Origin of the sequence: Ferruginibacter lapsinanis, assembly GCF_020783315.1 — a bacterium.
Lineage (GTDB): Bacteria > Bacteroidota > Bacteroidia > Chitinophagales > Chitinophagaceae > Ferruginibacter > Ferruginibacter lapsinanis.
The window spans coordinates 2,873,598-2,931,268 of record NZ_CP086063.1 but is presented as its reverse complement, the minus strand read 5'-3'; the positions used below and the strand labels follow the sequence as shown (position 1 = coordinate 2,931,268).

Genomic DNA, 57,671 nt, shown 5'->3' with positions numbered 1-57,671 from the left:
TATTGCCAAAGCCCTGGCTCAGTTTGAACGCAGTATTGTAACGTACCAATCTAAATATGATCAGGTGAAACAAGGTACAGCAACTTTTACAACACTGGAAGATCAGGGTGAGCAATTGTTTTTAACAGCAGTAGGACCAGGCGGAGGAGGCAATACTTGTGCAACCTGCCATACGCCACCGATGTTTCTGAAAAGTAATGTCCCCGGATTCTCAATCACTGATATAGGAGATACAGTTGGTATAAATGGAGTGAATAAATTCAAATCTGGATCTTTAAGAAACATAGGTACTCGGACAAAACTGTTTCATGATGGAAGCGTTACTAATCTAAGTGCAATGCTTACTGCTGGAGCTCCCGGTAGTGGTACCATACCCATCAAAGCACATTCTGTAGCTCCGGGAGATGTACAAAAATTGCTGGCTTTTCTAAATACACTCACAGATAATACAATTACAACTGAAGAGAAATTTTCAAATCCTTTTAAATAAAAGAAAGAGAATTTTATTTCGCTACGGCGATCTTAACTTTTTTATTCTTTATCTTTTCGTCTTTGATGAGTTCAAGTGTTTCGCCAACCTTTAACTTACGTATGGCTACAAACGAAAAAAAGTCTTTTACTTCGATCAAACCAATATCTTCTTTCTTTAGTAATCCTTTATTGGTTAAGAAACCAACGATATCAATTTTATTGACCTTGTCTTTTTTACCAGCAGCTATAAAGAGGGTACTCCATTTAGGTTTTTCAGGTAATTCCAGTCTTTCTGGCAAAATAAATTCTTCATGTTCGGTAATATATGCAGGCAGTTTTTCTTCTTCAGATAAGATCAACACAGCTTTGCCACCGGCTTCCATACGTGCAGTACGACCATTTCTGTGCGTATACACATCTTCCGTAGCAGGTATATGATAGTGAATAATATATTTGATATCAGGAATGTCCAAACCACGGGATGCCAGATCGGTAGTAACCAGTACATTAGAAGTGCCGTTTTTGAATTTACACATAGCACTTTCACGTTCCTGTTGTTCCATGCCTCCATGATAAAAAACATTTACTATGCCTTTATCTTTCAACAACTGGCTGGTACGTTCTACAGATTCTCTATGGTTGCAAAATACAATGGTAGATTTATTGCCGATGGAACAGATCAATCTGAAAAGGGTTTCGGCTTTGTCTTTATCCGGCGACATTACTGTTCTTACCAGTAGCTCATCCACTTCAGGTTTTTCGATCAAAGATGAAAAGGTCAGTCTTACAGGATCAGTAACACCAATAAAATCCGGAATACCAACTGCCTGTGTGGCTGAGGTAAGGATCCTTTTTTTGATATTTGGCAAAGAACCGATAATAAATGACATTTCTTCCTGGAACCCCAGTTCCATGGTTTTATCAAATTCATCAAGCACCAAAGTGGTAATATCTGTTACAGAAAAATTATTACGACGAATATGGTCGGCAACACGGCCGGCGGTGCCAATAATGACTGCCGGAGATTGTACCAGGTTATTTTCCTCAATTTCTCTTTTATGGCCGCCATAGCAGCAGGTGACTTTGTAGCCGGTGCCCATCTTACGAAATACTTCGTCGATCTGTATGGCTAATTCTCTGGAAGGAACTAAAATAAGAGCCTGTACATTTTTAATGTCTCGGCTTAAGCCATGAACAACGGGTAATAAAAATCCCAGGGTTTTTCCAGAACCAGTAGAGGATAATATAATTACCGAATCATTTTCTTCTACAGCTTTTAACGAAGCGATCTGCATTTCGTTTAAAGCTTCAATTTTTAAATTGGAAAGAATTTTTTCGGTGGGTGTGTTTGTGTTATGCATTTGTGCAAAAGTAAGTTATAAATTATAAAGCAAGCCTTGACTATAAGTAGTCAAGGCTAAATGATTGGTTATCATAGTTATTGGATGAGTTATGGCATTTCAAAGGTATAATGTTTTCTTATAATTAATATTATGTTAAACAGGCACACAATCCAATGCTACGCTGCATTGTAGTACATTTTATTTTTTTTGCCCCTGCCACTTCTTAGCGAATGGATTATGGAGGAATTAATCAGTATGTTTGTAATAACTAGATAAGGGTCCTAATCTTAGAAGTCTATTAACTCGAAACCAAATTATGAAAAAAGGAAAAAGTTAAAATGAATACGCTGAAGTCTAATCTGATGCGTAGTTCGTATGGCTGGACCAAAAAAAGCTCGCCTATTGGCGAGCAAATTCCTGCAGATTCTGCAGTTGATTTATCTAGTGTTAAAAATCTATCTGCTATTTTATAGCATTTAGATTATTAGGGCAAGTATCTAAGGCTTGCCCTATTTTACAAATGTAAATCAATTTTAAAGCTAAAACAAGGTGTTTTTACGCTTTAACAATACAGTAAATGCTTAAACTAACTTCAAAATGGATAATAAAGACGCTATTAAATGTCTAACTGAAATTAAAGAAAAGTTAAGAACGGATAATTACTTTGATTATATAATAACATCTCAAGCACAAGAATACCTTTCAAATATATTTGGAAGAGAATCGCATATTTATAAAAGGTTTACAAGTGAGCTTTCTTCGGTTGCATATGCCTCAGATAAAAACATATTAAGTAACAGAGATGTTGCAATTTCATTTCAAAGGAAATTTCCTGCTATTATAGATACCGCTATTGAAACTATAAATAATTTTGGGGTACCTCAGAATGATACACCAATTATTAGATTTATAAAAAACAATCCTAATTGGTCGTGGAGTTTATTAACAAGTTTAATAGTATTTACTTCTATTGGCTCATTTTGGGTAGGTCACTATATCAACAAAATAGATAGCAATAAAATCGAGAATGAAAATTCAAGACTTAGTATAGAAAACGCAACCTTAAGGGAAGAAAACAGAATTTACAAACTTAATTATGCTCCTTAAAGTAAGATACTATATGACCTATGACCGCTCCAATAAGCATACATAACGCAGTATAAAATCCAAAAATCAAAGCTGCAACCATTTTTAAAGTATATTTTTAGTATAACCTACGGTTATACAGTTATTAAATACAGTCAAATTTTTCAAATTTGTAAAATGGGCTCCGCAGCTAAAAAAAATAAAACGTCCTACACGCAGTAGCCACCGCTTCCCATCTCTCATTGCTAACCTGAGTAACATAATATAGAGTTATACAAATTTTGTGTTTTTCTAATGTGCCTACGGCGTTTAGTGCCGTTATGTTGCGATTTTTTTGCTGAAAACAAAAATGGCAAAAAAATCGCAACATAACGGCAATGGTAACACGAAAATTCGTATAACTAACTTTTATGTTAAATAGTATATTAAGCAAATGATAATCTTACCTATGATCAGCCCAATTAGACTAAGCTGTTTCAACTTGGCTTTATATCGCCTTACCTTATCGGGCATTTTTAATGCAGTAAAATTTGCGATCAATAATTGTGTTGCTTCTATTTGGAAACAGGTTTCTGCTTTTGGAGATCTATCTGCCACCTCTTGCAAATATTTATTAGAAAGTATCAATGAAGCGGAAATATTTCCTTTTCGATTTTGGAAATCGACAGCCTGATTGATATAAAACTTACCGAACAACAATTTTCCTTCCACAGATCTTGGGTTCTTCTTAACAAAGCTCGTCAGTTCCTTGTATAGCAATTCCTTTAATTTATTCTGTTCTGTTTCATCCTGGAACGATGCTTTGCTTGGCGCAGCATCCATAAATGCAAACTGATACAGATCTTTTAGGTATGATAATCTGTACTCCTGCTTCGTAAAACCCCCGTTAAATAGTTTTTGATAAGTTTTTACAAGTGAAGTAGCATTTCCAAGACTTCTATACCAATCAATATAATTGAGTAAATAATAATCCGATGTTGGGTATGCTTTTTCGGTTATAACTGAGTACTGATCCAGTGAGGTTTCATCACCTTTTTGCCGAAAATAATATAAAAGCCACTGGAAAATAGTTTCAAATTTTGGCTCATTTAGTCCCAAATTTGCTATTTTTTTAGAAAAAAACACCGATTCTTCCTCTTTTTCGGCATAAATGGCCGATTTAGCGGAGTAATATAAATTGGTTGTATCGGGTCCGGATGGCCAGAAGCCTAAATCGTTAAATACCTCTCTGACATTGGCTGCTTTCTTAAAAGATACCAAAGCTTGTTCATAATCAGCTTTATTCTGTTTTTCTGTGCCGGCATTAAAAAAAGCCACACCATTATCGGTGTAGCTTTTGTAAATATATAAGGCAGTTGAATCTCCTTTTAATAGATCTGGTTGTAAAAAGTATACCTTTTTTAAAGCGATAAAAACCTCTCCATTAGCATCAGCCGTCAAATCTCTATACCTGATATTATCATTTAATGCCCGGTAAATTTTGGCTTTTAATAACCATCCTGCAGCGATTGCCGGACTATCAACTACAAATTCATCAATCAATTGCTTTACCCTGGGCAGGTCATTCTCTTTGTACACTACCCGGACAGAATCTAACGTTTGAGCCTCAACTCTGCCAATTAATAAGATAAAAAGTAATAAAAGTTTAATTATTATTTTATTACAAATAAACCTCATTAATTAATTGATTATGAGTTTATTTTATAGGTTCAGAATCTGTGGATTCTTCTCCATTTTCAGTAGTTTCAGTTCCCTCAACAGCATCTGTTGATTGTATTTCTGTCGCTCCGTCTTCAGTAAGAACTGCATCGGCAACTTCAGTTTCTTCCTCCATTTCTGCCAACTGTGTAATTGCTGCTATTTCATCTCCTTCATCCAATCTTATCAGTTTAACCCCCTGCGTTGCTCTTCCTTGCGGACGAATACTTACCACACTCATTCTGATGGTTACACCGCTTACGCAAGTGATCATCAGATCTTCTGTTTCACTTACAGCTAATAGACCAACCAGTTTGCCTGTTTTTTCTGTTACGTTCATAGTACGAACCCCTTTACCGCCCCTGTTGGTAATCCTGTACACTTCTTCGCCATCTTCATCGATCAGTGGTGTTCGTTTACCAAATCCTTTTTCACTTACTACCATAATGGTTTTAGATTTATCATCTCTGCTTACGCAAACCATTCCAACCACTTCATCTTTGGTATCATCTACCTCAATACCATACACGCCTATACCGCCACGGCCGGTACTACGTACTTTTTCTTCAGGGAAACGGATGGCACGGCCACTTTTAACTGCCATCATAATTTCAGAATTACCGTCAGTCAATTTGGCTTCCAGTAATTGATCTCCTTCCTGAATATTAATAGCATTGATACCATTCTGACGAGGACGACTGAAATCTTCCAGATCAGTTTTCTTAATGATACCTTGTTTGGTACATAGAACGATATAATGACTGTTTACATAATCCTTATCATCAAAATTCTTCACATCAATGATCGCTCTTACTTTATCATCCTGCGGAATCTGGATCATATTTTGCAAAGCTCTGCCCTTACTGGTTTTATCTCCTTCAGGGATTTTGTATACCTGTAGCCAGAAACATCTTCCTTTTTCTGTAAAGAATAATAAGGTGTGATGAGTAGACGCTACAAACAGGTGTTCGATAAAATCTTCCTGTCTGGTACTGCTGCCTTTTGCACCACGTCCGCCTCTGCGTTGCTGACGGTATTCAGTAGCCGAAGTACGTTTGATGTAACCCAAATGAGAAATGGTTACCACCACATCCTCTTCCTCAATTAAATCAAGCATACCAATTTCATCGTCGGCATAGGTGATCTCAGATTTACGGCTATCGCCGAATTTGGCTTTTACTTCCGCTAATTCATCTTTTATGATCTGGTAACGCAAACCTTCGTTTGCCAAGATCTCTTTCAATCTTTCGATCAACCTCATTATTTCTGCATGTTCTTCACGGATCTTATCAATTTCCATTCCGGTCAAACGTTGTAAACGTAGTTCCAACACAGCTTTTGCCTGTATCTCACTCATACCGAAATTGGTCATCAAGCCATCCTGAGCAATATTTGGCGTAGCTGATTCACGGATCAGTTTGATCACCGCATCCAGGTTATCCAACGCAATGATATAGCCTTCTAAAATATGTGCTCTCTCCTGTGCTTTACGTAACTCGTACTGTGTACGACGTACCACTACTTCATGTCTGAATTCAATAAATTCAGCGATCAGGTCTTTTAAGTTTAAGATCTTTGGACGACCTTTTACCAAGGCAACATTATTGATACCATAAGAGGTTTGCAATTCAGTCAGTTTGAATAACTGATTAATGATCACCTGGGCAACACCGTCTTTTTTAAGTTCAACAACTATACGTGTACCTTCTTTATTATTACTTTCATTGTTTACATCAGATACGCCTTCGATCGCTTTATCATTGATCAAGTCACCGATCTTTTGTGTCAACTGATCCCTGTTTACCTGGTAAGGGACTTCAGTGATAACGATCTTTTCTTTTCCTTTGGCATCTGTTTCTATATTGGTTTTACCACGTACCACTACTCTGCCTCGTCCGGTATGAAATGCCTGACGAATACCTTCAAAACCATATATAACACCACCTGTTGGGAAATCCGGGGCTTTTACATGAGTGATCAGTTCTTCAATGGTGATATCACGATTATCGATATACGCAACGCAACCATCCACTACTTCACTCAAATTATGCGGCATCATATTGGTGGCCATACCTACGGCAATACCACTGGCGCCATTCAATAATAATTGAGGAATTTTTGTAGGCAAAACGGTTGGTTCTTTCAATGAATCATCAAAGTTCAGTTGATAGTCCACAGTTTCTTTTTCCAGATCATCCAGCATTGCTTCCGCAAATTTCTCCATACGTACCTCTGTATAACGCATCGCTGCCGGCATATCTCCATCCTGGCTACCAAAGTTACCCTGTCCGTCAACCATTGTATATCGCATAGCCCAAGGCTGTGCCATACGTACCATTGTATCGTAAATTGAGGCATCTCCATGCGGATGGAATTTACCCATTACCTCCCCTACGATACGGGCACTTTTTTTATACGCTTTATTGCTGGTGTTTCCCAGTTCGTACATCCCAAATAATACCCTTCTGTGTACGGGTTTTAAACCATCTCTTACATCAGGTAAGGCACGTCCTACAATTACACTCATCGAGTAATCGATGTAGGATGTTTTCATTTGTTCTTCAATATTTACAGGGATTATTCTGCCTCTGTTGCTGCTTGCGCCACCGTTATTCAGGGGCAATTCAGCATCGTTTAAATTGTCGTTATTCTCCATAATATTTTAACCGAAATCGTCGGGCTGCGAATGTACCGATTTTTGGCCATTTTTCGGGTATAAATATCAATGATTTTGGCTGTTTTTTCCCACATTTTTCAGGCTTTTTGTGGACAATATTTTGATGCCGGCATTTGTATTCCATTCATCGTCTGCCGCGGCGGATCCTTTCATCTTTTTTACTACTACTTAGCTTTTATTAAAGCGTATTTTTTGATTGAACACAGATTTAACAGATATGAGTTATGATCACTTATTTTGGTCTGTGCAGATCTGTTCAATCTGTGTTATCAGTGTTCTATCAAAAAAAATTATCTTGTGCTATAAATAAACAACAATTTGAAAACCATCCTACTTTTTGGTGCCGGCAAATCAGCTACTGTTTTGATTGATTATTTATTAGAAGAAACGAAAACTAATAAATGGAAATTTATTATTGCCGATGCCAATAAAGAGCAAATTGTAAGCAAAACCAATCATTCTCCTTTTGCTGAAGCCATTGAAATGGATATCACAGACGACGACAAAAGAGAAGCTGTAATTCAAAGGGCTCATGTTGTTATCTCAATGATGCCCCCTGCCCTGCATTATCTGATAGCCAAAGATTGTGTTGAACTAAGAAAACATTTATTAACGGCTTCCTATATTGATAATAAAATAAAAAGCCTGAGTGATGAGATAAGGCACAGAAAACTTTTGTTCTTGTGTGAAATGGGGTTAGATCCGGGGATCGATCATATGAGTGCAATGAAATTGATAGACGGAATAAAAAATGAAGGAGGTGCTATTACTTCGTTCAAAAGTCATTGTGGAGGATTGGTTGCACCAGAAAGTGATGATAACCCCTGGCATTATAAAATAAGCTGGAACCCTCGTAATGTTGTATTGGCTGGAAAATCAGGAGCAAATTACAAGGAGCATAATGCGACATTACATAAATCGTACGAAGGGTTGTTTACACATTGTGAAGAAGTGGTAGTAGATGGATTACCCCCGCTGGTATACTACCCTAACAGAGATTCATTGAGCTATATACCTATCTATAAATTACAATCAGTCCAAACTTTTATAAGAACAACGTTGAGGCATCCGGTCTTTTGTATCGGCTGGGATGCAATTGTACAGGCTGATCTCACCAATGATATGGATGTTATTAATACTAGTGGACTGACTTTTTCTGCATGGTCGGCTGCCATACTACCTTTTGTAAATGATAGCAATAAAACTTTACTTGCATATCTGGGATTGTTTGAAGATGAGCCGGTTCCAACTACTGCAAAAACTTCTGCAGATATTTTGCAATATTTATTAGAATTGAAATTGCCAATGAAATCAGAGGATAAAGACATGGTAGTAATGTTGCATGAAATTATTTATGAATTAAAAGGGAAGTTATATGATGTGAAAAGCAGTTTGGTTGTAGAGGGAGAAGATGGCATACGTACAGCCATGGCTAAAACGGTAGGGTTGCCATTAGGGATAACTGCAAAATTATTATTGAACGGAGATATCAAATTAACGGGCTTGCATATTCCTATCATTAAAGAAATTTACGATCCTGTGCTACATGAATTAAGTAATATGGGTATTTGTTTTACAGAAAAGAGATCATAACAACACTAACCCTTTTATTTACATAATTTCGTTGCATGGCATTTTCAAAAAGCACCAGAATAAATTATATCAATATAGGGTTAATGGCAATAAGCTGTATAGCTGCTTTTATAATGCCCTTCGAAGTATTTTTGTTTGCCTATGCGGTACTTGGCCCACTCCACTATCTTACAGAGATCAGCTGGTTACACGATAGAAAATATTTTACAAGAGGAAAATACAATAATGTTGTTTTATGGATCATAGGAGGATTGATAATACTCAAAAATATAGCGAATCATTTTGGCTTGTACTTACCTTATTTCAGTGATTTCGAATCTAAAATAATTTTTGTAGCACTCACCATTTCGTTACTGATGGTATTTGTACAAAATCCATATATAAAGATCGGAGGATTATTTTTTATTTTATTAGTGTCTAATTTAATATTTAAACCAGATCATAGAGATGGGCTGGCATTCTTAATTGTTGCCCTATTACCTACGTTAATACATGTATTTATCTTCACTGGATTTTTTATGTTGTATGGAGCTTTGAAAGAACGTAGTAAAAGCGGACTCTTATCTGTCGCTATTTTTATTGTATGCCCTATCCTATTGTTTGTCCTGTTTCGAAATGAAATATTTGTTCCGGTTACAAAATATGCACAAGATACTTTCACCAGCGATGGAGGAGGATTCTTTAGAATGATACGTCGTTTTTTACACGAATTATTCGGAGTACAGTTTACTCAAATGAAAGATGCAGCAGGTAATCTTTCATTCAGCAGGAATGGTTCACCGGTATGGGACTTTAATGATTCTGTCAATATCGTATTTCATTCTCAGGCGGGTATATTATTTATGCGGTTCATTGCATTTGCATATACTTATCATTATCTTAACTGGTTTAGTAAAACGGAAATCATTCGTTGGCATGAAGTGCCTAAGACAAGGTTTATGGCCGTAATTATTTTATGGATCGTTTCTTTAGTGCTTTATGCTTATAATTATTCTTTGGGCTACACCTGGCTTTATTTTTTAAGTCTTTGTCATGTATTATTGGAGTTTCCACTAAACGTCGTTTCTATTTCGGGTATTGGAAAAGAATTGATCTCCATTTCAAAAAATGGTTTCAAACTAACACGGGCTGTTGCAACGGAAAAATAATCACAGAGATCAGGAGGAAAGTATTTTTTGTAATTCCTTCACTCCTTCTGTGGCTGGCTTTTCAATCAATGTAAGATTGGGATGATGATGTACAGCAGGTATTTTTCTATCGATAATAAATGTAGGAAGATGTCGTGGGGCATAGTGCAATAAGGAGGCTGCAGGATATACTTGCAGCGATGTACCGACCACAACAAAAATATCACAATCATACATTACTTTAACTGCTTGTTCCATCACAGGTACTTCCTCTTCAAACCATACAATGTGGGGTCTAAGTTGAGCACCGTCCTCGGCCAGATCTCCTAATTGTATATCTCCTCTTATATCATAAATTGTATTTGTATCGTATACGCTCCGCATTTTAAAAATTTCGCCATGCAGATGAATGATCTTTGTTGAACCGGCTCTTTCATGCAGATCATCTATATTTTGTGTAATGATCGTTACATCATAATCTTTTTCTAATTCCGCCAGCCCATAGTGAGCAATATTGGGAGTTGCTGCTGCAACATCTCTCCTTCTTGCATTATAAAAATTCAACACCAGCTCAGGATTTTTGGCCCAGCCTCTTGGTGAAGCAACTTCGTATACATCATGTCCGTTCCATAATCCATCACTATCACGAAAGGTCTTTAAACCACTTTCTGCACTTATGCCGGCACCTGTTAGCACTACGATGTGTTTTTTGTTTGACATTTTTTTTGTTAATGAAATCTAAAATTACTGTTATCTCGTAATTGTCTTTGTTGACTATTATATCGACCTAAAAATTATTTTAAAATTAAAACTAATTACAATGAAACGTAAAAAATTATTGCTGACAAGCTTAGGAGTTGCAGCCCTCATTACAGGTGGAATATTATTTGCTGCAGATCATATAGATTCTCCGTCTGTGACAAATCAGCCCGCTGATATTACTGATCTGTATGTTTTCCGCGGCAGTGATGAAAACAATTTGGTTTTTGTTGCAAATACGCAGGGATTAATGAGTCCTTCTGCAAGTGCCGGTGCCAAATTTGATGAGAATACACTGATCGAATTCAATATTGACAATAATAATGACAATGTTGAAGATCTTGTTATACAGTGCAAATATGATGCGGAAGGTAATGTGATGCAAGTGTATGGGCCTGCAATGCCTGATGGTACAGGCACTCGTAGCAGGTTAATAGGCTCTTCTACACTGAGTGTTAATGTAACTCCTTACGGGGCTTTATCTCCTAGTATTGCCACAAATACCAGGGGAATGAAATTATTTGCAGGTCCAAGAGATGATCCTTTCTTTTTTGATCTCAATCAATTCAAAAAGATTTTAGGGGGAACTGCAACAGGTTTCAATAATCCGGGAACAGATGCTTTTGCAGGAACTAATGTAATGAGCGTTGTAGTAGAAGTTCCTAAATCTTTATTAGGGGCTACCGGCGGTAGCATAAATGTTTGGGTAGAAACAAAGAAAAAAATCTAATTCATCAATCTAAAAAATAATACAATGAAAAATATAAAAATAAAATTATTTGCAATATTGGCTGTGATCAGTCTTACAAATGCTTCTTGCGGAAAAGATAGTATCGAAACCGTGTATTACGAGCAACAGGATCAGATGGCAAGACCGGCTATCAATACTGTTTTTGTAAGTGCAGCCAATAAAGATCAATTTAATACAACTGTTCCTTCAATGATGTCTGCTAATTTTGGCACAGAGTTTTCTTCAAGATTGGCAGCATTAAATCCCGGATATACAACCAATGCTCTAGGTCAAAGTGCTACAGCGCTTACAGGTCTGTTGGTTACAGATGTACTGAATGTATCTACAACAGGGGTTACAACTTTTTTTGATGGAACAAATGTGTTAACCGGAAGGAAATTAAATGATGATGTGATTGATGTAGAATTGTTGTTGTTATTTGGTGGCCCAACAGGAGCAAGCAATGCTACTTTAACCAGCGATCATGTGAATGCTAACGACAAAGCGTTTAGCACAAGCTTTCCATATTTAGCAACTCCCTGGTAAGATTATCTGATCAAGTGGGAAATATAACCGGAGCAACTAATGCTCCGGTTTTTTAATGATGTTTAGTGCTAATAAATTGCGATCAGCAATACTTTTTATTTGCCAATCTTTTTTCTTCTTAATTCCGTACCTATTTTAAACCGAAAAGATGAAATTAAAATTTTCAGCAATACTCGTATTGTCATTTTTATTTAGTCAGCCAATATTTGCTCATGCTATTGTAGGCGAATTGGAAAAGATGAGCCGTACAGACACAGCTGTTTTATACTTGAAATTAGGCTATCAACATATTGTTCCACTTGGAATAGATCATATACTTTTTGTATTGAGTCTTTTTTTGCTGAGTCCCAAACTTAAAACCGTTTTATGGCAGGCAACTGCTTTTACGGTTGCACATTCAGTTACATTAAGCCTGGCAATGTTTAACGTGATTACACCCAACAGCTATATGGTAGAAGCATTAATTGCTATTTCTATAATTTTTGTAGCCGTAGAAAATATATTTGCTCGTAAATTAAAAGCATCACGTATTGCAGTTGTCTTTCTATTTGGTCTGTTGCATGGAATGGGGTTTGCCAATGCTTTAAGCGAACTTGGATTGCCTCAAAATGCTTATCTTATATCATTGGTGATGTTTAATGTTGGGGTTGAGTTGGGTCAGATAAGTGTTATAGTAGCGGCCTTCTTTTTATTTGGAAAATGGTTTGGGAATAAACCTTATTACAGAAAATATTTTGTGATCCCGATGTCTTCAATTATTGCCATAATTGCTTTTTACTGGACAGTAGAACGATTGCTATTGGTTTAATGCCTTTTCTATATCTTTTATTTTATTTATGCCCAGGTCATATCTGTTTTTATATGCTTCTTTATAAAACTCATTTGCATTATATTTCTTACCAAGGCCTGACATTAATTTACCCATCCAATATAGCTCTAGTCCCTCTAATGGTTTTCCGGATATAGATTGCTCATATATTTTATAAGCCTCTACCTTTTTATTATTCATCAATAAGGCATAAGCATACCAGGCATTTGTTTGAGGTGTATTTCGGTTTTTTAATTCGTCAACTGCAATTTGTTCGGCCTTTGCCGGATCATTCAATGTACTTGTATATATGTCGATCAGGTATTTATGATACATATTGCCATACAGGCTGTCGTTTACCTTTGTAATAAATTGATCAGCGTATTTTTTTGCAGATACTATATCTTTTCTGGCTTCGGCTATTTGGATCATTTTTAATAATGGATCAGGGCTCTGGGTTTTTGTTTGCACAAAACGGAATATTTTCTCTGCCAATGTATCATTTCCATCATGCACCAGGGAGAGCCATCCTATTCCCATGAGACTGTGCAGATCAACGGCACTAAGTTTTACCGATTGCATATAGTATGCATTGGCTTTGTTTAATTCGCTGTTATGTAAATATAGATCTGCCAGGTTTGATAGGGCTGCTTGTTCTAGTGTAATATTGGTTCCACTTAACGCTGCAGCTTTTAGCATAGCTTGTATTGCCCCATCCATATTTCCTTTATAATGTTCCCATTTCGCCAATCTGAATTGATAGCCATAATCATTTTCAGCTTTTATAGCTTGAAGGTCCATATAAGCATTGGTATAATTGCCCAATTCAAAATTTATGTCGAATGAAGTAGTGTAGGATTCATACTTTTTTATACCAATTGCTTTTGCCTTTTGAAAGTAGTTATAAGCGTCGTGAAAACGGTGTTGAGTAATATAATGGCTTACCAGTGAGAGATTCGGCGCCGCTTCTTTTTGCTTGAACAGGGTGTCGATATTTAATAAAATGTTGTCGGCGGTTTGCATATCCCTGATATTGCCATATAAATGAAATTTGCCAGCCAGTGCAGAGGCGTATTTCATTTCATTTACTATGCCCGGATTGTTAGGGTCAATTCTATTCTTCCAAAATACCAACTCGGCTGTATTCTGCCGATATTCGGTTGGTTGTTGGTAATTGCTGATAAGGCTATCAATAAAATGAACGTCAACAATTCCTTTTTTATTTGTGTTGCAGGATGAAAAAATGGCAGCAATTGAAATGGTCACAATAATAGGTTTCATGTTATAACATACGGAATACCAAGCCGGTTGGTTCACTGATCTTTGCAATTACTTCTCTCCTGCCAATTCAAGGATAATTTCCCACTCTTCCGGCTTAACAGTTTGTACAGACAGTCTTCCAAGCCTCACCAGATCCATATTGGCCAGCCTTTTGTCTTTTTTGACAGTTTCCAGAGAAACCGGTTTTTTTAATTTTCTTACCGGTTTTAAGTCTACTACTACCCAAGCAGCGTCTTCAGTGGTTGGGTCCTGGTAAAATTCTTTGGCTACTTTAGCTATACCGACGATTTCTACCCCTTCATTGCTATGGTAAAAGAAGACTTCATCCCCTTTTTTCATAGATTTTAGGTTGTTTCTGGCACCATAATTGCGCACTCCATCCCAAAATGTTACCTTATCTTTGCAGAACTGGTCCCAACTGTATTTAAAGGGTTCAGATTTTACTAACCAATAAGACATAAAAAAAGTATTAATTTTATAGCGAAGGTACAAAATAGAGATAAGAGGAATTAAATAAGTTTTATATTGTTAAAACATTGACTAACATATCGCTATAGCGATAGTTACTAACAATTTTTTACAGGATGTTGATAATAAGTTTATTTTTTTCTCGTTAAATATTTTGTTCTTTGCATGCAACGAAAATTTAATTAAACTCTTCTATAGGTATATATAGACTGGTAAAGATAAAAACACCAATTATTCATTATGACACCCACTATTGCTTCTAACAAATTGACTTATGTTGCGAAGGCATTTGGCCTTTTATTATTGTCAGTATTTCTTACTCAAGTATTGTGGTCTAATATATCATTTACAGAATTAGCAAAGGTTTCCAGACCTAATTCCTCATTAGCACTTATGCAATTAGGTGCCAATCATTTTTCTACCCTGTTTCTGGGGCATATGGTTTTTGTGATCAGCCTGTTCCTATTTAACTCCAAATATGAGTTTGTTATCAATCAGTTGTTGGTTTTTTCTCTTGGTTTTACAATCGCTTTATGGCTCAATATGTTCAATGTTGTCAAGCCTTCTAATTACATTATATATTCTCTGGTTCCTTTAACTACTGTATATATAGCCGGAGAAAATTTATTTGCTTATAAATTAAAAAGTTCACGTTTGATCATTGTAGGCGTATGTGGCTTAATACATGGTCTGGCAATGGCTGCCAATTTGAAAGAAACAATTGTGTTACCTAAAAAAATATTTGCAAAATCGCTTTTGATGTACAACATCGGGATAGAATTGGCGATAATCTGTTTTGCAATTCCTGCATTTCTGATCTTAATGAATATTGTTGGAAGCCGGTCTTTTACTAAGCCGTTTTTCAAAATTTCCTCAATCGTTTTGATAATATTTAGTCTCTATTGGGCAATAGTTAGAATGGCTTAGTCTTATACAAGTCTCTCACTAACCACATAAATAAGTTTTCTCTAATTAATTCTCTATAGATTATCATTAGCCAGGACATCGGCTATATGCATTGTTTTGATGGGAATATTTTTCCCTTTAATGTATCCGTCAATATGCATTAAACAACTCAGGTCAGTTGAAATAATGTATTCTGCTCCGGTAGCCAGAGCGTTATTTACTTTTTGATCTGCCATCCCTATTGATATAGCTTCGAATTTGACTGCAAATGTTCCGCCAAATCCACAACAGGTTTCCACATCTTTCATTTCTACTAATTCAAGGCCTTTAACATGACTTAGTAGTTTACGGGGCCCTTCTTTGATCTTACATTCCCTCAATGCTGCACAGCTATCATGGTACGTAGCCTTTCCATTAAGGGTTGCGCCAAAGTTTTCAATTTTCAAAACATCTGTAAGGAACTCTGTAAATTCATAAATGCGGTTGCCCAGGTCTTTTACCTGATTGTGAACAGAAGAGTTTTCGAATAATTTAGCATAGTAATTTCTGACAAATCCAACACAGCTTGCACTTGGAGCCACGATATAATCTGCACCTTCAAAATCTTTCATGAACTTGGTACAAACCTCTCTCGACTCATCCCAAAAACCGGCATTAAAGGCAGGCTGTCCGCAGCAAGTTTGATCAGTATTGTAGTGAACTTCACAACATGCCTTCTCTAATACCTTTACCATGTTAAAGGCTGTTTGCGGATATAGCTGGTCTACGAAACAAGGTATAAATAGTTGAACTTTCATAAGCAATAACTCTTATATCAAATAAGAGATAAATAATTTTATTGTTATACTGTAATGCCAGTAAATGGTCAAGTAACTAAGCTTTTAATTTCCTGAAGCTAAGGCGATCATCTTCAAAGCAGTTACTGCGGCCTCCTCCCCTTTATGCCCATGTTTACCTCCAATTCTTTCATCAATTTGTTGTTGGTTATCCACTGTTAAAACACCAAATATAGTAGGTACAGGAAGCAGAAGATTTAACTGTAAAATGCCATCAGTGACGGCTTTGCATACATAGTCAAAATGGGGTGTATCTCCACGCAATACACATCCTAACGCAATAAATACAGAAGGTTTTTTTGATGCAGTGTCCCAATATTTCTTTATTCCGAATGGAATTTCAAAAGCGCCGGGTACAGTAACTACTTTATAGGTCACTTTATTTTCATCCAGTACTTTTATGCAACCTTCCTGTAGTTTATCAATAGTAACAGCATTCCATTCTGTACGTACAATAACTACAAAGGCATCCTTTGGAAGTTGGATGCCTGTTGTACTATATAAATTATCAGTAGATATCGCCATATTAATTTGTTACGCCTAACCTTGCCAGATATTTATCCATATCACCGGCATGGCTACTTTTTGGGTACTCAGCTTTCAACTTTTGAAAAAATTCTATAGCTTCTTTAGTTTTGCCGATACTTTCTGCAAATAATCCGGCTTTAAATAAAGATTCAGATGTAGTATACTCATCTTTTGAATTTAAAGAAGCGGCTTTAGAATAATATCCCAAAGCATCGTCATTCTTTTTTAATTCTGCAGAAGCATCTCCCAACATTGAGTAAGCAGCTGCCTGAACCTGAGTGGCATTTGTAGAAAATTCTTTTAAGTGTTTGATGGCATTGTTAAAATCCTGACTGTGTAAGTAACAAGCACCAGCTATGAATTCAGCTCTGTTGGCTGCATTTGTACCGCTGAAACTGCTTGCAATTTTCAATACACCATTAATGCCGTTTCCACCATTCAATACTACATTAATGGTGTCTTTATTGAACCCGTTTTGGACCATCTTATCAAAAAGTTGTTCTGCCGGAAAAATTGCATCCGCAGATTTAGCTTCTTTAGGTGCAACAATAAAGTTTTTGTATCCTAACCAACCACCAATCAGTAATATTACTGCACCACCCACATAGATGATAGGTTTGCTGAATCTACTCCAAAAGTCTTTAGCCTTTGCTACTACTTCATTGCTCTCTACAGTGGTTACTGTTTCTTGATTATCTGCCATTTTTATTTTTAATTTATTAGCTATTTGCTGTTTTATATTAATCCATTATATATGGATAATCTTCCTGAACATACACATCTTTCAGTAATTCATCGTCAGATGGCCATGGACTTTCCTCAGCAAAATCAACGCTTTCCTGAACCTGTGCTTTTACTCTGTCAACAATTACTTCAATTTCCGCATCAGTTACTTTGTATTCATCCTGTAATACTTTCAATACGTGTTCGATCGGATCTTTTTCTTTGTACTCTTCCAATTCTTCTTTAGTACGGTATTTTTGAGGGTCACTCATGCTATGCCCTTTGTAACGATATGTTTTGATCTCCAATAAAGTTGGTCCGCCCTTTTCTCTTGCTCTGTTCACTGCTCTTAAAACACCATTGTGTACATCTTCAGGACTCATCCCGTCGATACTGTCACTAGGCATATCATATGCATCACCTAATTTATAAATATCCAATACATTACTTGTACGTGCAACAGAAGTACCCATTGCATAATGGTTGTTTTCGCATATAAATACCACAGGCAGTTTCCATAACATCGCCATGTTGAATGTTTCATGTAACATACCTTGTCTTGAAGCTCCATCACCGAAAAAACAAAGAGCCACATTGTTTGTACCTCTGTATTTTTCAGCAAAAGCTAAACCGGCACCAGTACCAATCTGAGCTCCCACTATACCATGACCTCCAAAAAATCCAACATCCACACCAAAAAAGTGCATACTGCCACCTTTTCCTTTACTACAACCTGTTGCCTTACCATACAATTCGGCCATGCCTGCTTTAGGGGTAACACCTTTTGCAATTGCTAAGGCATGACATCTGTAAGCAGTGATAAATTTATCTTCAGGATTAGTTGCTGTCATACAACCAGCAGCTACAGCCTCTTGCCCTATGTATAAGTGACAAAAGCCTCTGATTTTTTGCATTCCGTACAATTGCCCTACTTTTTCTTCAAAGCGACGCAATAAAAGCATTAATTCGTACCAATATAGGTAGGTTTCTTTAGAAAATTTTGTTGCCAAGAGGTTAATTTTTTAGACCGCAAAGATAGGGGTTTTTGGATTTCAGTTTATAGTTTTTAGTTGTGAGATTTTTTTGGGGACAAAGGGTGATTATTTTTCAATTTTCGTGTTATTTCGGCTCAACCTGTTTCCTTATTTAGTTCATACAATCAGTATCTTGCACGCTCATGTTGCAACTCAGCAAAATAACCATTACACAATTTAAAAATTACGATTTTTCCTCTTTTGACTTTACCGAAAGAGTAATAGGTATATGTGGGTTAAATGGTAAGGGTAAAACAAATTTGTTAGATGCCGTTTATTACCTGTGTTTTACTAAAAGCTATTTTTCCAAAACAGAAAATCTCAATACGCAGTTCAATGCAGATGGCTTTAGATTGGAGGGGAAACTGAATGCGTATAAGATTGTGTCTGTTTACAAAGGAGTTGGGAAAAAAGAGTTTTCACTGAATGATGTCCCTTATTCAAAATATTCAGAACATATTGGAAAGTTCCCTGCGGTGATGATCGCTCCGGATGATATTGAATTGATAACAGGCGGTAGTGAAGAACGCCGTCGATTTGTTGACACAGTATTAAGTCAGATGGATGCCAATTATTTGCAACAGTTGATCGTGTACACTAAAGTTTTACAACAACGTAATAGTTTACTGAAGCGTTTTGCGGAACAGGGCAAAACTGATTGGGCTTTGCTGGAAGTGCTGGATGAACAATTGATAGACCCCGGGCAATATATTTATGCCAAACGCAGTGAATTTACAGCTGAGTTGATCCCGTTGGTACAAAAATTCTATAATCAAATTGCCAATAACAATGAGTTGGTAACATTGGTATATGAGAGTCAGCTGAATGGAAGTTCATTTGAATCTGTATTAAAACAATTCAGAGAAAAAGATTGTGTCTTGCAACGTAGCAATGGAGGTATTCATAAAGATGATATTTCTATTCAGTTAAACGGACAGGTATTTAAAAACATTGCATCGCAGGGGCAACGCAAAAGTTTATTGTTTGCATTGAAGCTGGCAGAGTTTGAATTATTAAAGCAAAGCAAAGGCTTTGCTCCTCTCCTTTTATTAGATGACGTGTTTGAAAAATTGGATGATGATCGGATGCAGAATTTATTGCATTGGGTCTGTAATAAAAATGAAGGCCAGGTATTTATCACTGATACTCACCGAGATAGATTGGAAGCTGCTTTTACTCAGTTGAAAACACCTTTTCAGATAATTGAGCTATAACTCATAATTCATAACTTATATTCATAATTTTACTACATGGGAGAATATTCAATGCAGGATGCCATGAAAGAGTTTTTAAAAAAGAGTCGCCTGAAAGGCGGCATTCAGGCATTGCAGATAGAAGATGTATGGGAACAGATCATGGGAAAGACCATTGCTAAATACACGGAGAAAATTCAGATCATCAATCAAACCTTATTTGTAAGTACTTCAGTAGCCCCTCTTAAAAATGAGTTGTTATACCAAAAAGAAAAGATCATAGAAAGAGTGAATGAGGCGTTGGGTGATAAAGTGATCAAAGAAGTGGTGATAAAATGATCATTTAATTACCAGGCATATTATACATCCAATCAAATACGCCAATATATCTTTCCAATCAAAAGTAGAACCAAGCGCAATCGATAAAATTGTATTGTTTTCTACTCCCAATAGTTTTACAAAATTAAATGCCTGCAATATCTCTATCGTGCAGGCAAAAAGAAAAACTCCCAATGCAATCTTTTTAGTATTCCCATTAAGAAAAATTCTGCAGAAGCAATAGATCATTATCACAACCAGCACATCGCCAACAAATGCTCTTACCAATGCATCAAAAAAGTATTTTGCAATGGCTACTTCGATAAGGAACAGACCAATAAAAGCAACCAGGAAGATTCCATTAAAATTTAACCTGATTTTTTGATTCATTTCAATAAAAAATATTAATTACGTACTCTGGGATCAACTACTCCGTATAATATATCTGCCAATATATTTATGAAAATAAAAATACAGGCACTGATCAAAACAGATCCCATAACAACCGGGTAATCTAATTTTTCTAATGCGTCTACAGTTATCTTCCCTATCCCCCTCCACCCAAAAATATATTCCACAAAAAAAGCACCTGCCAGTAACTCAGCAAACCAACCCGTGATAGCTGTAATAACAGGGTTTAACGCATTGCGTAATGCATGTTTAAAAATAACAGCCTGTTTACTTAAACCTTTTGCATAAGCTGTTCTGATATAATCCTGGTTCATTACATCAAGCATAGCACTTCGTGTAAGCTGCGTAATGATTGCTAACGGACGAATGCCTAATGTAAATGCAGGAAGGATCAAATTTTTAAGGGTAAGGTATTTTTCTCCAGTTACTTCATCAATATCAAACCAACTACCTGTTAAGTTCAATCCGGTATAAGGATGCAAGATCACACCAAACAAATATGCGATCACAATGGCCATAAAAAAAGAAGGAGCCGATATGCCGGCAATACTGGCAAATACCGCAGAAGTGTCCAGCCATGTTCCTTTTTTAACGGCAGCTAATACGCCTAACAAAATGCCGATAAATGAAGCGAATAACATTGCTGCTGTTGCCAGCAACAAAGTACCCGGTAATGCTTCAACTAAAACAGTTCCAACATTTTTTTTTGTTTGATAACTTTTGCGGAGATATGGAATTTTTAATCCGACTTTAGTATTGTCTCCAATAAATATTCCTTTCAATTCTTTTTTAGCAATATCTTCTTTTGTGTGAAAACATATCGGGGAAACATCATTCAGGTATAAAACAAATTGTTTCCATTTTGGTTGATCGAGATATAGGTCTTTACGGATATTATCCATTGTTTTTTTATCGCCTGTTTGTCCCAGTATCAATCTTTCCGGATCTCCCAGGCCCTGAAACATAATAAATACCAATACCACTACTCCCAGCAGCACCAATAATGAATAGAATGATTTTTTTAAAAGATGCCTCAAGTTATTGTGTTATGAGTGATCTGTTATCAATGTTTAATTGCTTTGTCTATATCGGCCCAACTGTATTTATGCTGAACTACGGCGCTTTTCATTACAAAGACTGTCGGGGTTGCTCTTGCAGCAGTTTTTATTGCAGTAGCATCACAACTATACACAGGCACTTCATATTTATTTTGTTCATTGAAGAAAGCATTTGCTCTTTTAGTGTCTGCCGTTATAATATAAATTGGTTTGTTGGAAGCTTTTGCATTTTCCCATAGATTGGTAAAACCTGTTGTCCATTTAGTGGTTGGTTCGTCGAAATTTTTTATAAAGAATAAATAATATTCTCCGGGTTGTCCTAACACAGCTTCAGTTACATCAGTACCTGAAGAATCTGTCAAAGAAAAATCATTGATCAGCGGAATATTGTTTTTCCCTTTCTCTACCAATGTTTGTTTTCTGTCTACAAACTCCCAGGTGCTATCCGGTAATTTATCAGCAGTAAAATCTTTTTGTTCAGCCCCTTTTTTATAAACAAATACATAGTCGTATTTATCCGGGATTGCACCGTCGGGCATTTTACGCAATTTTAAAATATCATTGCCAACCTTGTATGGAAGGCAATCTTTTATGGGTAAATGTTTTGTGACATACATCTGCAGCCATAATACACCTATAGTAGCAATCAATACCGTTGCAAATGGAATGATATTATCAACTATCGGTGTGATCAATTTTTGTTTAATTATAAGGAATAATGCAAGTACTAATAAGATGATATCTTTTGTGAACGTTTGAACAGGTGTAAGTGGAATGCAATCTCCGAAACAGCCACAGGCCCTTATCTTACCACTAAATAAAACATAGCTGGTTAAAAATGTGAAGAATATGATCAGTAATAATAACAAACTCAATGTCCACTTTTTTCTCCATCCCACTAATAAGGCAACACCCAATACTACTTCCAACGTAATCATTACAATTGAAAATAAATAGCTGTGTCCATGAAACCAATGCATCATTGACGGTAAGTATTTATCAGCGGCCCATGCTTCAAAAAACTCCTGCATCTTGTAGCTTAGTCCTAAAGGGTCAATAGCTTTTACCAGCCCGGAAAAAATAAATAATGCGCCTACTAATATTCTTGCAATGTTTACTGCGATCTTCATGGTGTCAATTTTAAAAAGTTGAATAGTTCGATCAGTGTTTTCCTTCTTCAATTAATATCAATGCAAAGGCAGCGTAATTAATGATGTCATAATAATTTGCATCAATACCTTCACTTATGATCGTTTTTCCATCATTCACTAATATCTGTTTAATCCGCAGCAATTTTGCTAAGATCAGGTCGGCAAAACTTTCCTGGCTCATTTCTCTCCATGCTTCTCCGTAATCATGATTTTTGTCGAGCATCAGCTTTTTTGCTATGCCTACTTTTTCGCTGTACATTTTGTCTACAAGTTCCACCGGCAATTCGTCCGTCTCATCTTTTTGCAGGTCAAGCTGAATTAAACCGATGATCGCATAATTTAAAATACCTTTGAATTCACTCAGAATATCATCTCCGATCTTTTGTTCCCCCTTCTCTTGTATTGTTCTGATGCGTTTTGCCTTGATATAGATCTGATCGACAATTGAAATGGTTCTGTATACCCTCCAGGAGGTTCCGTAATCTTTTGTCTTCTTTATAAATATATCCTGACAAGCACTAATTGCTTTATCGTATTGCTGGTTAGTATTCATTGTATATTTTTGCTAAGGTCAAATTTAATTGATTAAGCTGATGTACACACTTAACTGCAAAGGAAAATTACTAACGTTTAACAAACCAATAGTAATGGGTATCATAAACGCTACCCCTGACTCATTTTATAGAGGGAACCTTCATGACGATATATTAGCATTAGCATCAAAAATGATCAATGAGGGAGCAACGATGCTGGATATTGGCGGACAAAGCACAAGGCCCGGTAGTGAACGGATTACTGCAGAAGAAGAATTGGAAAGAGTGTTGCCGGTTATCAAAAAAATTCATCAGCAATTTCCTGAAACAGTCATATCAATTGATACTTATTACAGCAGTGTAGCCGAAGCAGCAGTTTTGAATGGGGCTTCCATTGTGAATGATGTGAGTGCCGGCAATATGGATGCCGCAATGCTGAGTACCGTTGCTGCATTGAAAGTGCCTTACATATGCATGCATATGCAAGGCACACCTGATACTATGCAACAAAGTACACGATACGAAAACCTTGTTGACGATGTGTTGAACTTTTTTATTCGTAAAATAGAAGAATGCAAAACTGCAGGGATCAATGATGTTATTATTGATCCTGGTTTTGGTTTTGGAAAAACTATTGAACAGAATTTAGCACTTTTAAAAAGCATGCATGTATTGAGTGTGTTTGATAAACCAATACTGGCAGGACTGTCGAGAAAGAGTACTATTTACAAGACATTGGGAATAACTGCGGATGAGGCATTGAACGGTACTACAGCGTTGAATACAATTGCCTTATTGAACGGAGCTGCTATTTTACGTGTGCATGATGTGAAAGAAGCCATAGAAGTAACTACATTGTTTGACGCCTACCAACAGGCATAAAAAAAGCATCCCGTTACCGGAATGCTTTTCTATCTTTTTTAAAGAATATTATTTCTTCTGAGAATTTTTTACAGAGTCCATCATTTTCTTTTGTTGATCTTCATATTTCTTTCTTACTGCCTCAGCTTCTGCTTTTGCCTGAGCTGCTGAAATAACATCAACCACTTCAATATCAAATATCAGGTTTTCATTTGGCTTGATATCTTTTCCTGCGCCACGAGAACCATAGGCCAATGCTGATGGCACATAGAACCTGGCTTTAGCTCCTTTTTTCAACAAGGATAAACCATCTGTCCAGCCCTTGATAACACTTCCAGGCATACCTGCAATTGCATTCATAGTAACTTTAATTGGTTCAAGGTGTTGAAATGCAGGATCAGTATTTGAGTCAAAAACTTTTCCGCCTTCTAATGTTTTACCGGTATAATTTACTTTAACAACTTTGCCTGTATCAATAGCATCACCTGTGCCCGGAGCAAGGATCTCTACATATGTACCTTGAGGTGCTTTTGTTGCAGTGATCTTGTTTTTGGTTAAATACTCAGCCACAATTTTATCATCAATTACTAATTGTGCAATAGCTTTAATTGAATCTTTCTGACGAGCTATTTCGTATTGAGCCTGAGCTGCACTATCAGCTTGTTGCTTGGTAGTAAATAAGTTTACAATTTTGTAATGAGAGATAATGAATTGTCCTTTTTTCAAAAAGGCCGGTGCATTACCCATTTTAATAATGCTGTCTGTAGATTGTTTGATGATTACACTATCTCCTTTTCTTATTTGAGAAAATATTTTATAGTAGGCAGGAGGTATTGCCAGAGAATCCATCTGAGCAATTTGGTTACCAAAATTTCTTGAATCTGCTAAAACAGTATCGGTATTACCTGCTTTATAGGTTTGATCGAATTGGATCTCAAAGAAGTTGCCATTTTGTACTTTTTCTCCTTTACCATCTGAAATGATCTTGTACATCAACCCTTCAGAACTTTTTTTGAACGATTCTTTGCAACCAAACAACATAAAGGTAATTGCTGCTGCTCCGTAAATAATTTTCTTCATTTTTATTTTTTTAAAATTGGTAATTGCTTAATTGATTTTTGTTTTCGATCATAGCTGTTTTAAATTTAGCTACAACAGCATCTAATGGTTCAGAGCTTTGTCCACCTGCGGCATTTATATGTCCGCCTCCATTAAAATATTTTCTGGCAAAAAGGTTTACATCAAATTCTCCCTTACTTCTGAAAGAACATTTTCGTTCATCTCCCCTATCTATAATGATAGCAGCTAATCTAATCCCCTGGATACTTAACGGATAGTTTACCAAACCTTCGGTATCGCCGGTCTTAATATTATATTTTATCAAGTCGCTTTGTGGAACAGCAATTAAAGCTGTATTATATTCATAAAATATTTCCATTCGGTGCAACAGCACATTCCCGATGAACTTGAATTTATTCTCTAAAAAGTTATCAAATAATTCTTCATGAACCTTGCTGTGTTGTAATCCTTTGTCTTTTAATACAGCAACCATTCTGTGAACATTTGCACTGGTAGAAGGGAAACGGAAAGACCCTGTGTCTGTCATTACACCTGCATATAAACATTCTGCCACCTGCTCATTTATTTTATCCTCATTACCTGAGTTTACAATAAAATCATACACCATTTCGCAGGTAGAACTTTTAGAAGTATTACTATCACCATAAGTAAATTTGTCTACTTGTGGTTCCTGATGATGATCTATTAAAATTCTTACAGCGTTACTGTTGGTCAGTTTTTCCTCCATTCTTTTTGTTCTGATCAACGTATTGAAGTCAAGACAAAAGATCCAATCGGCATTATCTATAGCAGCGTTAGCCTTGTCTGTTTGAGCCTCATAATCCAATACAAGTTTACTATCCGGCATCCAGTTTAAAAAACTGGCCCAGTTGGTTGGAGAGATAACAGTTACAGTATGTCCGAATTGTTTAAGAAAATGATACAACCCCAAAGAAGACCCCATGGCATCACCATCCGGTTTCTGATGTGTTGTAATTACCACATTTCTGGGCTGCGACAGTAAAGGGAATATTTGGTCGATTGATAGCATAAAGCGGCGGCAAAAGTAGGCTAAAGTTTTGATTTATGATTTATAGTTATGTTTAAAACTGTGGTATTATCAACTTTTTAACTCAAAATACCCTGCTTAGAAGTTCAAACTTATTATCTTTGCGGCTCAAAAAAATGATATATGAGTAACAGAACATTTACAATGATCAAGCCTGATGCGACAGAAAAAGGACATACAGGGGCTATTTTAGCGAAAATCAATGAAGCAGGATTCAGAATAGCTGCGATGAAAATGATACATCTTAGCAAGGAAAAAGCCGGAGAATTTTATGCGATACATAAAGAAAGACCATTTTATGGCGAATTAGTTGATTTTATGAGTCGTGGACCAATTACTGCAGCCATTTTGGAAAAAGATAATGCGGTGGAAGATTTTCGTAAATTTATCGGAGCTACCAACCCTGCTCAGGCAGAAGAAGGAACTATCCGTAAAATGTTTGCAGCATCAATAGGTGAAAATGCTATTCACGGAAGTGATAGTGATGCTAATGCAATAATTGAAGGAGATTTTTTCTTCAGTAAACTAGAACAATATTAAGCTGATTGATACGGAGAAGGTTGCCCAGGTAACCTTCTCTTTTTATTAATCATTGAAAACCATCCCATATTTAGACGCCCTCTTCACTTTATTTTTGTCTTCCGGAGCCAATTTATAGTACCAGCTGCCTATAGTACCTATATTACTTTTTTTAAGGTATTCTTTTAAATTCATAATGATTGATGGATCTATTTCATACACTACCGAAGCATCGGCAACCCTATACATTTTTGTTTTCTTGTCCATTCTTAATGCTCTTAATATGGCCTTGCCTTTAGGCATTATACGATATCTGTAATAATAATCTGTAAATATCCATAGCATTATTACTGCTATAAAAACCCATTCTATCAGGTCAAATCCATTACCATTAAATTCAGTACTATAAAAAGGATTAAATATAATTGCGCCCAAAAGTGCAATCAGGAATGAAAAATATTTATTATCACGTCCGGCAGTAATGATAAGTAAAGTAAATATAATAAATGAGGCCATTCGTTGTTTAGGGTAAAAAGTATAACCTACACCTTCTGTTAGCGCTATCTTAAAAAGGATAATTTGTACTACCTTAAGTATTACACTAATTCTAAAGGCAAAGTCTTTGAACATAATAACCGGTTATTTAAAAACATAGATTAAGTAATCGTATCACTAAATTACAATAAATTGGTTAATATGTTTCTGCTATAAAAAAAACCGCCATTTTCAGGCGGTTTAAAGGATATTATATTATAGTTTTTCTGGTGGATGTTAGTGACAGTGTTTGTATTAATTCACAACGGTAAGATCTCCCTGAACTACCAGTGTCTTTCCCGCCATAACAGTTAATGTGGCACCCGGAGCTACTTTGTAGAAAATATTCAATATACATTGCCCTCCCGGAGAAGGATCAATAATTATTTGACTGCCAGATGTTACGGTAGCGGGCGGCATATTGCTGTTCAACCAATTGGCAGCTACATTCCAATTACCATTGCCGTTAAACGTATAGGTTGACGAAACAACTGCAGGAACTGTTTCAAATACACCGATATCTAATGCACTTCCATTATAAGGAATCCCATTTGCTGCATCATGATAGAAAATTGATGATAAAGATGTTCCGGCATCAATATAAGAAGACGCAGGCGATGTTTGCAAATGCATGTATTGATTAGTAAAAGAAGGCAAACTGCCATCAAGGTTCCGCATTGCGGTGGCTCCGGCCGAATCTAATGAAATGAAATTTGTACTGGTAGTGCTTTTTACAAATCTATTGCCGCTACTGTCTACAGGAGTGCTCGTTGGTGTTGTTCCCGCAGTTCTGATAGCTACCCCTTTTGATCCAAGCGATAAATTGTTTTTTAATACCAAAACGGCTCCAGAAGCATAAGTCACACCAGTACTTTTAAATCCATAATCAACATCTCCATTGCTGTGCGCTGAGCAATTATATACATAAATTGAACCGGCGTTATTATTTTGGTCAAATCCTTTTGCTTTATTTCTAAAGGATAAACATTTTGTCAATACAAAATTATGAGCTTCATCTTTCAGGTCACTTCCACCAGTTTTAAATCCATTGCCATTTTCCGATGTAGTAGTTGATCCATCTAACCAGTAATATCCATTGTGAAATGCCCAGCAATCTTCTACAATAGTGGTTATCCCGTCAGGATAAGTGGAAGTAGATTTAAGATAACCATCCCAGCCATCGTCAGAATTCATCCATGCTCTGCAGCCTCTGAATATCACACTATCCCCTATATCTAATTTTGGAGCGAAGCCGTCGGCATTTCCTCCGAGGGTTGTAGTGCCGGCACCCAGATCGGCATTTTCATAAGAATCGCAGTTGAGGATCAAACAGCGATTTGTTCCTGAGCGTATTTGTAAACCTGTATCACGGTTACGGGTAAATGAACAAAATTCAATTTTTGTATGATGTACTCCATTTTGAAGTAACATTCCATTATCTCCTGCACCTTTTATTATAATGCCGTAAATATCCCAATACCCTACTGCCACTGAAGATGTGCCCATTTTAATTCCGATATTGCCACTTGCTACCGGCATTGCAGAAAAATCAAAAACAGGACGGGAGTTTGCATTTACCATATCGGGTGGGTAAACAGACAAAACGATATGCTTAGCGGCTGTACCTGTTTTAGTTATAGATACTGTAGCTGAAGTTGGATAAGTCCCTGATCTTACGAAAATTGTATCCCCTGCAACAATTGCCTTAGAAATAGCTTTTGCCAACGTTAAGTATGGAGCCGCTAAAGTTCCGGCATTAGCATCATTACCGGTGGTAGAAACATAATAAGTTGTTGAATAGGCATTTTTACAAAGAGCAAATTGTATCAATGCTAATAACAGTAAGTAAATTTTAAACTTCATAATTCGGCAAACAATTTATTATAGCTAAGATTATTTAGCATTTAAAAACGTTGCCAAATTACTACCAAAATGATGCCCAATAAAGATTTTAACGAAACTATTTACGCAAACGATGCCATCGTTTTTAACAAATCATTAAATGATCAAACTGGTTTTTTAAACCATTTTGTTAATATATAAACATAAAAAAACCGTTATATAAATAACGGTTTTTTTTATATCTCAGCGAGAAAATTATCTCACAAGAATTTTTTGAACTACTTTTTCATTTGCCGGAGTATTTATTTCCAGGTTATAAACACCTTTTGACAAGTTTGTGTTTAGTAAGAATGATTCGTTCCAGCTAGCACCACTACCGGCAACAGTTTTGCTGTCGATCATTTGTCCGGTTAGATTGTATAATCTTATTTTATATACACCAGCTATTTGATTATTGAACTGCAGGCTTATAATATTATTCTCAATCGGATTAGTTAATACCGTAATTGAGTTTTCTTTATTGCCAAGTGTTACTTTTACTATCTGGCTATATGTTGTTGCACCAGCCTGATCTTCTATACGTATTCTGTAATAGTTATTGCCATTAACTGGAGATAGATCAAACCAATTATATACACCTGCATTGTTAGCATTTACAGTTGTTGTATTTACTTTATTAAAATGAACTCCGTCTGCAGATCTTTCAATCTGATATGACTTAACATTTGTTTCATTTTCTACCTTCCATTCTACTGCTATATTTTCGTTTTGTTGTGACGCTTTAACAGAACTGAATTTGACAGGAAGCGGAACGATAGGTCTGAATAATATTCTGAACCTGGATGTATCGCTGGAAGCTGCATCTGCAGTGGTAGAAAAATTATACAGCGTGGTGGCATTAGCCGTTAATTTAGTAGTAGTTTGTAAATACTTATCTTCTAAAAATGCCTCTGTGGTTAAATCTGTAAGTGTAGAAATAAATTCCAATTGATGACCGGCAGTGTTTATTCTGTTTAGACTTAAGAAAATTGTATCCTGTGTTTTTCTTCTTTCAATAGATAACATAGTGCCCGGCTTAACAATGCCTACACGTTCTCTGCTGGTGAAAGTTGAAATTTTTACCGCATCCTGGATATCTACTATATCTCTATAGCTATCACTATATAACACAGATACACCATCCATTATTGATTTAGTGCCATCGCCATTATCCAGGTACATATTTACGGCCATTTTAGGAATTGGCGTTGCTAGTGGTCTTGCAATCGGACGACTGGCAATACCTACTGTACTGCTGCTTCCTACTTTATCTGATTCGTGAATTACCAACGTACCTGCTGATGGAGAGTTGATCACAAAAGCTGCTCCGGATTCAATTAAACCTGTATCTGAGAAAGAGCTTACCGGTGTAGGTGTAATAGAGTATGTACCATTTCCATTACTTGAGAAGGTGATCCATTGCCCTACATTGTATGCTCCCGGAGATTTGGGATCCCACAAATAATATGTTAATCCTAAACCTGCAGGTGTATTTGGTGCTACACCATTGTATAACATGTTATTGAAATTAATAGCAGATGCATATGGGTTACCAATTACCTGAACACCAGCTACAATAGATTTAGTAGTATCACCAATGATTATCCTTCCTTTTGGTTCCAACGTTGTTTTATCAGGTGTTGCAAACTGATTGCTTATGGTTACACCTCTATGTCCTCTTACAAATACCATGTATCCTTCATGAGCACTGATATTGGTTGCATTGGTATTGGTTGGTGCAACCCATGCCGGAGATAGTCCCGGACTCATATAGTACATTGATGGACTAGCTGTATTACCCAGATCAAATCCGTTAGCAACAGCAGCACCGGTATTACCATTTGTAATGGTAGTACCAAAGCCGGGCTGAGGATCTACAGGTGTAGATAATGTTGTATTCTTAGCACCTTCCTGCCATGCTCTGCTGATAGTAATATCATTGGTAGATGATGAACTTACAGGAGCTGTCAATAATCTCCATCTACGAGCATCTGACCAAGGGTTTATTGGTAAGAAACGTTGGATGATAAATTTACCGGTATCGCTATAATTTACTGATACATTGCTGATATTGCCAATAGGCGCCACACGTGCAGTTTTGCTCACATTAGAAACAATGGTCACATCACCCACTCCGCAATTGAATGCTCCTTTTACAAAACCGATCTCATTTTCAACTGTAATATTAGAGGAAAGACGAAGACTATCTGATGTATTTGTTTTACTCATGTAAATGTCATAAAACGTTTCACCTCCTCTAGCTCCGTTGATATCTCTTACCGATGATGCAGGAGCAGTGATAATTGATTTACTTGCTCCAACAAAACTTACAGACTTATTATTATGATTAAAAGCCGGGCCTGAATTACGTGTCCAGTTACCTGCAACCAACGTATTTGCGCTTAATGTTTTTGTACCTGAACCAGACAAGGTTAAATTACCATAAGGTTGAGATGAGTTAAGCGTAACGATCGATTGATTTCCTCCGGCAAATTCGATAGTGCTTGAACTACCAATTACATGAGTTGAATAATTAGCTGGAATTGTATTTGTACCACCAATTTTCAATGTTCCTCCATTGGCAACTGTTAGTGTACCACCTGCAGTCGCTCTGTCGATGGTGTAAGCATCAATATCGAGTGTACCGGCAGCGATGGTCAGGTCTGAATTTGTTGTTATATTGGTAGTTAAAGATTTTGCCCCGGCACCTGAAATAACAAGGTTATTATAAGAAGTAGCAGCAACAACTGTTTGAGCACTTGCAGCGGCATATTCAACTGTACCATCCCATGTTTTACCTGTTGGAATAGGTGTTGCACTGGTTGCTGTTGGAACAGCTGTTTTAATAGTACCGTTATTTGCAATGGTAGATAAAGTACCGGATAAAATTGCTGTCGATCCCATATCTAAAGTACCGCCTGCTGTTGTTGTCAAGGTGCCGTTTACAACTAAATTACCACCAGCTGTATTTGATCCGCTTGTATTATCTAATAAAAGATGATTATATGTTGCTGCGTTGACTGTTTGCCCTCCTGCAGTTTTTGTATACTCTACTGTGTTACCTGTACCGTTAGTAAGTGAACCGAAAGAAGCGATACTTGTAGCCGCAATTTGTAATACATGTGCTGCATTTGAAGCACTCATGTCAATAGTACCACTGCTCACCAAAGTATTAGTACCTGTTCCGGAAAGCGTTAGTGTTTGTGCGGTTGCAGGGTAAGCAAGAACTGTGGATGCAGCAATGGTCAATGTGCCACTTACTGTATTGCTACCACTCAATGTTTTTACATTACCACCTCCTCCACTGATGCCTAAACTGCTATAGTTAACACTCTTGATTGTTTGTGAACCTGCAGCAGTATAGTTAACCGTATTGGTATTGGTAGATGCATCTAAACCAGTGATACCGGACGTACCACCAATATTTAACGTACTGCTTGCTCCTTGTACCAAAGTACCAGCCCCTGAAAGAGCTGTAGTAACAGTAAGTATGTTATTGTTAGTTAAAGAACCACCGCTTGTAGTAGTTAATGTACCATTTACAGTGATATTACCACCTGTTGTGTTTGAACCACTGGTATTATCCAATAACAGGTTATTGTATGTTAATGAATTGATCGTTTGTCCACCTGCCGTTTTTGTATACTCTACCGTACTACCGGTACCGTTAGTAAGCGAACCAAATGAAGCAATACTTGTAGCTGCAATTTGTAAAACATGCGCTGCATTAGAAGCACTCATGTCAATAGTGCCACTGCTTACCAAAGTATTAGTCCCTGTTCCGGAAAGCGTTAATGTTTGTGCGGATGCAGGGAAGGCTAGTGTTGCTCCTGAACCTATCGTTAAAACTGAATTTATCGTATTATCGGCAGTTAATGATTTTACACTTGCGCCTGTAATTGTGAGATTGTTATACGAAGTAGCTGCTACTACTGTTTGTGCTGTTGCAGCTGAATACTCAACTGTTCCATTCCAGGTTTTACCTGTTGGAATAGGTGTTGCACTGGTTGCTGTTGGAACAGCTGTTTTAATAGTACCGTTATTTGCAATGGTAGATAAAGTACCGGATAAAATTGCTGTCGATCCCATATCTAAAGTACCGCCTGCTGTTGTAGTCAAGGTGCCGTTTACAACTAAATTACCACCAGCTGTATTTGATCCGCTGGTATTATCTAATAAGAGATGATTGTAAGTTGCAGCACTAACTGTTTGTCCACCAGCTGTTACGGTGTATTCAACTGTGTTACCTGTACCGTTAGTAAGTGAACCGAAAGAAGCAATGCTGCTTGCTGCGATTTTAAGTATATGAGCCGCATTAGAAGCACTCATATCAATTGTACCACTGTTCACTAAAGTATTAGTTCCTGTTCCGGAAAGTGTTAGTGTTTGTGGGGTTGCAGGGTAAGCAAGAACTGTGGATGCAGCAATGGTCAATGTACCACTTACTGTATTGCTGCCATTTAGTGTTTTAATATTACCACCACCTCCACTGATGCCTAAACTGCTATAGTTAACACTCTTGATTGTTTGTGAACCTGCAGCAGTATAGTTAACCGTATTGGTATTGGTAGATGCATCTAAACCAGTGATACCGGATGTGCCACCAATATTTAACGTACTGCTTGCTCCTTGTACTAAAGTTCCTGCCCCTGAAAGAGCTGTAGTAACAGTAAGTATGTTATTGTTAGTTAAAGAACCACCGCTTGTAGTAGTTAATGTACCATTTACAGTGATATTACCACCTGTTGTGTTTGAACCACTGGTATTATCCAATAACAGGTTATAGTATGTTAATGAATTGATCGTTTGTCCACCTGCAGTTTTTGTATACTCTACCGTGTTACCTGTACCGTTAGTAAGTGAACCGAAAGAAGCGATACTGGTTGCCGCTATTTTAAGGACATGCGCTGCATTAGAAGCACTCATGTCAATAGTACCACTGCTCACCAAAGTATTAGTACCTGTTCCGGAAAGCGTTAGTGTTTGTGCGGTTGCAGGGTAAGCAAGAACTGTGGATGCAGCAATGGTCAATGTGCCACTTACTGTATTGCTACCACTCAATGTTTTTACATTACCACCTCCTCCACTGATGCCTAAACTGCTATAGTTAACACTCTTGATTGTTTGTGAACCTGCAGCAGTATAGTTAACCGTATTGGTATTGGTAGATGCATCTAAACCAGTGATACCGGACGTACCACCAATATTTAACGTACTGCTTGCTCCTTGTACCAAAGTACCAGCCCCTGAAAGAGCTGTAGTAACAGTAAGTATGTTATTGTTAGTTAAAGAACCACCGCTTGTAGTAGTTAATGTACCATTTACAGTGATATTACCACCAGTTGTGTTTGAACCACTGGTATTATCTAATAACAGGTTATTAAATGTAACAGGACTTATCGTTTGCCCACCTGTAGTTTTTGTATACTCGACCGTGTTACCTGTACCGTTAGTAAGCGAACCGAAAGAAGCGATGCTTGTAGCTGCAATTTGTAAAACATGCGCTGCATTAGAAGCACTCATGTCAATAGTGCCACTGCTTACCAAAGTATTAGTCCCTGTTCCGGAAAGCGTTAGTATTTGTGCTGTTGCAGGGTAAGCAAGGATTGTAGATGCAGCAATGGTCAATGTGCCACTAACGGTATTGCTGCCATTCAATGTTTTCACATTATTTCCGCCACCACTAATGCCTAAATTACTATAGTTTGTAGAATATACTGTTTGCGAACCTGCGGCTGTATAATTAACTGTGTTGGTGTTAGTAGATGCATTCAACGTTGTAATAGTCGATGTCCCACCAATATTTAAGGTGCTACCGGTAGCCTGTAACAAAATTCCATTACCTGAAAGATCTGTACTTACGGTCAATGTGTTATTATTCGTTAATGTCTTTCCGGCTGTATTCACTGATACATTTGCAATAGTAAAATTTCCTGTTAAAGCCTGGTCATTAGTTATAAATCTATGTACACCCGAGCCGGCAGTAAAACTTCCTGTATTAGTTATTCCTCCTCTAAAAGTAAATGTGGTAGCTGTTGTAACATTCCAGGTTCCACTTACATTTACTAATCCAGTTATATCAATTGTTCCTATTCCTGTAGTTTTTTGGAATGTACCATCTACAGTAAATGTATTGCCAAAAGTATACGCACTACCTGTTCCTGGTTCAAATGTTGTACCGCTGCCGATTGAAACTGTTCCGGTAACATCAACTGTTCCGGCTGTACCGTTTGGTAATGTTAAAGAACTTGTGCCTGTCAATGAAAGATTTCCGGTAATAGCCATTAATGCAGTAGCTCCGGTACCCGTACAGGTAGCTGCAGCTGAGCCTGAAAGACTAAAGTTTCCGGCCACTGTTAATGTATTGGAAGAGAATGCGAGTGTCTTGGTTCCACTGGTACTTAAGATCAGGTGACCATATGTTAGTATTGCAATAGTTTGACTGGTTCCATAATAATTAACAGTACTGGTTGCATTTAATGTTTTGGTAGTAAAATTGCTTGGAAAAGAATTAGTTCCTCCGATCTTCAGAGTAGTTCCGGCTGCAAGTGTTAGTGTACCACCTCCGGCAGTACGGTTTGCTGTAAAAGTTGCCAGATCCAATATACCCGATGTAACATTTAGATCACCAGCAATTGATGTATTTACCCCTAAGGTTGTAGAAGTAGCACTGCTAATCGTAAGATTGTTGAATGTAGTTGTTGAACCAAGAATATTTTGTGTCGTACCGTTAAATGTTACGGTTCCGCTTCCCTGAGTAAAGGTTCCGGAATTTGACCAATCTCTTCCGAGATTTATCGCATAGTTACTTCCCGAAACAGTTAAGGTGGTACCTGTACCAATTGATACATCATTATTAACAGTAACAGCACCCAGCAATGTTTTTGTTCCACTTCCGCCACTTGTTACCAAAGAGCCATAATTTGTAGAATTAATTGGAGTAGCTGCAATAGATTGATTGCCAGCTCCTGAATAATCAACAGTGAGATTTGTTAGTGTTTTGGTAGTAATAGTATATTGGCTGGTTAATGCTGTAGCAGATATAAGGTTGACTTTAATTGTACCTGCCCCTGTTAAAGTACCTGCTCCGCTAAATATATGCGCTGTATTACCGGGAGTCAGTGTGCCATCAACGGTCAAAGTTCCTCCTACGCTAAAACTAACTCCACTGGTGGTGGTGAAGCCAGAGTTTATTTTAAGATTGTTAAATGTAGTTACTATGGTTGCAGGCAAGGTGTTATTAGCTGTTAATTGAACTGTGCCAGTTCCCATTGTCCAGTCAAAAGCTGCACCCGTAGCTAATGTCCCGATTGATATTGAACCTGTATTCAATTGCCCTCCTGCCGTCATCACTACTCCACTATTTGAACCATTTGTTTGTTTATTCAAACGAATAGCACCAGCAGTTAATGTAGCATCACTGGTAAAAGTAATGATACCAGCTCTGTTATTATTTGCACTATTAGTACCAACATCTACAGTACCCGTTACCGTAAGTGATGGAGTTGTTCCGGAAAAATTTAATCTGGCAAGCCCGCCTGCTGCCGGAGCAACGGCTAATGACGCACAAGCGGCATTCGTAACATTTACTGTTACTGTATGTGCACCAAGGATAGTAACATTATCGGCTGAAATAGGAACAACCCCGCCGGTCCAGGTTCCTGTTGCATTCCAGTTCCCTGTAGCCGCACTGGTTATATTTGCTCCAATAGCAATTGAAATAACAAAATTAGTACTGCCATTTGCATTGGTTGCAGTAACAGTATAATTTGTTGCATTTTGTGAGGCTCCCGTTGGAGTTCCACTTATTGTTCCTGTAGATGTATTTAAGCTTAATCCGGTAGGTAAAGAAGGGCTTACACTATAACTAGTTACATAACCCGTTACAGTTGGATCTAATGCAGTGATGGCTACATTCTTAGTAAATACATTAGGTGTAGTATAACTTAACGCACTAGGAGGATTGGGGTCAGGTAGTATCTCTCCAGACGATGAAATGATTGCTCCATAAGTGTTAGCACCATCAAAAAATTGAATTTGACTTAATTGAGTAGAGGTCAAACCTGAGCTGCTTGTTCCTACATAAATTCTTCCTCCCGTAGCAACGCCTGTTGTATAATTTCCAGTCCAACCATTAATGGTTAGTGTTGTAGCTGCTGTCCATGCAACTGCATCACTGGCGGAAAATGTAAGAGTGTGGCTACCAGTTCCTAAACTAAGCGTCGAAGTGGCGTTTAAATCCAATGTACCTACTGTTTCTGTATATCCCACTGATGTTCCGGTACTAAAGGTACCTGCGTTTAAGATCACTTGTGTAGATGGTAGTACATTGCTGGCACCTAAAGCTAATATTCCGGCAGTAATGGTGGTAGTACCTGAGTAAGTGTTGGCTCCTGAGAGTATCAATGTACCTGTCCCGGTTTTCGTATAAGTGGTTGTCCCGGCAAGTATACAAGATATAGTTGCTGTCCCCGTAACTGCAATACTGCTATTAGCACTTGGTGTAAGTGTAAAATTTCCCCCGATAGAACTACCGTCTGCCATCGTTTGTATTACCCTACAAGCAGAATTTGCGGTTAAAACTGGGTAACGTGCCAAACCTGTGGGAATGATAATATTATCCGTTCCTGTTACCGGAACCAAATTGGTAGACCAGTTTGCTGCTGTAGACCAGTTGGTACTTGATGAACCATCCCAGGTATTATTAGTACCACCCGCTTTCGATTTTGTCGACAACAAAACCAGCAAAAATGTCAACAGAAGAATAACTAATCTGGGAGTTTTAGAAAAATATATAAGCCAACTTGGTATTGAAGGCTTTTTCAATAGAGATAGGGTAAAAATATTCATAATATTCTATTTCAAAATAATAAAATACTACAGGCTTTCAACTTGTAGATTAGGTTTAATTTATTTGTGGCACTGTCAGCGATATGTTATGTGTAAATCGGATATAATCCGGACATCTTACATATTTCTAGCAAGTGATAATACGGCAATAAATGGTTGTTGATTATTCAGAGGAATGGAAGATAAAGGACTGTTACGCACCTTTAGTATATGCTGTCCATTTAAGACAATTACGGATTAGGTTTATACGCAAAGGAACGACTGTTTCAGTAAAGTTGCAACTGAATTAACTATTTTCTATAAAATATTGCTAACATAGTGTTTATAAACTCGTTAGTTTTATAAAATTAGTAAAAAAAGTCGCTAAAACGAAGGTATTGTTATTTTAAATGCTATATAATGCATTTGTTATTAATGTAAATTAATACAATTACATTAAAAGAGAACAATACGCCGAAACTGTCAAACCTATCAAAAAGTGCTAACGTTTTTTTTTATAAATAATTGCACAAAAGCAATTATTTTTTTTATGCAAATTTTACGCATGTAGTTTTAGCAAGAGTAAATAAAGGATATTAAATAATTTTGATCAAAGTAGAAAAAATGCAATTACTTTATTAAAATATAATTTTGGAAATAAAATCAAAAGACGGGAAAACAAAGATTACGTTATGATGAAAAAAATCGGGTTGTTTATTATAGTATTGCTGATCGAAGGTGGCGCATTGATGGCTGTAGAATTGATGGGAGCAAAATTGATGGCTCCGTTTTTTGGTACCTCCCTCTATGTATGGACAGCAGTTTTATGTATTACTGTTCTGGGGCTAAGTCTTGGCTATTATTTAGGAGGAATATTTTCACAAAAAAGACCTTCAGAAGAACTGCTTTTTACTATTTTAGGCATTGCTGCTATTTTAGTTTATGCGTTGCCGTACACAGCATCTTTTGCTATAGCTGTTACTAAGAATATAGGGTTACTACCCGGAATATGTATAGCATCAGTTTTGTTACTCGTTCCTCCAATGGTTTGCTTTGGTATTGTGGGCCCAATGGTGGTAAGACTTATGACAGCACAATTAAAGACATTGGGTAAAACTGCAGGGGCGGTTTATTTTACCTCTACTTTGGGAGGAATAATTGTGACCTTTTTATTCGGTTTTTATCTTATACCTGAAAAAGGGCTCAAGTATTGTTCTATTGTTGCGGCTGTATCACTTGCGGTATTGCCTGTTTTGTATTTGATCATCCGTTTGATCTCTGGTAATAAAGCTGATCAGCAAATGATTGTTGCAGAGTCGGTTGTAGTACTGGAAAGTTCAAAGACTATTATAATAAAAGCTAACCGGAGTATTTATCTTTTTGCTGTTTTGGAAGGAGCTGCAGTGATGGCTATAGAATTGATTGTTGCCAGAATGATGGCTCCATATTTTGGTTCATCTTTATATGTATGGGGAGCGGTCATTGGTGCTACATTGATCAGTCTTGCGGCGGGCTATTATTTAGGAGGTTATTTAGGGGATAAATATGTTCAACTGAATATCTTGTTCTGGATGCTGTTGATCGCTTCTGTTTTTTTGTTATTACTTCATTATCTATCACAACATCTTGTTGTTGCTTTTGAAAACGCTACAGATACTGTTTCTGCTCTGGTGATTGTATCTGTGTTGCTTGTTTTGCCTCCGTTGTTATTTCTCGGCATGGTGCCTACCCTATTGATCCGATATTTATCAGCAAAGGTTGCTGATGGTGGAAAAACTACCGGCACTGTATATACGATATCATCTATTAGTGGGATTGTTGCTTTGTTTTTGATCGGCTTTTTTATTATTCCTGCTTATGGACTTACCGTTCCATCTATATGGATCGGATTTATTGTTGGAATAGTTCCTTTTGTGAAATTGATCATGCAAAAAAAGTATATCGCATTGTTATTCATCGCGGCTTTATTATTTTCTGTATCGGTAAAAAAGGTAGAAGAATCATCTCCAGATGTTGAAATACAATATTTTTCAGAAGGGTTACTAGGTCAGGTGTTGGTTGCTGATGTTCATAAAGTGAAACAGGATAATATACATAGCATACAAACAGATGACAGGATCCTTTTTGTAAACAGAATGGGACAAACATTTGTAAATAAAAGAACAGGAGTTTCTAACTGGAATTATATAAGTTTTACATCGGCTATAGCAAGTAAATTACCTGAAAACTCAAAGGTATTATTATTAGGATTAGGTGGCGGCTCTGTAGCCAACACATTTTGTAACCTGAAATTTTCTGTCGATGCGATAGAGTTGGATGAACGAATTTCCGATGTAGCGCAGGATTATTTTTCATTGAATCCAAACGTAGAGATCATTATTGATGATGCCAGGCATTATATTGAGAAGACAACAAATAAATATGACCTGATCTTTTTTGATGTTTTTAAAGGTGATATACCGCCTGCGCATGTGTTAACTTCTGAGACTTTTCTGCAAGCAAAAAAACTATTAAATAAAGATGGTTTTATCGCAGTAAATTTCAATGGCTTTTTAACCGGAGATATCGGTATACCCGGTAGATCAGTATACAAAACATTAACCGCTGCTGGCCTACATACATACATTCTACCAACCCCCGGAAAAGAAGATGAACGTAATTGTTTGTTCATTGCAGGTCAAACCTCACTCGACTTTAATAATTTACGCTCTCCTCTTTTGCATGGAGGTATACCGGTACCAATAGATTCTTTATTGTTTGATCCAAAACAATTCAATCAGCAACCTGCGGTTGTATTTGTTGATGATATTCCTAATCTTGATCTGTTGAACATCAAGGCAGGAAATTCATGGCGCAAAGGGTATATCAAAGGGTATACAAAAATGTTTCTGGAAAATGGGATTCCACTGTTTAAATAGGTTTGCTATATTCTGTAAAGACTTCCCCCTTTTTCAAACAACCGTTGTATGTTCTTTTCTGTTGAAGGATCTTTTTCCAATGGAGGTGCATGATGCGGTTTGATACGGGCATCTATGATTAAAGGTCCATTGCATCCCCAATGTTTATTTTCTGTAAAAGTATCAATACCAAAAATATCATGGGATGGATTACATCTGGTAAAGGTTACCCATAAAAAATTATTCAGTGTTTCTGCTACAAAATTGGCATCATCGCACAAAACGATCAAGGCAACTTCAGATAAATTTTCGATGGTAGAAGAGTGTTGCAGATTCATTCCTGTTCTATCCATCTTATTTTCCTCATATCCTTTAAACTTATCTCCCTCCATCGCAATGATACCGGGTAGTACAAGTTTTGGGTTTCTAAATCCGAAATTAATATCAGAGAGTACTTCCGGAACCCGGGTGCACAATGTTCTTATTTTATTTCCATACGCAGCAAATACCACCTTACTGCCCATATTCAATCCATTGCCCGAATAGTCGAGTGTATCAATGGTTGTATTGGTATAAAAATGTACATCTCTTCTCCAATCGATTCTTTCTAAAACATATTGCAGATATGCAGGGATATTATGCGTTGTTACTTTGTTGTCATCATCTGCCGTAATGAATAAGAATTTAGCTAAACTCAATTGCCCGGTTCCTAATACATGATTGGCTATAGTGAGTAATTCGGCAGGTTGTTTTGTTGGCATATAAGGCGTATACCGTTCACTCCCTACTGCTAACAGTAAAGGATGAACGCCGGCAGCATCTACCGCATGTACTTCTTTCAATCCGGGTATCTCGTTTGGAATGGCTCCTCCTGCTATCTCATGTATCAATTGTCCAAAACTGGTATCTTCCTGTGGCGGACGGCCCACTACTGTAAAGGGCCAGATAGCATTTTTCTTTGCAAAGACCTTATGCACTTTCATTACAGGGAAAGGATGCGTTAAACTATAATATCCCAAATGATCTCCAAATGGCCCTTCGGGTTTATTGTCGTTCGGATACACTTCTCCTGTTATTACAAAATCAGCATCAGTACTCACACAATATCCATCTATATACGTGTACCTGAATCTTCTTCCACCCAATACTCCGGCAAAAGTCATTTCGCTTATCCCTTCGGGTAAAGGCATAACGGCCGCAACACTATGTGAAGGAGGCCCGCCGACAAATATGCTGACCTTTAAAGGCTGTCCTTTTTTATTTGCTTTGTTTTGATGTACCCCTATTCCACGGTGCAATTGATAATGCAATCCGATCTCTTTATTTATTTCATACTCATTCCCCGATAATTGTATACGATACATTCCCAGGTTCGCATTCATGATGCCGGGTTTGTCAATGTCTTCAGTGTATACTTGCGGCAATGTAACGAAAGCTCCTCCATCTTTTACCCAGTGTTGTATCTGCGGAATATCAGTAATATTTATTTCTTCAAATAAAACAGGTTTGCTGAACGGATCTTTTAACGGTAAAGCTTTTAAAGCTGCCAGTGCGGTAGAAAAATTGTTAATGGGATGCTTAATGGCTTTGATCGGGTCATTCTTCAACTCAATCAATTGTTGTACCGATGCTAGTGTATCCCTGAAGATATATTTACTTCTTTCAAGCGTACCAAAAATATTAGAGGCTGCTCTGTATTTGCTTCCTTTTACATTTTCGAATAATAATGCCGGCCCACCTGCTTCGTAGACCCTCAGATGTATGGCAGCCAATTCCAGATAAGGGTCAACTTCTTCTTTTATTCTGATCAACTGACCGGTCTTTTCCAGATCCAATAAACATGCTTCTAAGGAGTTGTACGCCATTGTTTTTTTCTTTCAGTACAAAAATAGATCACTAACGGATGAATAGCGCTATTTGTGAAAGATAAATGCTAATTATATTTTACAACCTTGGACAGCCTGCCTTATTGTTTTTATTTCTATCTTTTAACTCACTTGGGTCTATCCGGTAACTAAGTGTGATACCGGAGAAATAATACCAATCCTTACTTTTAGGATTGCCCCTGGTTAAACTGGTGGTAGGATATGGACGTGCAGGAGTTATTTCATCACCTCTGAAAGCAAAATCTACCGCCTGCTGCCCGTTATTGCTCAATAGTAAAGCTTGCGGTACATAATCTGTACTAACGTCATCAATGTAATCTGTAAGTAATTTCCTTAGGCCTATTTCCAATCCAAGTCGCAGGTTATCATTTACGGCAAATTTGATACCTCCGCCAAATGGTATAGCGATCTGATTCAAATTGTATTTTTTCTTACCCTTATAAAATCCCTGCCCTTCTGTTCCAAGCGGTTGCAAATAAACTTTTGTTGATGAACCTGTTGCCGTTGTATAAGGATTAAAATGATAACCGCTGATACCTGTAAAAATATAGGGTGCAAGTTTATGGTTATATAAGTTTACCAGCAGGTACTCTATTCCCAGGTGTATTTCGGTAAGTTTTGAAGTGAAATTTAAATTTCTTATGCGATTTTTTTCCGATTGTTTGTCATCGCCGCTGATGGTGCCTGTAGTGAAATTTGCTCTTGCAAAAAGATTGTCTGTTATTTCGTAGATCACTCCTGCCCCAAAAGCAGCGTGCGATTGTTGGAAAGTAAATTTTTTATCCTGCAGATCACCTTGGTAATTGGATGTACCTCCAAATAAGGTAAGATGAAAATATTGAGCTTGTACCGTATTAATGGAAATCAGGAATATCAGTGTAATAAAAAGTCTATTCATATTTAACTAAGATGCCGCAAAGGTATTAAAGGTTGCATTCATTTGTCCAGATTCTGCCAATGTCTGGAAATTTATAATGAACTAAAATCTATTTGCCATAGGAACCAGGTCGGTAAGTTCAGTAATTTTTACCGGTCTTTTTAATTCAATACTCTTACGGGCAGCTATTCCTATCAAAATGGACATGGCACCATCTCTTGTGCCGGCCATAACATGATGAGGATTGTCGTTGGTATTGGTAAATATTCTTTTTTGTAAACGAATATCTCCGCCTCCATGACCGCCTTTTATTTTCGGAGTAGTATATATCTCATAATTTTCTTTAAAATTATCCATCACCATTATCTCTCTTACTTCTCCTGGTATGGCATCATCTGCATTCGACATTTCGATAGCATGTCTTTTTGATTGGTCATCGGGAGTTTTTTGCAAATACGGAATATCTTCCCAACTTTCTAATCTCCCTTCCATGCCATTGAATGCGATCTGCCATCCTTCATATGGAGAGTAGGTAGAAAGTGAATAGTTTACCGTAACTCCATTGGCATATATTATCTGGGCAGACATTTTATCATAGATATCTATTTCGTTACTCCATACACAACCGTCTCTCAAGTAACCATCATACTGTTCGTTTTTAGCATACAGATTGTATAGTCTTTCGTCTTTAGTAATATCCCAATAAAATTTACACTGGTCTTTAAATTCGCAGCCCCTGCATTTTGTGCTTCTGAATGCATGGTTTTTTCCATAATGATCTAATGAACCATAAGCCATTACTTCAACAGGTTCAGAATTTAACCACCAGTTTAACAGATCAAAATGATGCGTTGCTTTATGCACCCATAAAGATCCGCTCCTGGCTTTTCTGCCATGCCACCTGCGAAAATAATCAGCACCATGATGTACATTCAGATACCAGTTAAAATCAACTGAAGTGATCTTGCCTACCCTGTTGGCGCTTAATAATTCTTTTATCTGCATAGAGTGAACACTATGCCTGTAATTAAAAGCTACGATCACTTTTTTGCCGGTTCTTTTTTCGGCATCGAGAATTCTTCTGCATTTGTCTTCATCAGTTGTCATGGGTTTTTCTGTAATAACATTAAAACCCATTTCCAATGCAGTCACAATTTGTTTGTCATGTTCAGCATCAACAGTTGTAACAATTACATAATCAGGTTTTACCTGTTGTAACATTTCTTCAAAATTGGTAAATACCGGGCATGATACATCCATTACCTTTTTCACATACGCCACCCTTCCCGGATTAATATCACAAAGGCCAACAAATTCTACATTGTCTTTAAAACTTTTAAGCAACTGCGATCCCCAGAAACCTGAGCCTCTATGTCCGGTGCCGACTAATGCTAATTTTATTTTCTTATCGTTTGTGAAACTGAATGCTTCAAAAGGATTCAGCATGAGGGAAGCTCCTGCAACAGCTGTATACTTCACAAATTTGCGACGTTCCATGGCGTATCGTTTATTATATAGGTGAAATTAATTTTTATTGATCCTGAACCAATCGATATCAGCAAAACCTGCATCATTTGTTTTGGCTGTTCTTGTAAAAAAATAACCAATTTTTGCACCGATCCATTTGCCAGGTGTAGCAGTAAATTTTTCGGCAATTTCTTTGAAATCATTTCCATCACTGCTATAACTAAATGTGCAAACAGCTCCTTTACTAATTCTCACACGAAAATAGTAATTACCATCAGTAAGTTTATCAATAACCTGCTCTGATTCTGCATTTCCTTTATCAGCTCCTTTACAGGTGGTATAACACAGGTAATTTTCGTTTCCTTTTTTCACTACTGAAATATAGGCGTAATCTAAGCCCATAATGGTAAAACCAAATCGTTCGCCTGATACTCTAAGGTTGTAATTAAATTTTGTAGTGGCCGTAAATTCTTCTGCAGGAAATTTCTGCAGAAGAATATTGGGCACTTCCCAATAATTTTTTACACTATCGGCTATCTGTATTGCATTTAATCTCAATGTACCATTTGTGCTATTAGGCATTGCCCATATTGTTGTTGGATTTGCCTGCCATTGCCATTGCAGTCCCAGTTGGGTGTCATTGAATTCATCACTTTCCTGTGGTGTTGTTACCGGATAAATTTTACCAACATTTGGTTTTATATATTCTGTAACCGGTTCTCCGGTACCATCTTTATTTTTATCAACGCCAATCACAGGCCAATCATTTATCCATTTCATTAGTTGCAGATGTACTACCCTTCCGTATGCTTCTTTATCCTGGAAATGAATGAACCAATCTTCACCTGTTTTAGTATCAACCCATGCCCCCTGGTGTGGACCGTTGATCTTTGTCTTTCCCTGATCCATCACCACTTTTCTTTCATACGGGCCGTAGATATTTTTACTGCGTAAAACCAATTGCCAGCCCGTGCCTACGCCACCTGCCGGAGCAAAAATATAATAATAGCCATTGCGCTTGTACAATTTAGGGCCTTCTATTGTGGGGTCTTTTTCATGACCATCATATACCAATACGCCTGCATCAACGGTTTTAGTTCCCTCTGTATTCATTTTCTTTATTACAATAACAGACTTGATCCCTGCTCTGCTTCCTGCAAATGCATGTACAAGGTATACGTTTCCGTTAGTGTCCCATAAAGGACAAGGGTCTATCAAACCTTTTCCTGCTTCCACCAATATCGGATCAGACCATGGACCGGTAATATTTTTAGCCTTGGTGAGATATATCCCAAAATCAGGATCAGGATAGTAAATATAAAATTCATTATTGTGATACCTGATTGCAGGCGCCCACACGCCATTTCCATGTTGTGTTTTTGAAAAATGTTCAAAAGGAGGCTGACGTAATAATGCATGACCAATGATGGACCAGTTTACCAGGTCTTTACTGTGAAGAATAGGCAAGCCAGGTACTGCATCAAAACTGGATGCGATCATATAATAATCATCACCCACCCTGATGGCATCGGGGTCGCTGTAATCAGCATGAATGATAGGATTTTTGTAAGTGCCTTCCCCATTATCTGCTATCCATACCTTTGAAATATACGCAGGGGCAACTGGTACCGGAGGTTTTCTTTTTATTTGTGCCGTAGTTGCGGTAGTGAAATAAAAAATAAAAAATAGAACAGCAATTGATCGCATTTGATTCATTTAAATAAAACGGTTGATGATATTTTCCAGGTATTCCTGTTTGCCGCTGATCGTTTTTGGTTCACCATTTTCAACAGCAAAATTCCTAAGATCTTCTAAAGATAGTTTTCCTTTTTCGAATTCACTTCCTTTGCCTGTATCAAACGATGCATATCTTTCGGCACGTATTTTTTTATACTCAGATCTTTGCAGAATGTTATCAGCTATGATCAATGCCCTGGCAAATGTATCCATAGCACCGATATGTGCATGAAAAAGGTCAGCAGCATCCGTACTGTTTCTTCTGCGTTTAGCATCAAAATTGATCCCTCCCGGACGGATACCGCCGGCTTCTACAATTACCAGCATCGCTTCCACAATTTCATTGATATTATTCGGGAACTGATCTGTATCCCAGCCATTTTGATAATCCCCTCTGTTGGCATCTATACTGCCCAACATATTGGCATCGGCGGCAACCTGTAACTCGTGTTGAAATGTATGTCCGGCCAATGTTGCATGATTTACTTCAATGTTCAATTTAAAATCATTCAACAGATCATACTGGCGTAAGAATCCAATGACCGTTGCGCTATCATAATCATATTGGTGTTTACTTGGCTCACATGGTTTTGGCTCGATGAAGAATGTGCCGGTAAATCCATTCTTTCTTGCATAATCTCTGGCGGTGCGTAAGAAAACCGCAAAATGTTCCTGCTCCTTTTTCATGTTGGTATTCAACAAACTCATATACCCTTCTCTTCCTCCCCAGAAAACATAATTTTCTCCCTTCAATGCGATGGTGGCATCCAAAGCCGCTTTCACCTGTGCCCCACCGTGAGCCAATACATGAAAATCCGGGTTGGTGGCAGCTCCGTTCATATATCTTCTGTTAGAAAACAAATTGGCTGTACCCCATAATAGTTTTACACCACTTTCATCCTGTTTTTGTTTCAGGTATGTTGTGATAGCAGCTAATCTTTTTTCATTATCAACAACATCGTTTGTATAGTCTACCACATCTACATCATGAAAACAATAATAAGGCAATCCCAATTTAGTAATAAATTCAAAAGCAGCATCGGCCTTATCTTTAGCTCTCTCAATGGCATCTGTTTTTTCATTCCAGGGATAAAGGTGTGTTGGCTCTCCAAAAGGATCTCCGCCGTTGCCTACAAATGAATGCCAGTAAGCGCAGGCAAAACGTAAATATTCTTTCATCGTTTTACCGGCTACAATTTTGTTTTCATCATACCATCTAAATGCCAATGGATTATCGCTTTCGGTTCCTTCAAACCTGATCTGGTTGATGCCTTTAAAGAATTCTTTATTGCCTGTTATTACTTTAGTCATTTTGATAAGAATTTATATTGTTTGTAAGAGAGTATTCAGTTGATCTTTCCATTTTTCATACAGTTCATCATAAGGATTATCATTAGTTGGTTCAACTAATTGTAAAAGATTGTTGCCGGCAAAAGCCTCTTTCTCCGAAAATATTTTTGCACCTATACCGCCACCAATTGCTGCACCAACAGCCCCATCGCAATTATATAATTCTACCGGTGTATTGGTGGCATTTACAAAAGCTTCAGTAAATACATCACTTAAGAACATATTGGCTTTTCCTGCTTTTATGATAGAAGGATGCATGCCATTCTCTCTCATTATATCAAGACCGTACCTGAATGCAAATGCAATACCCTCCTGTGCAGCTCTGAAGATATGCGCCGGGCCATGAATATTAAAGTTGATGTGTTGGAAAGATGATCCGGCTGCTACATTGTTGAGCATTCTTTCTGCACCATTACCAAAAGGAAAGATCTGTAAGCCTTCACTTCCGGGTTGTATTTTTTTTGCAGCATCATTCATCTGCTGATATGATGCCGCTCCTGTCATTTTTTTTACCCAACTGTTTAAAATGCCCGTTCCGTTGATGCATAGTAATACACCAATGCTGTTGATCGACGCTGTGTGGTTTACATGAGCAAAGCTGTTAATTCTCGATTGTTTGTCGGATGTAAGTTGATCGCTTACCCCATAGATAACCCCCGAAGTGCCTGCTGTTGCGGCTACTTCACCCGGATGCAAAACGTTCAATGATAAAGCATTGTTAGGCTGATCGCCTGCTTTATACGCTATCGGAATTCCGGGGCTAAGACCAAGTTCATCTGCTACAGTTGCCAGTAATTTTCCGTGTTCAGAAAATGTATCTTTTATAGCAGGAATGATTGAATGATCAAATCCAAAATAATTCAATACCTCTTCCGATAGCTGATTATTTTTGAAGTCCCAGAAAATGCCTTCTGATAAAGAAGATATGGTTGTTGTTCTTTCTCCTGTCAATTGCATGGCAATATAATCGCCAGGTAAAAGTATTGTATCGATCTTCGCAAATATTTCCGGTTCATACTGTTTTACCCATGCTAATTTAGATGCAGTGAAATTGCCGGGAGAGTTCAGGAGATGTGACAAACAGTTTGCTGCTCCGATTTGTTCAAATGCTTTATTGCCAATACTTACAGCCCTGCTGTCGCACCAGATGATACTATCTCTTAAAACATTTTTATTTTTATCGATACACACCAAACCGTGCATTTGGTAGGCAATACCAATAGACCGTATATTCTTTGGATCATATTTTTTTGTGGCGTTGGCTTTGGCTATTGCCTGCTTTACATCCTCCCACCATTGCAGCGGTGATTGTTCTGCCCAGCCGGGTTGCAAGGATCTGATCGTCCTTTCTGTTTCAGGGAATTGTGTAGCAACAACCACCTGTTTTGTATCAGCATCAACCACTGAAACTTTTATTGAAGAAGTTCCGATATCAATTCCAAGAAGTAGCATTACAATCGTTTAGTCAATAAAAGTACTCCATTCGGCTAAGAAGCACTTGTACTTTATTGTTTAAAATCGAAACTATTTTAATATTTTTATGTATTCTGTTTGTATTTATGCTTAAAATAGTAATGAAATGAAGCCGTTTATTGAAAAACCTCCTATTACCGAAGACATCTCTTTTCTGGCTAAAACATATCGTACACCATTGTTTGAAATTCCCTGGCACAAGCATATTGAGTATGAATTGATATTATTCACAGAAGGTGAAGGCGTAATTTTCATTGGTGATCATGTAGGTGATTTTAAGCCCGGTGATATTTATTTTATCGGCTCAAACCTTCCGCATACTTTTCAAAAAACAACTAAAGACACCATAGTGAATGCAGTGGTCATTCAATTCAGAGACGATTTCTGGGGGAAAACATTCATTGATCTTCCGGAAAGTAAACAGGTCAGGCATTTGCTGGAACAGTCATTGAATGGATTAAAGATCGGGGCAGAATTAAAAGGAAGGATCACTCCACTGATAAAAGAACTGGAGTTTATTAAAGGATTCCTGCGTATCATTAAATTGTGCGAATGTTTGCAATTGCTGACTGAAATAAAGCAGTTCGATAAATTATCTACACAAGGCGTAAAGGATTTTTCATTTAAGAAAAATGAACGCATTGATAAAGTATTTCAATACACCATTGAGAATTTCCAGGAGCCTATCACCCTGAGCAGCATTGCGGCCTATGCCAATATGAGTACTCCGGCATTTTGCAATTATTTTAAAAAGTGCGCCAAAAAACCTTATATCAGTTTTTTAAATGAAGTTCGTATCGGTTATGCCTGCACGCAATTGATAGATACACAAAAAAGTGTTGAATCTATTTGTTATGAGAGTGGATATGCTACCCTGGCCAATTTTAATAAACAGTTTCAAAAAGTAAAAAGGTCTACGCCATCTGCTTACAGAAGAACGTTTAGAAGTGTCTTATAAAAAAACTGTCCCGATGAAGATCGGGACAGTTGAAATATATATTAAAGGTCAGTAATCGGTTTATGTTTTGGAACCAATGCCTTCATCATACCCCAGGCAGTTAAATAAGCAAGTGCACAAACAGTGAACATGATTCCGTATGCTACCGACACATTTGAAGAAATAAAATGTCGGGCCTGGTCAAGCATAGATGGATCTACCAATACATTTTTTAAATTATCCATTTTAACTTGCTCTAAAGGAATTGCATCAGTTGCTTTAATTAAACCAGCCTGACTGGCTTGCATAACACCCTGGATGCGATATTTATCTTCTAACCCGCCTGCTAACAGCTGAACCAATACACCACCTAATCCACCGGCTGCAGCACCAATACCTGTAACAGATCCAACGGCGCTTTTAGGGAACATATCCGATACAGTAGTGAACAGATTGGCCGACCATGCCTGGTGCGATGCTCCACCGATACTAATAATAGCGATGGCAGCAACAATACCATATCCTGCTGCATATTGAGTGCCTAACAATAATAATGGTGCAAATGCGATCAGCAATAATGCAGTCATACGAGCTTTATAAGTTTGCCAACCCTTATTCATAAAGGTCATAGGAATTGAACCTCCATAAATTGAACCCACAATAGCAATACCATATACTATAAAGGTAGAGATCATTACGGTGTGCTTTGTGTCAGCCAAACTCATTCCAACACAAAATTGTTGTTTGATATAAGTGGGTAACCAGAATAACAAGAACCACCAAATACCATCTGTCATAAATTTACCTAATACAAATGCCCATGTTTGTTTGTAAGTAAGCATTTTATACCAAGGCACTTTTTCTTTTACAACAGTTGTATCTACTACAGGTTCATCGCCGCTATGAATATAATCGTATTCAGTTTGAGTAAGCGTGCCTTTATCAAGCATTTGTTTTGGAGTACCATAAAATTTACTCCAAAAGATCAACCATAAAAAACCAACCAACCCGGTAATGATGAATGCCATTTGCCATCCATGAAATACACCAAAAAATAAATTATTTCCTTCGGAAGGATTCCAGGCAGCAAGGATAACCGGGATGATCAATGCACAGATCATTGCACCTATATTAGAACCAGAGTTGAAGATACCTGTAGCCAAAGCCCGTTCTTTTTTTGGAAACCATTCTGCAACCGTTTTAATAGAAGCCGGGAAATTCCCTGCCTCACCGGCTCCAAAAATTGCCCTGGCCACATTATGTGCCCAAAGGCCTATTCCCATAAAAGCACTGGCAATACCTGCTAATGACCAAACGATCAATGATGCAGCCAATCCTAATTTAGTACCTACTTTGTCAATAATAAATCCGGCAAATAAAGTAAACCCTGCATAAAAGCCGGTGAATATCGCCGTTAAGTAAGAGAAATCTTTGGCAGACCAGCCAAAACCATTAGGCTGTTGGGCACAGAAATAATCTTTCAGATAACCAATTACATTTCTGTCCATGTAATTAATAGTAGTAGAGAAAAGTAGCAAAGCAACAATCGTCCATCTATACTTTCCAACAGTAGGTTTAGTCATATAGCAATGTAGTTTTATTAAGTTAGCAATCGTTTTTTTACAAGTTGAACTATTGTTTAAAAATAGTTGAATAATCGTTTAAGTTAAACTAACTAAACGATTATTCAACTACATCAACTTTCTTATTATCCTTTAACTGCTTTCACAGTCTCTAATACTTCTTTGGTAAGGCTTTCAATTTTAGCGTAGTCTTTAGCTTCCATTAATCCTTTGCTGATCAATTTACTTCCCATACCTACACAAGATACACCGGCTTTGAACCATGCACCGATATTTTCTTTAGTAGTATCAACACCACCTGTAGGCATGAAGATCAGGTTAGGGAACAATTCTTTGATGGCACTCATAAAATCAGGGCCTAAGATATTTCCCGGAAATAATTTTACAAATTTTGCGCCTAAAGTTTCTGCTGCAATGATCTCAGATGGAGTCATACAACCCGGCACCCAAAGCATATTATTTTTATCAGCAACTTTTGCAACACTTTCCACCAAGCCCGGACAAATTAAATAATCTGTACCGGCATCAACAAAAGCCTGCGCCATTTCGCCGTTCTTCATCGTACCTATACCTAAGTACATACCTTTTAATTCTTCTTCACACAATTTCTTCATTGCTTTAAAATTAGTTAAAGCAGCTTCTCCTCTGTTAGTATATTCTACCGTACGTACGCCGGCGCTGTATAAAGCTCTCAGGATTTGAAGGCTTACTTCAGTATCTTTATTGAAGTATAGAGGTAAAACGCCTTGATCTTTGATAAGTTGTAGTAATTCTTCTTTTTGTGCCATGACAATGAAATGATTAATCGTTATAAAAATGATGACAATGTTATCTCAAATACGTTATATAAAACATTTTATTTACGCAATCGTTATCGTAGTTTTTAGTTGCTTTTGTTGAAAATATAGAGGAAATTTGTCCTCCAATTTAGTCAAAATAATACACACATTTTAAAATCTTAAACGATTATGCCAAAGAAAGTTGTAACACTAGGAGAAATAATGCTCCGTTTATCTACTCCCGATTATAAAAGATTTGTACAAGCCGATACTTTTGATATCACTTATGGTGGTGGTGAAGCCAACGTATCTGCTGCTATTTGTAACTACGGTGAGCAAGGGGTTTTTGTAAGTAAAGTGCCAAATAACCCAATTGGCCAGGCTGCTATCAATCATTTACGTCGTTATGGTGTAGATACTCAATATGTTGCACGTGGTGGCGACAGATTAGGTATTTATTTCCTTGAAACCGGTGCTTCAATGAGAGCATCTCAGGTTGTTTATGACAGAGCACATGCTTCTATTGCTGAGGTTGATGCAAGCGAATTTGATTGGGATAAAATATTTGATAGTGCGGATTGGTTCCACACTACAGGTATCACGCCTGCTTTAAGCGACAGAGCTGCTGCGTTAACATTAGCTGCTTTAAAAGCTGCAAAAGCAAAAGGAATCACTACTTCTATCGATTTGAACTTCCGTAAAAAATTATGGACAAAAGAAAAAGCTCGTGAAGTAATGACGCAGCTTTGCGAATTTGTTGATGTATGTATCGGTAACGAAGAAGATGCTGATTTATGTTTGGGCTTCAAAGCAAAAGATACTGATGTAACTAAAGGTGAATTGAACCTGGATGGTTTCAAAGATGTATTCCAACAAATGAAAGCGAAATTTGGTTTCAAATTTATCGCTTCTTCATTACGTGAAAGCCACAGTGCTTCTGATAACGGATGGAGTGCATTGGTATACGATGGTACAGAATTCTACCACACAAAACAATACAGTGTTCGTATCGTTGACCGTGTAGGTAGTGGTGATAGCTTTGCCAGCGGTTTGATCTACGGTTTAGTTACAGGTATGAAAATGAGTGACGCCGCTGAATTTGGTGTTGCTGCTTCTGCTTTGAAACACACTATCCCTGGTGATTTGAACCACGCTACATTAGCTGAAGTAAAAGACCTTGTAAAAGGTGATGGTTCAGGACGTGTACAGAGATAATAAAAATTAAAATTAATAAGTAGATCCGCCTTGTAATACAGGGCGGATTTTTTTTGTATCCCTTTTCTCTGAATTAGGATTTAGAGGATAGAAGGATTTTCAAGATTATAACTCAAAAATTAAAGCTTCTTTTTTATCAAAAAACATTTCAAGTATAATACTCTAATCCTGTTCATCTTTTAATCCTGTAAATCCTAATTCAGACTTTCTTCGAATTAAATACCTTTTTATATTGTAAACTCATTGCGCCAAAATTAATAAGCAACCCTACGGGAAGATTATAAGCTACTAAGTAATTTTTAGCTTGGGCCAGATGAACATCTTCCAAATTTATTGATGCTTTTATTTCAACAATAACATTATCGCAAACAATAAAATCGGCTCTTCGTGTACCAACATTTTCTCCTTCATAATAAATAACTTGATCTTTTTCTCTCAAAAAGTTTAAGCCTGCGTTTCTAAACTCGATAGCCAGGCATCTCTGGTAAATTACCTCCTGAAAACCATTTCCTAAAGTATTATGCACTTTCATAGCACAACCAATAATTTTATAAGTTATTTCATCTTGTTGCATAGCATGAAAATTTGACGATGAATATATTTGGCAGCATATTGCTGCAATCAAAAAATAAAATATAGGAGGAGGTTTTACGATGAGCCGGATGGCAGCAACAAGTTTCAAAAATATTGGAAATATCTTATAAATAACAGACACATTTTTGTCTAAATCAGGATTTTGAGGATTAAAAGATTAAGAGGATAAAGCGAAGACAATCCTGACAATCCTTAAATCAATCTAATCCTGATTCTGACAATTTTGCAACAAGCTTCAGTACTACTATTAAATATTAAACATCGTGGTGTCTTATTTTTCCACCATTTACCCAAAATACAGTATTTCAAATACCAATTTTCCCACTGTAAGGCCAATTTTGTCACCCGAAAGCTTCCCGGAACTTCCGGCAGCCCGTCGGGTGTTCCCGAAAGCTTCCCGGAACTTCCGGCAGCCCGTCGGGTGTTCCCGAAAGTTTCCCGGAACTTCCGGCAGCCCGTCGGGTGTTCCCGAAAGCTTCCCAGAAGTTCCGGGAAGCTTTCGGGAAAAAAATGCTGTCTTAGGTTAATAACTTCCGCTATGAGAAGATAAAATTAAGCGGTAGATTTATTCCCCTTTTTTTTAACGTTTTAATTTTATGATCATGGAAAAAGTAATCGTTCAGTTTAGCTTTCCTGGTGTAACTGCAAAACAGTTTGATCAGGCTTGGGATGCGATCCGCAATGCAGGATATGAACACCCTGCAGGACTCATCCACCATGTTGCCGGGCAACAAGGTAAAAATTGGGTTGTAGTAGATGTTTGGGAATCAGAAGAAGCTTTTATGAAATTCGGTGAAACTTTAATGCCAATTCTGAATAAGATCGGCATTCCACAAGTTGCACCATTGATCACACCCGTATATTTTGAATTGTTTGGCGAAGTACATGCATAAACACAACCGGGTTTTACTATTAAGCAACCCCTGAAGTATTTAATTTTTCAGGGGTTGTTTTCAAAAGCATTTTCTGATCAAATACGTCAGATAGCTGCAATACATCCTTTGCCGTTTCCCCTTCACCCTATACCTTTGCATCGCAAAACCTTTTAAACAATTTAAAATTCCAAAACAATGATCGTTGATTCAATCCAAAACGCCGACAAATACTTTGCCATGCATCCAAAATTTGCAAAAGCATTTGAATACATCCGCAGTTTAGATTTTAATAATTTACCAATCGGAAAATTTGAAGTAGATGGAAGAGAGATACACGGCTTCGTATCAGAAAAAGAAGGAGCTACAAGAGAAACCACCAAATTCGAATCACACAAAAACTATATTGATATCCAGGTTTGTCCTGCAGGTGCTGAAGAATATGGCTGGAAACCGTTACACGATTGTGTTCCATCTATTGATGGTTACTTAACTGAAAAAGATGCATTCTATTATAAAGAAACTGCAGCTATTAACTTCACTATTAAAAAAGGAGAATTCGCCATTTTCTATCCTGAAGATGTACACTCTGCAGGTGTTGGCGAAGGCATTGTAAAAAAATTAGTATTGAAAGTAAAAATCTAATTCTTTTAAACTGACATAAAAAAGACGAGTAATTTTTACTCGTCTTTTTATTTTAATAATTGTTTTCATTACGGTATAACTTCTATGTCTTTTTCTTTAATAATGAAATAAACGCTACCCTCCCATTTTACATTGGCATCCCAATCTTCATTACCAACATAAGGCACTTCCAATATCACGTATTTATCAAAAACATTGCCATTGAATTTATGTTGATAGGTAGCTATCCTGTAGAGTTTTAGCCGGTTCATTTTAGCAGTAACAATTGAGTCTTCGCTGTCCATATCATTCAATGCAGCTGGCCATGCAGCCGAAGAGCATTTGTTTTCTATTTCTTCAAACAAGGCTTCGCCGGTTTGGCTAACAATCTCATCTTTTGTTTCTTTAAAATATCCTCCCATTATATAAATTGCCCTGCTTCCCCAGTTGGTAACTTTTACCTGCTTTTTTTCTATACCGCTTGTATCGGTAAATAAGGCGGAAGTAGCTAATGTATTTGCTTCAACAGTTGTTGCAAATAATAAGAAAGCGATAACGGTAACGATGAGTTGTTTCATATAAAAAATTTAAAGCAAAGTAGACTTTTTAATGATGGCATTGGCTACCGTGCAGAGGGTATTTTTATTTTGCTAATGGTTATGCTATTGCTCAATAAAAAAGCCCCGGTAGTTGTAACTGCCGGGGCTTTAGCGTAGTTGATCTTTTAATACATTACTTTAATTGTTTGTGTTGTATTATCCGGTTTATTTATCTCTACATGGTAAATGCCTTTTGCAGTAAGGTTTTGTAAAGAGATAGTGCTATTGCCGCCGGCATGTTCAATACTTTTTGATTGCAACAACTGGCCAATATTATTAAAAAGTTTTAGTGTATATCTGCCTTTATCAGCATTACTGAAGTTTACGCTTATCTTACCATCCGTTGTAGGATTTGGGTAAACTGTAAAACCAGCGATCGCATCTGCGTAGCTTACTTTTACAATGTTGCTGTATAGTATCGAGCCGTCTTTACCAATACTCTTTATCCGATAAAAATTATTTCCTGCATTTGCATTCAGATCTGTCCAGCTATAATTATTACCAGGGCTACCTGTTGCTGTTGTAGTATTAACTTTGGTGAAATTAATTCCATCAGCAGATCTTTCTACTTCGTATTCTTTAATATTGATCTCATTTTCTACTTTCCAGTCTACAATGATTTTGTCATTATTTCGCATTGCATTTACCAGGCTGAAATTAACAGGGAGTAAACCTCCATTTGGTAATTTGAACACAATTTTAAACCGGTTAATATCTATACTACCTGTAGTAGCGTTGGTGGTAAAGTTGT

At 37.2% G+C, this 57,671-nt stretch carries 46 protein-coding genes and 1 pseudogene (2 of these 47 cut by a window edge); 17 read left to right on the top strand and 30 right to left on the bottom strand.

What is annotated here, in order from left to right:
- Window positions 1–490: the end of a cytochrome-c peroxidase gene (locus tag LK994_RS12325; protein ID WP_229760389.1), read on the top strand. Its footprint begins 575 nt before the window's first position; 490 of the gene's 1,065 nt are visible here — the last part of the coding sequence; the start codon falls outside the window, past its left edge; it ends in the stop codon at window positions 488–490.
- A gap of 13 nt (window positions 491–503) precedes the next feature.
- On the opposite strand, the gene LK994_RS12320 is transcribed toward LK994_RS12325, so the two are convergent.
- Entirely contained in the window at window positions 504–1,832 is a 1,329-nt protein-coding gene (locus tag LK994_RS12320; protein WP_229760388.1) for a DEAD/DEAH box helicase, read from the bottom strand.
- 320 nt (window positions 1,833–2,152) lie between these two features.
- On the opposite strand from LK994_RS12320, the gene LK994_RS14555 reads away from it, so the two are divergent.
- Both LK994_RS14555 and LK994_RS12315 read left to right on the top strand, forming a co-directional pair.
- Window positions 2,153–2,287, top strand: a complete 135-nt coding sequence (locus LK994_RS14555) for a hypothetical protein (RefSeq protein ID WP_262907828.1) — start codon at window positions 2,153–2,155, stop codon at window positions 2,285–2,287.
- Between the two features lie 124 nt (window positions 2,288–2,411).
- On the top strand, window positions 2,412–2,921 hold the full coding sequence (locus LK994_RS12315) for a hypothetical protein (protein ID WP_229760387.1): 510 nt from the start codon (window positions 2,412–2,414) through the stop codon (window positions 2,919–2,921).
- Between the two features lie 387 nt (window positions 2,922–3,308).
- Here the strand turns inward: LK994_RS12315 and LK994_RS12310 are convergent, their stop codons facing one another.
- Together LK994_RS12310 and gyrA are read right to left on the bottom strand one after the other, a co-directional pair.
- The gene (locus tag LK994_RS12310; protein WP_229760386.1) at window positions 3,309–4,577 is read right to left on the bottom strand and encodes a hypothetical protein; all 1,269 of its coding nucleotides are present in this window, start codon (window positions 4,575–4,577) and stop codon (window positions 3,309–3,311) included.
- Between the two features lie 19 nt (window positions 4,578–4,596).
- The gene (gene gyrA / locus LK994_RS12305; protein ID WP_262907827.1) at window positions 4,597–7,254 is read right to left on the bottom strand and encodes a DNA gyrase subunit A; all 2,658 of its coding nucleotides are present in this window, start codon (window positions 7,252–7,254) and stop codon (window positions 4,597–4,599) included.
- A 339-nt stretch (window positions 7,255–7,593) separates the two neighbouring features.
- Here gyrA and LK994_RS12300 point away from each other — a divergent pair, with 339 nt between their 5' ends.
- Together LK994_RS12300 and LK994_RS12295 are read left to right on the top strand one after the other, a co-directional pair.
- Window positions 7,594–8,868, top strand: coding sequence for a saccharopine dehydrogenase C-terminal domain-containing protein (locus LK994_RS12300; protein ID WP_229760385.1), 1,275 nt, complete (start codon window positions 7,594–7,596; stop codon window positions 8,866–8,868).
- A 35-nt stretch (window positions 8,869–8,903) separates the two neighbouring features.
- Window positions 8,904–10,016: a hypothetical protein gene (locus LK994_RS12295; RefSeq protein WP_229760384.1), complete on the top strand. Its 1,113-nt coding sequence runs from the start codon at window positions 8,904–8,906 to the stop codon at window positions 10,014–10,016.
- A gap of 9 nt (window positions 10,017–10,025) precedes the next feature.
- Here the strand turns inward: LK994_RS12295 and LK994_RS12290 are convergent, their stop codons facing one another.
- The gene (locus LK994_RS12290) at window positions 10,026–10,715 is read right to left on the bottom strand and encodes an SIR2 family NAD-dependent protein deacylase (RefSeq protein WP_229760383.1); all 690 of its coding nucleotides are present in this window, start codon (window positions 10,713–10,715) and stop codon (window positions 10,026–10,028) included.
- Between the two features lie 100 nt (window positions 10,716–10,815).
- On the opposite strand from LK994_RS12290, the pseudogene LK994_RS14605 reads away from it, so the two are divergent.
- Window positions 10,816–12,030, top strand: a pseudogene (locus LK994_RS14605) (DUF4331 family protein).
- Window positions 12,031–12,178: 148 nt separating this feature from the next.
- Complete coding sequence (locus LK994_RS12275) at window positions 12,179–12,838, top strand: HupE/UreJ family protein (protein ID WP_229760380.1); 660 nt, start codon at window positions 12,179–12,181, stop codon at window positions 12,836–12,838.
- Here the strand turns inward: LK994_RS12275 and LK994_RS12270 are convergent.
- Complete coding sequence (locus LK994_RS12270; RefSeq protein ID WP_229760379.1) at window positions 12,827–14,119, bottom strand: tetratricopeptide repeat protein; 1,293 nt, start codon at window positions 14,117–14,119, stop codon at window positions 12,827–12,829. The two genes, LK994_RS12275 and LK994_RS12270, sit on opposite strands and share 12 nt — an antisense overlap.
- Before the next feature lie 48 nt (window positions 14,120–14,167).
- Entirely contained in the window at window positions 14,168–14,578 is a 411-nt protein-coding gene (locus tag LK994_RS12265) for an EVE domain-containing protein (protein ID WP_229760378.1), read from the bottom strand.
- A gap of 249 nt (window positions 14,579–14,827) precedes the next feature.
- Between LK994_RS12265 and LK994_RS12260 the strand changes: the two genes are divergently transcribed.
- The gene (locus tag LK994_RS12260) at window positions 14,828–15,514 is read left to right on the top strand and encodes a HupE/UreJ family protein (protein ID WP_229760377.1); all 687 of its coding nucleotides are present in this window, start codon (window positions 14,828–14,830) and stop codon (window positions 15,512–15,514) included.
- Between the two features lie 53 nt (window positions 15,515–15,567).
- Here LK994_RS12260 and LK994_RS12255 read toward each other — a convergent pair whose 3' ends face one another.
- The 4 genes from LK994_RS12255 to pdhA all read right to left on the bottom strand — a co-directional run bounded on the left by LK994_RS12255 (window position 15,568) and on the right by pdhA (window position 18,590).
- Complete coding sequence (locus LK994_RS12255; RefSeq protein ID WP_262907826.1) at window positions 15,568–16,290, bottom strand: (Fe-S)-binding protein; 723 nt, start codon at window positions 16,288–16,290, stop codon at window positions 15,568–15,570.
- 84 nt (window positions 16,291–16,374) lie between these two features.
- Entirely contained in the window at window positions 16,375–16,854 is a 480-nt protein-coding gene (ribH, locus tag LK994_RS12250; RefSeq protein WP_229760375.1) for a 6,7-dimethyl-8-ribityllumazine synthase, read from the bottom strand.
- Window position 16,855: 1 nt separating this feature from the next.
- Window positions 16,856–17,560: a tetratricopeptide repeat protein gene (locus LK994_RS12245; protein ID WP_229760374.1), complete on the bottom strand. Its 705-nt coding sequence runs from the start codon at window positions 17,558–17,560 to the stop codon at window positions 16,856–16,858.
- Between the two features lie 37 nt (window positions 17,561–17,597).
- Window positions 17,598–18,590 (bottom strand): pyruvate dehydrogenase (acetyl-transferring) E1 component subunit alpha, encoded by a 993-nt coding sequence (pdhA, locus tag LK994_RS12240; RefSeq protein WP_229760373.1) that lies wholly within the window; start codon window positions 18,588–18,590, stop codon window positions 17,598–17,600.
- 167 nt (window positions 18,591–18,757) lie between these two features.
- Between pdhA and recF the strand changes: the two genes are divergently transcribed.
- A complete protein-coding gene (gene recF, locus LK994_RS12235) occupies window positions 18,758–19,828 on the top strand; it encodes a DNA replication/repair protein RecF (protein WP_229760372.1) in 1,071 nt (356 codons plus the stop codon).
- Window positions 19,829–19,864: 36 nt separating this feature from the next.
- Complete coding sequence (locus tag LK994_RS12230) at window positions 19,865–20,146, top strand: DUF721 domain-containing protein (protein ID WP_229760371.1); 282 nt, start codon at window positions 19,865–19,867, stop codon at window positions 20,144–20,146.
- On the opposite strand, the gene LK994_RS12225 is transcribed toward LK994_RS12230, so the two are convergent.
- Genes LK994_RS12225 through LK994_RS12210 form a run of 4 tightly spaced genes read right to left on the bottom strand, consistent with a single transcriptional unit; the run spans window position 20,147 to window position 23,298 of the window.
- Complete coding sequence (locus LK994_RS12225; protein ID WP_229760370.1) at window positions 20,147–20,515, bottom strand: ribosomal maturation YjgA family protein; 369 nt, start codon at window positions 20,513–20,515, stop codon at window positions 20,147–20,149.
- A gap of 14 nt (window positions 20,516–20,529) precedes the next feature.
- Window positions 20,530–21,573, bottom strand: coding sequence for an ABC transporter permease (locus tag LK994_RS12220; RefSeq protein WP_229760369.1), 1,044 nt, complete (start codon window positions 21,571–21,573; stop codon window positions 20,530–20,532).
- A gap of 26 nt (window positions 21,574–21,599) precedes the next feature.
- Entirely contained in the window at window positions 21,600–22,724 is a 1,125-nt protein-coding gene (locus tag LK994_RS12215; RefSeq protein WP_229760368.1) for a BT_3928 family protein, read from the bottom strand.
- Between the two features lie 31 nt (window positions 22,725–22,755).
- Complete coding sequence (locus LK994_RS12210) at window positions 22,756–23,298, bottom strand: DUF1599 domain-containing protein (RefSeq protein ID WP_229760367.1); 543 nt, start codon at window positions 23,296–23,298, stop codon at window positions 22,756–22,758.
- Between the two features lie 94 nt (window positions 23,299–23,392).
- Here LK994_RS12210 and folP point away from each other — a divergent pair, with 94 nt between their 5' ends.
- On the top strand, window positions 23,393–24,160 hold the full coding sequence (gene folP, locus LK994_RS12205; protein ID WP_229760366.1) for a dihydropteroate synthase: 768 nt from the start codon (window positions 23,393–23,395) through the stop codon (window positions 24,158–24,160).
- 48 nt (window positions 24,161–24,208) lie between these two features.
- Here folP and LK994_RS12200 read toward each other — a convergent pair whose 3' ends face one another.
- Both LK994_RS12200 and LK994_RS12195 read right to left on the bottom strand, forming a co-directional pair.
- Entirely contained in the window at window positions 24,209–25,219 is a 1,011-nt protein-coding gene (locus LK994_RS12200; protein WP_229760365.1) for an FKBP-type peptidyl-prolyl cis-trans isomerase, read from the bottom strand.
- Between the two features lie 10 nt (window positions 25,220–25,229).
- On the bottom strand, window positions 25,230–26,249 hold the full coding sequence (locus LK994_RS12195) for a DHH family phosphoesterase (protein ID WP_229760364.1): 1,020 nt from the start codon (window positions 26,247–26,249) through the stop codon (window positions 25,230–25,232).
- A 141-nt stretch (window positions 26,250–26,390) separates the two neighbouring features.
- On the opposite strand from LK994_RS12195, the gene LK994_RS12190 reads away from it, so the two are divergent.
- A complete protein-coding gene (locus LK994_RS12190; protein WP_229760363.1) occupies window positions 26,391–26,807 on the top strand; it encodes a nucleoside-diphosphate kinase in 417 nt (138 codons plus the stop codon).
- 45 nt (window positions 26,808–26,852) lie between these two features.
- On the opposite strand, the gene LK994_RS12185 is transcribed toward LK994_RS12190, so the two are convergent.
- The 3 genes from LK994_RS12185 to LK994_RS12175 all read right to left on the bottom strand — a co-directional run bounded on the left by LK994_RS12185 (window position 26,853) and on the right by LK994_RS12175 (window position 38,051).
- Window positions 26,853–27,416: a DUF6804 family protein gene (locus LK994_RS12185; RefSeq protein WP_229760362.1), complete on the bottom strand. Its 564-nt coding sequence runs from the start codon at window positions 27,414–27,416 to the stop codon at window positions 26,853–26,855.
- 159 nt (window positions 27,417–27,575) lie between these two features.
- Window positions 27,576–29,183 carry a right-handed parallel beta-helix repeat-containing protein gene (locus tag LK994_RS12180; protein WP_229760361.1) on the bottom strand — a complete coding sequence of 536 codons (1,608 nt, stop codon included), beginning with the start codon at window positions 29,181–29,183 and terminating at the stop codon, window positions 27,576–27,578.
- Window positions 29,184–29,417: 234 nt separating this feature from the next.
- Window positions 29,418–38,051, bottom strand: a complete 8,634-nt coding sequence (locus tag LK994_RS12175; protein WP_229760360.1) for a hypothetical protein — start codon at window positions 38,049–38,051, stop codon at window positions 29,418–29,420.
- A 671-nt stretch (window positions 38,052–38,722) separates the two neighbouring features.
- Here LK994_RS12175 and LK994_RS12170 point away from each other — a divergent pair.
- Window positions 38,723–40,948 (top strand): fused MFS/spermidine synthase, encoded by a 2,226-nt coding sequence (locus LK994_RS12170; RefSeq protein WP_229760359.1) that lies wholly within the window; start codon window positions 38,723–38,725, stop codon window positions 40,946–40,948.
- Between the two features lie 5 nt (window positions 40,949–40,953).
- Here LK994_RS12170 and LK994_RS12165 read toward each other — a convergent pair whose 3' ends face one another.
- The 6 genes from LK994_RS12165 to LK994_RS12140 all read right to left on the bottom strand — a co-directional run bounded on the left by LK994_RS12165 (window position 40,954) and on the right by LK994_RS12140 (window position 49,696).
- A complete protein-coding gene (locus tag LK994_RS12165) occupies window positions 40,954–42,792 on the bottom strand; it encodes a UbiD family decarboxylase (protein ID WP_229760358.1) in 1,839 nt (612 codons plus the stop codon).
- Between the two features lie 79 nt (window positions 42,793–42,871).
- Window positions 42,872–43,711, bottom strand: a complete 840-nt coding sequence (locus LK994_RS12160; RefSeq protein WP_229760357.1) for a DUF6089 family protein — start codon at window positions 43,709–43,711, stop codon at window positions 42,872–42,874.
- An 81-nt stretch (window positions 43,712–43,792) separates the two neighbouring features.
- The gene (locus tag LK994_RS12155) at window positions 43,793–45,187 is read right to left on the bottom strand and encodes a Gfo/Idh/MocA family oxidoreductase (protein ID WP_229760356.1); all 1,395 of its coding nucleotides are present in this window, start codon (window positions 45,185–45,187) and stop codon (window positions 43,793–43,795) included.
- 27 nt (window positions 45,188–45,214) lie between these two features.
- The gene (locus LK994_RS12150; RefSeq protein WP_229760355.1) at window positions 45,215–46,864 is read right to left on the bottom strand and encodes a glycoside hydrolase family 43 protein; all 1,650 of its coding nucleotides are present in this window, start codon (window positions 46,862–46,864) and stop codon (window positions 45,215–45,217) included.
- A 9-nt stretch (window positions 46,865–46,873) separates the two neighbouring features.
- Window positions 46,874–48,205, bottom strand: coding sequence for a xylose isomerase (xylA, locus tag LK994_RS12145; RefSeq protein WP_229760354.1), 1,332 nt, complete (start codon window positions 48,203–48,205; stop codon window positions 46,874–46,876).
- A 12-nt stretch (window positions 48,206–48,217) separates the two neighbouring features.
- On the bottom strand, window positions 48,218–49,696 hold the full coding sequence (locus LK994_RS12140) for a xylulokinase (RefSeq protein WP_229760353.1): 1,479 nt from the start codon (window positions 49,694–49,696) through the stop codon (window positions 48,218–48,220).
- A gap of 127 nt (window positions 49,697–49,823) precedes the next feature.
- Here LK994_RS12140 and LK994_RS12135 point away from each other — a divergent pair, with 127 nt between their 5' ends.
- Window positions 49,824–50,675, top strand: a complete 852-nt coding sequence (locus LK994_RS12135; RefSeq protein ID WP_229760352.1) for an AraC family transcriptional regulator — start codon at window positions 49,824–49,826, stop codon at window positions 50,673–50,675.
- 41 nt (window positions 50,676–50,716) lie between these two features.
- On the opposite strand, the gene LK994_RS12130 is transcribed toward LK994_RS12135, so the two are convergent.
- Both LK994_RS12130 and LK994_RS12125 read right to left on the bottom strand, forming a co-directional pair.
- Entirely contained in the window at window positions 50,717–52,237 is a 1,521-nt protein-coding gene (locus LK994_RS12130; RefSeq protein WP_229760351.1) for an MFS transporter, read from the bottom strand.
- Between the two features lie 125 nt (window positions 52,238–52,362).
- Window positions 52,363–53,025: a bifunctional 4-hydroxy-2-oxoglutarate aldolase/2-dehydro-3-deoxy-phosphogluconate aldolase gene (locus LK994_RS12125; RefSeq protein ID WP_229760350.1), complete on the bottom strand. Its 663-nt coding sequence runs from the start codon at window positions 53,023–53,025 to the stop codon at window positions 52,363–52,365.
- Window positions 53,026–53,205: 180 nt separating this feature from the next.
- Between LK994_RS12125 and LK994_RS12120 the strand changes: the two genes are divergently transcribed.
- Entirely contained in the window at window positions 53,206–54,231 is a 1,026-nt protein-coding gene (locus tag LK994_RS12120) for a sugar kinase (RefSeq protein WP_229760349.1), read from the top strand.
- Window positions 54,232–54,430: 199 nt separating this feature from the next.
- Here the strand turns inward: LK994_RS12120 and LK994_RS12115 are convergent, their stop codons facing one another.
- Window positions 54,431–54,805, bottom strand: coding sequence for a GxxExxY protein (locus tag LK994_RS12115; protein ID WP_229760348.1), 375 nt, complete (start codon window positions 54,803–54,805; stop codon window positions 54,431–54,433).
- A 622-nt stretch (window positions 54,806–55,427) separates the two neighbouring features.
- Between LK994_RS12115 and LK994_RS12110 the strand changes: the two genes are divergently transcribed.
- Together LK994_RS12110 and LK994_RS12105 are read left to right on the top strand one after the other, a co-directional pair.
- Window positions 55,428–55,718, top strand: coding sequence for a hypothetical protein (locus LK994_RS12110; RefSeq protein ID WP_229760347.1), 291 nt, complete (start codon window positions 55,428–55,430; stop codon window positions 55,716–55,718).
- 177 nt (window positions 55,719–55,895) lie between these two features.
- Window positions 55,896–56,342, top strand: coding sequence for a YhcH/YjgK/YiaL family protein (locus LK994_RS12105; RefSeq protein WP_262907825.1), 447 nt, complete (start codon window positions 55,896–55,898; stop codon window positions 56,340–56,342).
- A 68-nt stretch (window positions 56,343–56,410) separates the two neighbouring features.
- On the opposite strand, the gene LK994_RS12100 is transcribed toward LK994_RS12105, so the two are convergent.
- Both LK994_RS12100 and LK994_RS12095 read right to left on the bottom strand, forming a co-directional pair.
- On the bottom strand, window positions 56,411–56,899 hold the full coding sequence (locus tag LK994_RS12100) for a hypothetical protein (protein WP_229760345.1): 489 nt from the start codon (window positions 56,897–56,899) through the stop codon (window positions 56,411–56,413).
- Between the two features lie 146 nt (window positions 56,900–57,045).
- A protein-coding gene (locus LK994_RS12095; protein WP_229760344.1) for a YDG domain-containing protein crosses the window boundary here: on the bottom strand, window positions 57,046–57,671 show its 3' end. Its footprint extends 7,954 nt past the window's final position; only the last 626 of its 8,580 coding nucleotides appear in the window; its start codon lies off the right edge, out of view; the stop codon is at window positions 57,046–57,048.

Bases quoted from the DNA above. Each gene is read 5' to 3' on its own strand.
- LK994_RS12210 (WP_229760367.1), bottom strand. From the start codon at position 23,298: ATGAATACTAACCAGCAATACGATAAAGCAATTAGTGCTTGTCAGGAT.
- LK994_RS12260 (WP_229760377.1), top strand. From the start codon at position 14,828: ATGACACCCACTATTGCTTCTAACAAATTGACTTATGTTGCGAAGGCA.
- LK994_RS12190 (WP_229760363.1), top strand. From the start codon at position 26,391: ATGAGTAACAGAACATTTACAATGATCAAGCCTGATGCGACAGAAAAA.
- LK994_RS12175 (WP_229760360.1), bottom strand. From the start codon at position 38,051: ATGAATATTTTTACCCTATCTCTATTGAAAAAGCCTTCAATACCAAGT.
- LK994_RS12130 (WP_229760351.1), bottom strand. From the start codon at position 52,237: ATGACTAAACCTACTGTTGGAAAGTATAGATGGACGATTGTTGCTTTG.
- LK994_RS12140 (WP_229760353.1), bottom strand. From the start codon at position 49,696: ATGCTACTTCTTGGAATTGATATCGGAACTTCTTCAATAAAAGTTTCA.
- ribH (WP_229760375.1), bottom strand. From the start codon at position 16,854: ATGGCGATATCTACTGATAATTTATATAGTACAACAGGCATCCAACTT.
- recF (WP_229760372.1), top strand. From the start codon at position 18,758: ATGTTGCAACTCAGCAAAATAACCATTACACAATTTAAAAATTACGAT.
- LK994_RS12295 (WP_229760384.1), top strand. From the start codon at position 8,904: ATGGCATTTTCAAAAAGCACCAGAATAAATTATATCAATATAGGGTTA.
- LK994_RS12200 (WP_229760365.1), bottom strand. From the start codon at position 25,219: ATGAAGAAAATTATTTACGGAGCAGCAGCAATTACCTTTATGTTGTTT.
- LK994_RS12320 (WP_229760388.1), bottom strand. From the start codon at position 1,832: ATGCATAACACAAACACACCCACCGAAAAAATTCTTTCCAATTTAAAA.
- LK994_RS12105 (WP_262907825.1), top strand. From the start codon at position 55,896: ATGATCGTTGATTCAATCCAAAACGCCGACAAATACTTTGCCATGCAT.
- LK994_RS12135 (WP_229760352.1), top strand. From the start codon at position 49,824: ATGAAGCCGTTTATTGAAAAACCTCCTATTACCGAAGACATCTCTTTT.
- LK994_RS12155 (WP_229760356.1), bottom strand. From the start codon at position 45,187: ATGGAACGTCGCAAATTTGTGAAGTATACAGCTGTTGCAGGAGCTTCC.
- LK994_RS12245 (WP_229760374.1), bottom strand. From the start codon at position 17,560: ATGGCAGATAATCAAGAAACAGTAACCACTGTAGAGAGCAATGAAGTA.
- LK994_RS12310 (WP_229760386.1), bottom strand. From the start codon at position 4,577: ATGAGGTTTATTTGTAATAAAATAATAATTAAACTTTTATTACTTTTT.
- LK994_RS12275 (WP_229760380.1), top strand. From the start codon at position 12,179: ATGAAATTAAAATTTTCAGCAATACTCGTATTGTCATTTTTATTTAGT.
- LK994_RS12185 (WP_229760362.1), bottom strand. From the start codon at position 27,416: ATGTTCAAAGACTTTGCCTTTAGAATTAGTGTAATACTTAAGGTAGTA.
- LK994_RS12150 (WP_229760355.1), bottom strand. From the start codon at position 46,864: ATGCGATCAATTGCTGTTCTATTTTTTATTTTTTATTTCACTACCGCA.
- LK994_RS12170 (WP_229760359.1), top strand. From the start codon at position 38,723: ATGATGAAAAAAATCGGGTTGTTTATTATAGTATTGCTGATCGAAGGT.
- folP (WP_229760366.1), top strand. From the start codon at position 23,393: ATGGGTATCATAAACGCTACCCCTGACTCATTTTATAGAGGGAACCTT.
- LK994_RS12100 (WP_229760345.1), bottom strand. From the start codon at position 56,899: ATGAAACAACTCATCGTTACCGTTATCGCTTTCTTATTATTTGCAACA.
- LK994_RS12195 (WP_229760364.1), bottom strand. From the start codon at position 26,249: ATGCTATCAATCGACCAAATATTCCCTTTACTGTCGCAGCCCAGAAAT.
- LK994_RS14555 (WP_262907828.1), top strand. From the start codon at position 2,153: ATGAATACGCTGAAGTCTAATCTGATGCGTAGTTCGTATGGCTGGACC.
- xylA (WP_229760354.1), bottom strand. From the start codon at position 48,205: ATGACTAAAGTAATAACAGGCAATAAAGAATTCTTTAAAGGCATCAAC.
- LK994_RS12110 (WP_229760347.1), top strand. From the start codon at position 55,428: ATGGAAAAAGTAATCGTTCAGTTTAGCTTTCCTGGTGTAACTGCAAAA.
- LK994_RS12180 (WP_229760361.1), bottom strand. From the start codon at position 29,183: ATGAAGTTTAAAATTTACTTACTGTTATTAGCATTGATACAATTTGCT.
- LK994_RS12265 (WP_229760378.1), bottom strand. From the start codon at position 14,578: ATGTCTTATTGGTTAGTAAAATCTGAACCCTTTAAATACAGTTGGGAC.
- LK994_RS12290 (WP_229760383.1), bottom strand. From the start codon at position 10,715: ATGTCAAACAAAAAACACATCGTAGTGCTAACAGGTGCCGGCATAAGT.
- LK994_RS12315 (WP_229760387.1), top strand. From the start codon at position 2,412: ATGGATAATAAAGACGCTATTAAATGTCTAACTGAAATTAAAGAAAAG.
- LK994_RS12225 (WP_229760370.1), bottom strand. From the start codon at position 20,515: ATGAATCAAAAAATCAGGTTAAATTTTAATGGAATCTTCCTGGTTGCT.
- LK994_RS12230 (WP_229760371.1), top strand. From the start codon at position 19,865: ATGGGAGAATATTCAATGCAGGATGCCATGAAAGAGTTTTTAAAAAAG.
- LK994_RS12165 (WP_229760358.1), bottom strand. From the start codon at position 42,792: ATGGCGTACAACTCCTTAGAAGCATGTTTATTGGATCTGGAAAAGACC.
- LK994_RS12215 (WP_229760368.1), bottom strand. From the start codon at position 22,724: ATGAAGATCGCAGTAAACATTGCAAGAATATTAGTAGGCGCATTATTT.
- LK994_RS12120 (WP_229760349.1), top strand. From the start codon at position 53,206: ATGCCAAAGAAAGTTGTAACACTAGGAGAAATAATGCTCCGTTTATCT.
- LK994_RS12270 (WP_229760379.1), bottom strand. From the start codon at position 14,119: ATGAAACCTATTATTGTGACCATTTCAATTGCTGCCATTTTTTCATCC.
- LK994_RS12115 (WP_229760348.1), bottom strand. From the start codon at position 54,805: ATGCAACAAGATGAAATAACTTATAAAATTATTGGTTGTGCTATGAAA.
- LK994_RS12125 (WP_229760350.1), bottom strand. From the start codon at position 53,025: ATGGCACAAAAAGAAGAATTACTACAACTTATCAAAGATCAAGGCGTT.
- LK994_RS12160 (WP_229760357.1), bottom strand. From the start codon at position 43,711: ATGAATAGACTTTTTATTACACTGATATTCCTGATTTCCATTAATACG.
- LK994_RS12255 (WP_262907826.1), bottom strand. From the start codon at position 16,290: ATGAAAGTTCAACTATTTATACCTTGTTTCGTAGACCAGCTATATCCG.
- gyrA (WP_262907827.1), bottom strand. From the start codon at position 7,254: ATGGAGAATAACGACAATTTAAACGATGCTGAATTGCCCCTGAATAAC.